Source organism: Stenotrophomonas sp. CFBP8994 (genome assembly GCF_034044835.1).
GTDB classification, from domain to species: Bacteria; Pseudomonadota; Gammaproteobacteria; order Xanthomonadales; family Xanthomonadaceae; genus Stenotrophomonas; species Stenotrophomonas rhizophila_A.
Genome location: NZ_JAXCWT010000002.1, coordinates 113,710 through 168,886, shown reverse-complemented (window position 1 = coordinate 168,886; position 55,177 = coordinate 113,710). Strand labels below are relative to the sequence as shown.

The following is a 55,177-nucleotide window of genomic DNA, read 5'->3' as shown; positions in this document are numbered from 1 at the left end:
CTTCCATGTCCAGCGCCTTGGAGAGCACCTTGGTGCGCTCGCGGATGTGCGCCGCGCTCATGCCGTGCAACTCGCCGAAGTAGGCGATGTTCTCGCGCGCGGTCAGCCGCTTGTACACGCCGCGTGCGTCGGGCAGCACGCCCAGGCGGCGACGGACCTCCACCGGGTGGGTGGCCACGTCCAGACCATCCACCAGCACCCGACCCTGGTCGGGTGACATCAGGGTGTAGAGCATGCGCATGGTGGTGGTCTTGCCGGCGCCGTTGGGGCCGAGCAGGCCGGTGATGCGACCGTCCTCGGCCTGGAAGCCGACGTTGTCCACCGCCTTGATCAGGCCGGTCTTGGTCTTGAACGCTTTATGCAGGTTCTCGGCGACGATCATGGTTCCCATCCGTTGAACGAGGTGAAGGCCGGCACCGCGGTGAGGGTATCCAGGCAGGAGGCGTCGAGTGCCTTGGCGTCGGCCTTGTCCATGAACTGCGCGAGCAGGCGCGGCATGCAGCCGGCGCCAAGGGTGCCATGGCCCTGGCCCTTGGCCACGATGTGGCGGCCGTTGGGCAGGTGCTTGAGCACTTGTTCGGCGTAGCGCGGCGGGGTGACCGGGTCGAATTCGCCCGACAGCAGCAGCACCGGTACGTCGGTGCTCAATGGCGCGATGAAGTTCTTCGGGCGCGTGCCCACGTTCCACGCCGGGCAGGCGGCGAAGAACATGCGCGCCACTTCCGGGCCAAGCAGGCGGTCGCCGGCCGGCGCTTCCTGGTAGCGGTCGGCGTCTTCGGCACAGATCACCGACCACTGCATGCCCTGGTTCATCTGCCCGGCCATGTTGCGGGTGGCCAGGCTGTTGAGCGACATCAGCGGCGCGTAACGGCCCTGCGCGGCTTCGTCCAGCACCACCGGCAGCAGCGAGGACAGTTCCGGCATGTACGAGAACATGAAAGCCAGGCTGGTCACGGTGTTGGCGCTGATCGGGTCGCGGCGTACCGCGGCGGTGCCCGGGTCACGGTACTCCACCTCCACCGGGGCCTTGGCCAGCGTGGTCATCACGTTGCGCAGCTGGGTGCGGGTATCGACCGGGAAGCGCTTGGCGCAGGCGGCGTCCTTGCGGCACTGGGCGGATTGCAGCTCGATCGCCGATTCGAAGGTGTTGGCGAAATCGCCGCCCACCGCCAGGTCGTTCGGCGCCACCCCGTCGATCACCACCGCACGGGTGTGCTGCGGGAAGCGCGCGGCGTACTGCTGGGCCACGCGGGTACCGTAGGAACCGCCGACCAGGTTGATCTTGTCCACGCCCAGCGCAGCACGCACCGCGTCCAGGTCACCGATGGCCTGGGTGGTGGTGTAGAAACGGGTGTCGGCACGCTCGGCCACCGCGGCAGCGCAGCGGGTGGCGAACTCGGCGATCACTTCGGGCGTGGCCGCCGCGTTCTCGTCGAACGAAAGCTCCTTGCCGTCGGCATCCACGCAGCTGAGCGGGTTGGATTTGCCGGTGCCGCGCTGGTCGACCAGGATGATGTCGCGCTTCTTGCGGACGTCGCGCAGCGACTGGTTGATGATGGCCGCCACCTGCGTGGCCGACTGGCCCGGCCCGCCGGCCAGGAAGAACACCGGGTCCTGCTTGCCCTCGCCTTCGTTGGCGGTATCCAGCAGGGCGATGTTGAGCCCGATCTTGCGGCCATCGGGCGCCTCGGGGTTCTCGGGCACCTGCAGGGTGGCGCACTCGGCTTCGACGTTGTTGCTGGCCTGGGCGCTGGTAAGGGTGCAGGGCTTGAACGTCAGTGTTCCGTACTGGCGCTCGGCTCCTTCCGGCGGTGCCTCCGGAGTGGCCTGGCAGGCCGCCAGCAGCAGCAACGCCGCACTGGTGGCCAGGGGACGGCAGGAAAGTCGCATTTCGATCGCATCCTGGATTGAAGGGTCTCAGCATGCCATGACGGATGGGCGGGCTGGATGTGACCGAAGGGGGGATGGGTTAGCCGGGCCGCGATGGAAGCGCCGATGGCGTCAGAAAGCGGCGCAGGTCCTGAAGGGCTGCATGGTGGAGCTGGGACACCCGGCCCTTGCTGACGCCCAGCTGCCCGGCCAGTGTCTTGAACGCCAGATGCTCGAAGTAGTGCGCATGGATGAGCAGGCGCGAGCGCTCCGGCAGGCGCTGCAGCGCCAGACGCAGCCGGGAATTCATCAGGCTGCGCTCGGTGTATTCCTGCGCCGTGCACAGCTGTGCGTCGACCTCTGCTGCTTCGCTGTCGAGCAGAAAGGCCAGGCCCAGCCCGACGATGTCGTTGACCAGCTGATCAAGCGGGAAGGTACGCTCTCACCCACTTGGCCTTAGACAAGCGCAGTCGCAGACGCCTCCACGCCGATGCTTAGGCAGCATCCCGCCCCCACGCATGAACATCACGCACCGTGGCTTCGGGCGCCTGCTCGACGATTCAACATTGACTTCCGTTTTGGTGGCGCGCACTGCCATCGGCCAGCCGCATTAATCTACGTAATAAGGTGCACGAGTAGCTCATCGACCTCAGCGTCACTGAATCCCTCGTCAGAATCAGCATATCTCCACTTCCAGATCACTTGCCTATCTTGTCCACTGATCTTCTCTGGGAATAGGTCAGCCGCAATTGAGGACAGCTGGAAACGATCGAGACCCCGCACCTCACCAAGCCTTCGAAGCGTCGATGCTACCGACTTGGACTGACGCACTGCAGTAATCCAATACTGGATTTCATCCAATTCTGAAGCCTTTTCTACCATCATATTCACTCCGCGGATGTCTTTCGAACCAAGCGTGGATCGTGCGTCCATTGTCTACCAGTGCGGGGACAGTTGGGCCAAGCTTCGGAGCAGCTCGATCGCCGATTCGAAGGTGTTGGCGAAATCGCCGCCCACCGCCAGGTCGTTCGGCACCACACCGTCGATCACCACCGCGAGGCCGGCTCAGGCCGAAGTGGGGCCGCCGTCGCGGCGCCCAGAGCATCAGCTGCGCAGGAACACTCGACCTTCCAGAGGTGCCAAGTCTTCGACCGACTGAGCGTGGACACAGCGGGTATACGCTCTAGCTACTTCGGTGAACTGAGCAAGCAGCTCTCCAAGCGAGAGCTCGCAGAGCTCCTCATCGTCGTCAGAAGGAGGTCGATCTACGTACCACGTCAGATACAGCGCGGAGCGATTTCCATCCCAAAACACCGTCGCAGCCAGCACGTGATGATCGACGTTCCTTGCCACGATCACCTTGGATGCCGACATCAGCTCATCGATATCCATTTCATGCACCTTTGAGTTGGATTTTCGGAAACGCTTCCTTGCTGCCCAGCACCAACCATCCATAGTTCGTCGGACCGCCGTATGAGTATTGACCAGCGCGCGGCCATGTGGAAGCGCCACGCCGCCACACGAGTTTCCTGCGTCCGGAGCTATAGCTGGAGATCGCCAATCAAAGTTATGTTCCCACCGGATCGCAGGTACCCCTCCACGGCAGACTGAGATGCCTCGCAGCTCTCGCCGTGCGTGCAGCATGCGCACGAATAAGTGACTTGGGGGAGCACAAATTGCTTTCGGAACTCTTGAAAGGTGACGCTGACAGGTGAACTTTGGGAATGGTGGACTCGCAGCAATTGCACAGCCCTGAGGTCCGAACGACCTAGCCGGTTAGAGATCCTCTCCTGAAACTCCTGGGCACCTGAGCTCTCGAAGTTGTTCCACTCAGAAGCACTCATCTCGGCAATCACTACTCCATTCTTAATACAACTGGACAAGGACCCGAGCCCCGCAGTGTCGGCATCGCCCTCCCCTTCAAATCGGAAGTGAGGGAATGTTCTATGGCACGACTGGCAACAGAGCCTTACCACGGTGCCCGATACCCTTCGCAATGGCCTCATTAGTGATTCTCCCTGCAGCGATGGTCAAGTAGATTCCGCCGTTGGCGTGATTACGGTGAGACGGAACCTCGCAAGCATGCATTGGGATTATGGCTACCCACAGCGCCGTCCCTCCTCAGTCTTCTGGAAGCGCTTCTACCTTCCATTGAGCATTGATGGACTCACGGACAGCGCAATGCCCGGCCGACAACTGGGCGATCGCCACCAGCGTGTCGTCGACGCGAAGGATGGAGTCCAGTCGGACCAGCTGCATGCGCTCCATGGCGAAATCCCCATTGCCACAATGGAACTGCCACGTCTCCTCCTCCTCGTCCACTTCGCGGGACACGTACAGCACCGGCAGCCGCCCCCCGGTGATGTACTCGGAGGTCACCACCATGGTGTCGAGCGTGATTGGGAAAGGATTGTTCTGGGCAGACATTTGGGTATCCAGCTCGCCAGTGGGTGAAGGCCTTGGCATTGCTCGGAGGGAAAGATTCGCCGCCCTCGAGACGTGCAACACCAGCCAGGATGTTTGGGTCGAAAGTCAGCAAGAATGTCCACTATACGGGACTTCATAGGCCACATGCTGGAGATCCTTCAGCACCGTTTTGGCAAAACAACTGCGCTTGATGCCTCGCTGCCGCTGGCAATGACAGGCGGTGAAGCTGGCATTGGCGGTATCTCGCTTGACAGCTCCCGGTTCACCGCCGGTGCGGCGGTAGGCGTAGAACTTTCGCAGGTGCTTGCAAACCAGGGAACCAGGGATCTGTTCCAGAAATTGGCCGACGAATACCTGTTGCGGTCGGGCGTCTCCGGCGTGCAGACGAAGCTTCTGGTCCCAGAGCAGTCCGGCGCAGTATTCGGCAAGGCACTTGTCCCGACACGCGAACTCGTCGCCAAGACCGAAGGCGACCATTTCCCCGGCCTTGCGTTCAACGAGTACCTCTGCATGTCCATCGCCCAGGAAGCGGGCATTCCAGTACCTGAATTCCATCTTTCAGAAGACGGTAAGCGTTTCGTCATGCAGCGGTTTGATCGCACGCAGGCAGGCGCGCCAATCGGGGTTGTGCGACATACCGGAGACGGGCCCGTGACCGGATTTTCAGTGGTGCGGGGTGCGAACACTTACATGGCAGAGCGCTCCGGGTAGCGGTGGCGTTGCCACCTCTTCACCGGGAACGCTGCCGGATCGGCTTCCTCGTCGCTTCATCTTCCAGCGGGAAGGAATCGCCCCAGACCTCAATATCAAGGCCATTGAGGTTCCGATCCAGGGACACGCAGTTCTGGATCAACGACCGGAGCACGTAGCTGGGTGATCGTTCGCTGCGCCACGCGGAGAGCTGGAAGGCACGGCGTAGGACGGGATCCACCTTCACCCGCAAGTAGACCTGCTTCTTCATGGAATGACGTCCTCGGGCAGGAACTGCCCCAGGTCGGCGTTGACCTCGCCGTGGAAGATGGTGCGTTCCACGAACCTGGGCACCCGCGGATCTTCGACTGCCGGCGTGCCCAGCAGCTTGACGGTGATGACGCCAGCGCAGGCTTCAATCTGCAGCTTGCGGCCCACGTTGAAGCCCATCTGCCGCAGCCACTGGCCGCGGATCTTGAGGTAGGGAACCTTCAGCTCTTCGTGGAAGTGTGCGGGTGGCGTGCACGGCGGGGATTGCGTACGGCGTTCGCGTGCGCGCCGGGCAATCGCGGATTGGGAAGGGTAGTCGTTGTAGCTGTCGTCGGGTAGTTGCCTTTTCATGGTCTGCCTCCAGCAGGAAGGTCCCTCGCCGGGATGGCGAGGGAGTCGGGAGGTTAGAAACCGTAGACATGGAAAGCCGGCGGGCGTATTCCCCAGAGGGTGTTGTATTAGCCACCCTCCCGACACAACGCATACATTTTCCACGTCTTGGAGTTTCTACGCTCCGGAACACACCATGCGCGCCGCTGCCAACGATGGGAAATTGTTTGTGTCTCTTGATTTCGGGACTTCGGTAGACCAAACCTTCTCAATGACGCGAATGGCGCTGAAGGCGCAGCTACCAAGAGTCTGCGCATATGATGAAGATGAGTTCGGTAGGAACAATCGATCCAACTAGCTCTACGTAGGACTGAGAGCTACTGAGCGCTGCGGCGTAGCAGCCCGGCTCCCGTCCGGCGTCCATCAGACCACCTTCGGCGGACTTGATCGCCGTGCACGTCCGCTCGAACTACACAGGAGATCGCAAATAGCAGAGGGGATTCGTTAGTCGTCGCCGGTACGCACTCACGTATTCCCTGCGAACCGGCCCGCCAGGTGCATCACATCCAAGGGTTGAAGTCCTTATGACGTCATCAAGTTGCTAGTTCGGCGCAAGCCTGATTGACAGGAGGAAAACCCAGAATTGTCCGGCAAATACTCCAAGTGACAGTGATACTTGCCTGCTGCGAACAGATCCCAATCTCGTACTGCCTCCCCTGTCAGGGGATTGAGGTCCCCGCCTCCAATTCGAATGGGGTCGCCAAGCTTGGATCGCGCGACCGAGCGCGAATCGGACATCAGCAGCTCCGATGGAAGCAGAAGTGCACTGGGGCCATAGGCCGAGCTTTCGCCATGCATCTGAACAGTGTCGATTGATTCCCCGTCATCGGACACCAAGGAAAAGCCAAGGTCACCGGCAGTTACGTAAGTGCGACCTGCAATCCTGGTGGTTACTACGTCGACAGCCTCGTACCTGGTGAGGACACGATCCAGGAATGGAGCAAGCAGGGAGCCAACCAAAGTTTCAGCGGGCAGCATATTAACCTCCATCAGCCATGAATTCTTTACGCCAATCAATGAATGCATCTCGACGTGGACTTCCTTTCAGCACCAAGTAGTACTGAACTCTGAGCGCCATCCCGAGAACTCCCTCGTGGAAGAAAAAGTCGTGATCCTGCACGCGCATCCCTATTGATGAGCAGAAGATCGGATCAGTGAACTTGCGGTAATACTCCCTTACCAAGTCTTCCGATTGCGACAAGCAGTAGCCAAAGCTTAAGCTCAAGCTTCCGACTATCATGTCGAAATAATCGTTGACATCCTCATCCATGGAAACACCAGGATCCATCTCACTGCCTCATGTTGAGAAATCACGCGGGGAAGGCTAACGCGACCCGGTCAGTGTCATCAGAGAACCCCACTTCCGCCTTGTTATGTGGTGTCGGCTCCGTCGTCCAGTGTCTCAGCGTCAAGAGCGATATCCGGTTTCTAAGAGCGTCAGTCAGCGGCCGCTTCATATGTACGACCTGCCGCACTTCTGCCCACCCCTCCGACACGCTCAAGATCTCGTTCCCTTCCGCGCTGGCAAGTTCGACGGCCTTGGCGATCTCGGAGGACATGATTCTTGGATGGTGCATGTAATCACCTCTTGGCCGCACGCCCCGATGAGCCGACGCTTCGGGAGAAATACCGCTGGAAAAATCGGAAGGGTCACTTGCCGTATTTCCAGTGTTCACCATGTTCACCACGTCCAGGTTTCCGTAGGGAAACATTCTGTCGCCGCATTCTCGTTCGCCCAAAGGATGCATGTCCAGCACGCATTCGCCGGCCTGATGCCCGAACGCAATCGATGGTCGCGGCACCGCCGATGATCCAGTGCAAGCGACCGCCCGTCGCCAGCTGGTCGATCGGCTGCGCGAGCTCGGCTATAAGGAGCGAAATGACAACGACAACGATTCCGGCGCGGCAGATCCGCGCCCAGTACGACGCTTCCACTCTCCGCGTTTACCAGGCCTACTCGGACGCCATCGCCGACAGCGCCCTCAAACACCAGACCTTCGTCGCCCCGTCCTTCAAGATGGAGCGGATGACGTGGATCAAGCCCTCCTTCCTATGGATGATGTATCGCGCCGGATGGGGCTACAAGGATGCGGGTCAGTCCCGCATCCTGGCCATCGACATCACCCATGAGGGCTTCGCATGGGCGCTGGCTCACGGCTGTACCAGCCACCCCGAACCGGGCATGGACGCACAGGAATGGGAGGCGCTCAAGAGCCGCTCACCGGTCCGCATCCAATGGGACCCGGAGCGCGACCTGCACCACCGGCCGCTGGAACATCGTGCCATCCAGATAGGACTGAGTGGCGAGGCAGTGCGCCTGTACACCGGGGAGTGGATCCAGCGTGTCACCGATGTCACGACGCTGGCCCATCGGATCTGCGCGTTGGTACGGGAAGACAGGCTGGATGAGGCCAGGGCGGCGCTGCCAAGTGAATCGGCGTACACGCCGGCGTGAAGAAGTAGCCATATGACAAAGCAACTCATAGAGACCAGCAAGTTCCTGAGCTACGTGCTGCGTCATCAGCCCGAGGCAATCGGGCTGACGCTGGACGCCGAAGGGTGGGCTGACGTTGATGCACTGATCGCCGGCGCAACGTCCGCTGGCCGAGAGCTGGATCTGGCACTTGTTCAGCAGATCGTGAGCACTAACGACAAGAAGCGCTTCACGCTCTCCGCTGACAACAGCCGCATTCGTGCAGTGCAGGGCCACTCCACCGATAGCGTTGCCATACAGCACCTTGCCAAGGTTCCCCCTGCACTGCTCTACCACGGAACGGCGACGCGGAACCTTGACTCGATCCTGGCCGAAGGCCTACGCCCTGGCCAGCGACACCATGTGCACCTTTCCGAAGACACCACCACCGCCACGACCGTTGGCCAGCGTTACGGCAGTCCTATCGTGCTGACAGTTGATGCGCTTCGCATGCATCATCAGGGCTATACGTTCTTCCAGGCTGACAATGGCGTTTGGCTCACTGACCGCGTGCCGAGGGAGTTCGTAGAGCAGAGTGCGATGAAGGGCTAGGCCTTGGATGAATGGTAGGCCCTGATTTCCACCCAGCGGAACGTATCCGCAAACATCTGTCGGCATCACGGCATGGGACGGAGCCCCAAACAAAGCCAAATCTCACGGAGTGTTGCGACGTGGTGCGATGGAGTCTGAAGCTTTGCGCACCGGATACGGGTGAAGCTTGAAGGGGCTTCGCCCGGCAGCTATAGTTAACTTGACTGCGCAGACAGCAGAAAATTTGTCGGCGGAGCTGCGAAGCCTCTCAAGGGGCACATGAAGGGAAATTGCTGGCGGATGGGTTGTTCACTTGAGTGTGGAAACCTGCCAGTGAGGCCGTCCTTCCTACGTAGTCACTTCAGTATTCTGCGTTTCTTGGCCTCGGTCGCGTGATAGCACGTCACCGGGGCCAAGTACCTTCTGCACCCTTCGATTCGGATCTCCAGGATCGCGGTGGCGTAGTACGGCGTGCCTCGCAGCAGCACTTTTTGATGGGTGTTGAGGATTACCGACTGACGGTCGCTTCTCCTGTCGTTGCTCGTCTCGCCGCTTGGGGGATTGATCCGCAAGAGGCTCCGCGGGCTATAGGCCTTTGCAACGACGGCTGCGATTTCAGCGACTGAAAGGCCGTCTTTGTCTTTTCGAGCTGCGAGTACGTGCCGGATGTAGCCAGGCTTGATCATGATCGCGTAGCAGTTCACCCGTTCCCACCTGTTTTCGTCGCAGACCCTGTCGATCTCATCGGCCTGCTTGGGGGTCAACAAGTAGGCAAAGGCGAAAGAATCCGCGTCGCTCTTCCTCCGAGAGTGAGCCACGGATTCAACCAGCTCCCGAAAGCGAGCAGCCAGCTCGTACTCTCCCTGTACTGACATGCTCGCGAACCTCCGTCTGTGCAACGGGCCATGCGCGGTCCGGGCATTGAGCATTGTCTCAACGCAGCGCTGCTGTCCGACGGTGTTTGCTTGCGTTATCGCCTTGGCTGAAGCGGCGATTGTCGGCCAAGGACCGGTTATCAGGCATCTGGACGACCCAACCGATACGGCGTCAATCGCATCGCTGGAATTCTTTGATAATTTCGATCAAGCGAACTGACGTTTTTGCCCGCGTCGCTTGTCGCAATGGATGCGGCCGATGCAGGGCTGACGTTGCATCGCTGAGGAATGGCCAGAATTATAGTCCTTTATGATGAAAACCATAATTATGACTTCTGTCATAAAGACCCATAATTTTGGCCTCACCTGATTCTCAACTTTCCCAGCGCCTTTCATCGAACCATCTTCCAAGTCGCCTTCGGCACTCGTCGGTCGTGTAGAGGCTCGGAGGACCTTTTCCAGCACGTGGTCGTGGAATTGCGTTTCGCGCATCGCGGTGCTCTCCGACGGTTGCGGCCGAAGGTGATCTATATCCCTGGTGGTTTCAGTGCGCATGTGCAAGGACTTCTGGCCAGATCTGGAGGGCGGGGCTGTTCAAAGCCGGGAAAACCAGCATTCTGTACATCCTGATGAACGCCTGAGAAGCAAAATGCCCGCGTAAGGCGGGCATCTGCTGAAGCTTGTAGCGGGCCGGACTCTCTTGACCACTCTTGGTGGGACCACTTTCGTGGCGGCCATTGCCCCTTTAACCGGTTCGGGACATCCGTGACCTCAATGCTAAACCGGCCTTCAATGGCTGCTACGACGCCCTTCACATTTCCGGAAACGCGGTGATTACTTGCTACTGACGTACTTCTCCCGCCGCACCTGCGGCGTCGGCAACCCAGCCTCCTTCAATGCCTCGAACGTCGCATCCACCATGTCCGGGTTGCCGCACAGGTAGGCGATGTCGGTGGCGGGGTTGGGCGCAAACTCGGCCAGGTGCTGCTGCACGTAGCCATGGCGGACGTCCGGGTGCGGGCTGTCGGGCAGCTCGCGGGACAGGCACGGCACGTAGCGGAAGCCCGGGTGGGCGGCGGCGAAGGCGTAGAAGTCTTCGCTGTAGAGCAGCTCTTCGGGGGTGCGGGCGCCTTGGAGCAGCACCACTTCCACCCCGCGCTCGGCCATGGCGGTGGCCAGCAGCGGCAGCATGGAGCGGTACGGGGTGACCCCGGTGCCGGTGGCGATGAGCAGGTAGCGGGCGTTGTGGTCGCCCGGCATCAGGCAGAACCGGCCGAACGGGCCGCTGGCGGTCACGTGGCCGCCCAGTTCCAGGCCCTCGAACAGGGCCGTGGCGGCGCCGCCGGGCACAAAGCTGACTGCAATATCAACGGCTTCGCCGGGGGCCATGGCGTGGTCGTGGATCGTGGCCAGGGAGTAGCTGCGCTTGGTGGCGGTGCCGTCGGCGTACTCGAAATGGACCTGGATGAACTGTCCGGGCTGGAAATCCAGCGGTTGGCCGTCATCACGCAGGAACTGGTAGTGGCCGACGGTGGGGGCCAGCATGCGCCGGTCGATCAGCTTGAGGGGGAATTGAACAGGCACGAATTTGGGAAACAGTGTGTAGCCGGGGCAGACCCTCGGGGCCTTCTATAATAGCCGCTCCCCCGCCCCTATCCAGCGCCGTCCCATGGGCGCGAAGGCAAGAGCTTGGCATCCCAGAACACTCCCGCGACCAGTACCGCCCCCGCCCTGCGGGTGCGCGACCTCCGCAAGACCTATGACAACGGCACCCAAGCCCTGAAAGGGGTTTCGCTGGACGTTGCCCCGGGCGACTTCTTCGCGCTGCTGGGCCCGAACGGGGCCGGCAAGTCCACCCTGATCGGGATCATCAGCTCGCTGGTGAACCTCAGCGAGGGCCAGGTGGAGGTATTCGGCAGCGACCTGGTGCGCAACCGCAGCGCCACCATGCGCCTGATCGGCCTGGTGCCCCAGGAAATCAACTTCAACCTGTTCGAGAAGCCCTTCGACATCCTGGTCAACTACGCCGGTTTCTATGGCGTGGCCCGCGCCGAGGCCGAGAAGATGGCCGAGGAGGAGCTCAAGCGCGCCCATCTGTGGGAGAAGGCGCAGGTGATGAGCCGGACGCTGTCGGGCGGCATGAAGCGCCGGCTGATGATCGCCCGGGCGATGATGACCCGCCCGCGCCTGCTGATCCTGGATGAGCCCACCGCGGGCGTGGATATCGAGATCCGCCGCGACATGTGGCGGGTGCTGAAGGAGATCAACGCGGCCGGCACCACGATCATCCTCACCACCCATTACCTGGAAGAGGCCGAGCACCTGTGCCGCAACCTGGCGATCATCAACCACGGCCAGATCGTGACCCAGGGGCCGATGCGCGAGCTGCTGGCCAAGCTGGACGTGGAAGGCTTCCTGTTCGATATCGACGGTGAGCTGCCGGCGCAGCTGCCGGTGATCGAGGGCACCACGATGGTGGCCATCGATGGGCACACGCTGGACGTGGACATGCCGCGCGCGATGGATCTGAACCGGGTATTCGCGGCGCTGAACGCGTCGGGCATCCGGGTGCGGTCGATGCGGACCAAGAGCAACCGCCTGGAGGAGCTGTTCGTGCGCCTCACCGGCAACCAGGAGAACGCGGCATGAGCAGCACCCCGACCCCGGTCCTGACCGACGGCCAGCGCAACCGGATTGCGCTGATGACGATCGTGCGCCGCGAAGTGGCGCGCATCCTGCGCATATGGGGCCAGACGCTGGTGCCGCCGGCGATCACGATGACGCTGTACTTCCTGATCTTCGGCGGGCTGATCGGCTCGCGCGTGGGCGAGATGGGCGGCTACAGCTACATGCAGTTCATCGTGCCTGGCCTGGTGATGATGAGCGTGATCCAGAACAGCTACGGCAACATCAGTTCGTCGTTCTTCGGGGCGAAGTTCGGCCGCCACGTGGAAGAGCTGCTGGTGAGCCCGATGCCGAACTGGGTGATCCTGTGGGGTTACGTGGCCGGTGCGGTGCTGCGCGGGTTGATGGTGGGCGTGATCGTGCTGCTGATCGCGATGTTCTTCACGCCGGTGCGCATTCCGCACCCGCTGGTGACGCTGACCACGGTGCTGCTGGGCGCGACAATCTTCTCGCTGGCCGGTTTCATCAATGCGGTGTACGCCAAGAAGTTCGATGACGTGGCGATCGTGCCCACCTTCATCCTGACCCCGCTGACCTACCTGGGCGGCGTGTTCTATTCGGTGAAGCTGCTGCCCACGTGGGCGGAAGCGGCCACGCACGCCAACCCGATCTTCTACATGGTGAACGCGTTCCGTTACGGCCTGCTGGGTACGAGCGACGTGCCGCTGTGGGTAGCGTACGCGCTGATGATCGGTTTCGTGGTGGTGCTGACCGCGCTGGCGCTGTGGCTGCTCAAGCGTGGCGTAGGCATGCGGAGCTGACCTGCCCCGGTAGCGCCGGCCGTTGGCCGGCCCTCGAAGTAGTTGGAGAAACGCATGCGCATACTTGTATTGGGTGCCGGTGGTACCGGCGGTTACTTCGGCGGTCGCCTGGCCCAGGCGGGGGTCGACGTGACCTTCCTGGTCCGCCCTGCCCGCGCGGCTCAGCTGGACAGCGAGGGGCTGGTGATTCGTAGCCCGCTGGGTGATGCGAGCTTCCCGGTAACCCACGTCACTGCCGATGCGCTGCCTGCGCTCGCCGCAGAGCAGCCCTTCGATCTGGTGATCCTGAGCTGCAAGGCGTACGACCTGGACAGTGCCATCGAGGCGATTGCACCTGCGGTGTCTCCGCGTACGACGGTACTGCCGATCCTCAACGGGCTGCGCCACTACGCGGCACTGGATGCACGCTTTGGCCGCGATGCGGTGCTGGGCGGCCTGTGCTTCATCAGTGCGACCAAGGCCGCCGACGGGGCGGTGCTGCACCTGGCGCCAGCGGCGAAGCTGACGTTTGGCGAGCGTGATACGCCCGGCAACAGTGCGCGGGTACTGGCCCTGGCGGCGGCGTGCGTGCAGGCCGGGGTGGACCATGTGGCCAGCGATGCCATCGGGCAGGAACAGTGGATCAAGTACACGTTCCTGACCACCTTGGCGGCGGCAACCTGCCTGATGCGGGCGGATGTGGGCACGATCGTGGCTACGGACGATGGTGCGGAGATCGTACGCGGGCTGTATGCCGAATGCCTGGCGGTAGCCGAGGAAGCGGGTGAACCGATTCCGGAGAAGGCGCAGGCGGTTGCACTTGCGGCGACCACGCAGGAAGGGTCGGCGCTGAAGGCATCGATGCTGCGCGATCTGGAGGCCGGCCAGCAGGTGGAGGCCGAGCAGATCGTGGGCGATATGCTGGTGCGGGCACGCGCGACCGGCCAGGCGGCGCCGCTGCTGGCGGTGGCGTATGCGCATCTGCAGGCTTACCAGCGCCAGCGCGCGGGCTGAGCATGGCTGCCGGCGCTGCACCGACGCGGGTTCTGGTGCTGGGGCTTGGCTACAGCGGGCGGCACGTGGCGGCGCTGTTACGGGCCCAGGGTGTGGCCTGCAGTGGCACGGTGCGGGAGCCGGACGCGGCGGCCGACGATGGTGTTGTCCGCCACCGGTTGGTGGCTGGGCAGCTTGTTGATGATGCGCTGCGTGAGGCCATCCGCAGCGCGGAGGCGGTGATCTGTACGGTGCCTCCGGATGATGCCGGTGACCCCGCGTTGCGGTTGGTGGCCGAAGCGCTACGTGCCAGCACGGCACTTCGCTGGGTGGGCTATCTCTCTTCGACGGCGGTGTACGCCGACCGCGAGGGAGGCTGGATCGAAGAGTCGTCGGTGGCCGATGCGGTGGATGACACGGCGCGGCGGCGGTTGCTGGCCGAGGCGCAGTGGCGCGGGTTCGCGCGTGACAAGGGCGTGGCGTCTGCCGTGTTCCGGCTGCCCGGGATCTATGGGCCCGGGCGCAATGCGCTGGTTCAACTGGAAGAAGGCCGGGCGCGGCATGTGCTGCGGCCGGGGTTGGTGTTCAACCGCCTGCATGTGAAGGATCTGGCGGCAGTCGTTGTCGCCGCGATGGGTCGCCCCGGTGAGGCGCTGTATCTACCTGCCGATGACGAGCCGGCCCCGCCGCAGGAAGTGCTGGCGTTCGCGGCGGAGCTGGGCGGGTTTGCAATGCCACCTGCGGTGGCGTGGGATGACCCGTCGGTAAGCCCGGCGTTGCGGCGGTTCTACGCCAGCAACAAGCGCATCGACAGCCGGGGCACGCGCGAAGCGTTGGGGTGGAAGCCGAACTTCGCCACATACCGCGAAGGCCTTCAGGACGCCATCCGGTAGGGTTGGTTCCCAAACAACCGCCGATAGGAGTGATCGGTGCTTTGATGCATTGACCTCTCCGGCGACGTGCCTTCGCCATCGGTCATGCCTTCTACGGCCTGCCCATTGGTATCGGCGGTCGATCGGGATGCGACCCTACCAAGGCAGCGACACGGCAGGCCCGGGTCAGCGCGCGTCTGGCAGGCGGAAGAACGTGCGCGTCGCTGCGGTGGCATTCGCTGCGGTCAGCTCCACATCCTCGCCGCGATCCCGCGCCAGCTCTTCCACGATATGCGCCAGGAACATCGGCTCATTGCGCCGATCCTTCGGCATCGGCTTCAAGCTGCGCGGCAGCAGGTACGGCGCGTCGGTTTCAATCATCAGCCGCTCGGCCGGAATGTGCTTCACCAGCTCGCGCAGGTGCGCGCCACGGCGTTCGTCGCACAGCCAGCCGGTGATGCCGATGTACCAATCCTGGTCCAGGTAATCGAACAGCTCCTGGCGCTCGCCGGTGAAGCAATGCACCACCGCGGCGCCGATGCGGCCGTCGAAGTTCTTCATCTGCGCCATGAAATCGGCATGCGCGTCGCGCTGGTGCAGGAACAGCGGCTTGCGTTGTCCATCGGTGGCGCGCACCTCGCTGGCCAGCTGCAGCTGGCGCTCGAAGGCACGGTGCTGGGCCGGGCGCGGAGCGAAATCGCGGAAATAGTCCAGGCCGCACTCGCCCACCGCCACCACTTCGGCGTGGGCGTGCAGCGCGCGCATTTCGGCATCGCATTCGTCGGTGTATTCCACCGCGTGGTGCGGGTGCACGCCGGCGGTGGCGTACAGGAAGCCCGGGTGCTGGCGCGCCAGGTCGAGGGCCATCGGCGAATGCTCGCGGCTGGCGCCGGTCAGCACCATCTGCACCACGCCCGCCTCGCGGGCGCGGGCCAGCACGGCATCGCGGTCGCGGTCGAAGGAATCGTGGGTGAGGTTGGCGCCGATATCGATCAGTTGCATGGGGCAGCTACAGGGCAATGAATCGCGCCATTGTAGCCCGGCCGGCTCGCCGGCCCTGCCGCCGGCCCGTATCCTTGCGCCATGAGTACGTCGAGTTTTCCGATTTCCGAGCTGCTGCCGCAGATCGCCACGCAGCTGGCCACGCACCCGCGCCTGGTGCTGGAAGCGCCCCCTGGCGCGGGCAAGACCACCCAGGTGCCGCTGGCGCTGCTGGACGCGCCGTGGCTGGAAGGCCGGAAGATCATCATGCTGGAACCCCGCCGGGTAGCCGCGCGCAGCGCCGCGCAGTTCATGGCGCGGCAGCTGGGGGAAGAGGTCGGCGGCACGGTGGGCTACCGCATCCGCTTCGAGAACAAGGTCTCGGCACGCACCCGGGTGGAGGTGGTCACCGAGGGCATCCTCACCCGGATGCTGCAGGACGACCCGATGCTAGACGGCGTGGGCGCGCTGCTGTTCGATGAATTCCATGAGCGCCATCTGGCCGCCGATCTCGGGCTGGCGCTGGCGCTGGATGTGCAGGCGCAATTGCGCGAGGACCTGCGCATCGTGGTGATGTCGGCGACGCTGGATGGCGAGCGGCTGGCGCAGTTTCTGGACGCCCCGCGCCTGAGCAGCGCCGGCCGCAGCTTCCCGGTGGCGGTGAGCCATTTCCCGGCCCGCCGCGATGAATCCCTTGAGGCGCAGGCACGGCGCGCGGTGGAGCAGGCCTTGGTCGAGCACCCCGGGGATGTGCTGGTGTTCCTGCCGGGCCAACGCGAGATCGCGCGCACCCAGGCGGCGCTGGAACAGGCGTTGCCGGCCGATATCCAGGTGTTGCCGCTGCACGGCGAGCTGCCGGTGGAGCAGCAGTCGCGCGTGCTGCAGCCCGATCCGCAGGGCCAGCGCCGGGTGGTGCTGGCCACCAACGTGGCCGAATCCTCGGTGACCCTGCCCGGGGTGCGCGTGGTGGTGGATGCGGGGCTGGCGCGCGAGCCGCGCTATGACCCCAACAGCGGTTTTTCGCGGCTGGACGTGGTGAACATCGCGCAGGCCTCGGCCGACCAGCGCGCCGGCCGCGCCGGGCGCGTGGCCGAAGGCTGGGCCTGGCGGCTGTGGCCGCAGTCGCAGCGGCTGGAAGCGCAGCGCCGGCCGGAGATCGCACAGGTGGAGCTGGCCGCGCTGGCGCTGGAGCTGGCTGCATGGGGCAGCGAGGACCTGCGTTTCGTGGATGCGCCGCCGGTGGGCGCGATGGCCGCCGCGCGCGAGCTGCTGCAGCGGTTGGGTGCGCTGGGCGATAGCGGCGCGCTCACCGCGCTGGGCCGGCGCATGCTCACCCTGGGCACGCACCCACGGCTGTCGGCGATGTTGCTGGCGGCCAGCAACGGCACCGAGCAGGCGCTGGCCTGCGACCTGGCCGCGCTGGTGGAAGCGCGGGATCCGCTGCGCCACGGCGGAGATGCATTGGCCGCGCGGTGGCGGGCGCTGGCCGCATTCCGGCAGGGACGCGTGCCGCAGGACGCCAATCGCGGCGCGCTGGCGGCCATCGATGCGGCCAGCAAGCAGTGGCGGCGCCGCCTGCGCTGCGACACCGCGCCACCGTCGACGGTGGAAGCCCACCAGCTGGGCGACCTGCTGGCGCACGCCTTCCCGGACCGGATCGCGGCGCGGCATCCCACCGATCCACTGCGCTACCTGTTGGCCAATGGGCGCAGCGCGCGCCTGTTCGACCCCAGCGACCTGCGCGGTGAGCCGTGGCTGGTGGCGGTGGAACTGCGATACGAAGCCCGCGATGCGCTGCTGCAGCGCGCCGCGCCGGTGGATGAGAACCGCCTGCGCCGGGATTTCCCGCAGCGCTTCCAGCAGCAGGACGTGGTGCGCTGGGACGCGGACAAGCGGGCGCTGGTGGCGCGCCGCGAAAGCCGCTTCGACCGCATCGTGCTGGACAGCCGCTCGGCCGGGCGGGTGGATCCGGCGCAGGCCGCGCAGGCGCTGACCGAGGCGGTGCGTGAGCTGGGACTGGAGGCATTGCCGTGGACCGACGGCCTGCGCCAGTGGCAGGCGCGAGCGCTCTCGCTGCGTGCGTGGATGCCGGAGCTGGACCTGCCGGAGGTGTCCGATGCGGCGCTGATGGAGACGCTCACGACATGGCTGACGCCGGCGTTCAATGGCAAGACGCGCCTGGATGCGCTGGATGAGTCCACGCTGGGCGAGGCACTGAAATCGCCGATGCCGTGGGCGCAGCGCCAGCTGATCGACAAGCATGCGCCGGTGCGTATCGCGGTGCCCTCGGGGATGGAGCGGCCGATCACGTATGCGCTGGAGGCCGATGGCAGCACGCCGCAGCCACCGGTGCTGGCGGTGAAGCTGCAGGAGCTGTTCGGGCTGGCCGATACGCCGCGCATCGCCGATGGCCGCGTGCCGCTCATGCTGCACCTGCTGTCGCCCGGTGGCCGCCCGCTGCAGGTCACCCAGGACCTGCGCAACTTCTGGGCCAACACCTATGCCGAGGTCAAAAAGGAAATGAAGGGGCGCTACCCACGGCACCCGTGGCCGGATGATCCGTGGACCGCCAGCGCCACCCATCGCGCCAAGCCGCGCGGGACATAACGCCGGCTGACCGTGCGCCGCGGGTCCACCTGAATGGATCGCGCGGATTGGTTATCGTCGTGACCATGCCGTGCCTGGTGGATAACACGCCCTACACGGCCCCCGCGCGACACTGGATTTCGAACCGAGGCAAAGGACCCCCCAATGAGCAGACTGACCGTGATTACCGACCGCGCCCTGGAGCGTGCACTGGATCTGGCAAGCAGCGCAGGCGATGGCCTGAAGCACGCCGGCAGCAACCTGCGCCACCTCGGCCCGCAGGCGACGGACTGGATCAAGACCGGTGCGGCGCTGGGTGCGGTGAAGACCGGCAGCAAGGTGGCCGCCAAGGCGGTGCGCCGTAATCCTGCGGCAACCATCGCCGTGGCCGCGGTAGGTGTAGGCCTGCTGGGCTACGCGCTGTACCGCAAGCAGCAGAAGAAGAAGCTGGCCAACGGCAGCGTGGTGACTGGGCAGGCCGAGCGCATCAGCGCGCGCAACCGCCGCAACACCACGGTGGTGGATGAGCACAGCGATATCGGCAGCGACGCCTGATCCATCAGGCACGTTGCAGTAGACGAAAACCGCCGGCATGTCCGGCGGTTTTTGTTTGGATCAATCGATCCGCCGCCACTGGCCGGGCTGCAGGTCCGCCAACCGGTGCGGGCCCATCGCCACGCGCACCAGCCGCAGCGTGGGCAGGCCGACCGCCGCCGTCATCCGCCGCACCTGGCGGTTGCGCCCTTCGCGCAGGGTAATGGCCAGCCAGGCATCGGGCACCGTCTTGCGGAACCGTACCGGCGGCGTGCGCTCCCACAACGTTGGGGTTTCCAGGTACTCCACGCGTGCGGGCAGGGTCGGGCCGTCGTTCAGCTGCACGCCCCTGCGCAACGCCTGTACCTGCTCGTCGGTCGGCGCGCCTTCCACCTGCACCCAGTAGGTCTTGTCTTCCTTGTGGCGCGGGTCCGTCAGCCGATGTGCCAGCCTGCCGTCGTCGGTGAGCAGCAGCAGGCCCTCACTGTCGTAGTCCAGGCGACCTGCCGCGTATACGTCAGGCGGCAGGCCGAAGCCGGCCAGGGTCGCGCGTGGCGGCTGGCTGCTGTCGGTGAACTGGCACAGGACGTTGAAGGGCTTGTTGAGAGCGATCAGCATGGGGCGGGACAGAAGTGACGAGGTGTCATTGTCCCATTACACGGCTTCGGACGCCGTGGTACCGACCAACGGTCGGTACCTACCGCTATCTCAACCGGTACGCGGCACTACTTCACGAAACGAAGGGTCATGCGGTCGCTTTCACCGATCGCCTTGTACTTGGCATCATCGGCGGCGTCGTGGTTGTTCACCGGCGGCAGGGTCCACACGCCGTTCGGGTGGTCCTTGGTATCGCGCGGGTTGGCGTTGATCTCGCTGCTGCCGGCCAGTTTGAAGCCGGCCGCTTCGGCCATGGCGATGACCTGGGCCTGGCCCACGTAGCCGCTCTTGTCGTCGGCCGGCACGTCGGCCTTGGCACGGTGTTCGACCACGCCGAGCACGCCACCGGGCTTGAGCACGCTGTAGAAGCCCTTGAACATGCCTTCGGCCTGGTTGGCGCTGCGCCAGTTGTGCACGTTGCGGAAGGTCAGCACGACATCGGCGGAGTTGTCAGGGCCGAACTTGGGGGCTTTGGGGTCGTAGCCCACGATCTTGGCCTTGTCGTAGAGCGCCCGGGTGCCGGCGAACTTCTTTTCCAGCCCGTCGCGGCCGCGCTGCTGGTAATCGCGGGCCTTGCCTTCAGCAACCGCCATCGGGTCGACCACCGCCGCGACGTAGGTGCCCTTGTCACGCAGCAGCGGGGCGAGGATTTCCGAGTACCAGCCGCCACCGGGGGTGATTTCCACCACGGTCTTGCCCGGTTCCACCCCGAAGAACGACAACGTCTGCGCCGGGTGCCGGTAGGCATCGCGCTTCACGTTGTCCGGCGTGCGGCCCTTGCCGTCGACGGCAGCCTGGACGGCGGCGGTGATGGCGGGCTGGGCGTTGGGGCCGGCCGGCTTGATGGCCATGGCGGGGGCGGCAAGCAGCAGCGTGGACACGGTGAACAGGCAGGCACAGCTGAGCGAACGGGCTTTCATCGGATCACCTACGGTGGCGGGATGCGGCGAGCCTATCAGCCGCGATGTCAAAGGTGTTCACAAAACGTTAGTGCAGTGCAGCGAAGCGGAACACTGTTTTGTGGCCCGCGCCGCAGCGGTGTCATGGACAGGCACTTATGCTGTGACATTGGATTTGACTGGAGGATTGCCCATGACTGCACCGCGCGAACTCGGCCGTTCCGGCCTGAAAGTGCTTCCCATCGCGTTCGGCGGCAACGTCTTCGGCTGGGGCGCGGACGAGAAGACCTCGTTCGCCCTGCTCGATGCGTTCGTCGATGCCGGCTACAGCCTGGTCGATACCGCCGATGTGTATTCGGCCTGGGTGCCCGGGAACAAGGGCGGTGAATCGGAAACGATCCTGGGCCGCTGGTTCCAGCGCAGCGGCAAGCGCGACAAGGTGGTGCTGGCCACCAAGGTGGCCAAGTGGGCCGAACACCCGGGGCTGTCCGCCGACAACATCAGTGCGGCCGTGGAAGATTCGCTGCGCCGCCTGCAGACCGACGTCATCGATCTCTACCAGGCGCACGAGGATGACGAGTCCACGCCGCTGGAAACCACGCTGGCCGCGTTTGGCCGGTTGATCGAACAGGGCAAGGTACGTGCGATTGGCGCCTCCAACTACAGCGCCGAGCGGCTGCAGGCCGCGCTGAAGGTATCGGCGGACTACAGGCTGCCCCGCTACGAGACGCTGCAGCCGGAGTACAACCTGTATGACCGTGCCGGTTACGAAAGTGGGCTGGAAGCGGTGGCGCGCGAGCACGGGCTGGGCGTGATCAGCTACTACTCGCTGGCCAGCGGCTTCCTCAGCGGCAAGTACCGCAGTGCCGACGATGCGGCCAAGAGCAGCTCGCGCGGCAGCAGCGTGGTGGCCAAGTACGTCAATCCGCGTGGCCTGCGCATCCTGCAGGCGCTGGATGACGTGGCCGGCACCTACAACGCGACCCCGGCCCAGGTCGCCATTGCCTGGTTGATCGCCCGCCCGGGCATCACCGCGCCGATCGTCAGCGCGACCCGCGTGGAACAGCTGCACGACGTCCTCGCCGCTGCCCAGGTAGACCTGACCGCCGAAGACATCGCACAGCTGGAAAGCGCCAGCGCCGCCTGACCGCCCCTCCGGAATAGACCGCACCAGCAACGGCCACCCCAGGGTGGCCGTTTCCACATCACCCCACCACTGCCCCATCTTCGGCCACCAGCGCGTGATGCATGCTGACCCCGGCGCGCACCCCCTCCGCACTGGCCAGCGTGATGTTGCCCATCAGCGTTGCATCACCCGCCGCGTAGACACCGGGCACCGTGGTCTGCTTCTGCGCATCCACCCGAACCAGCACACCGACCGGGCTCTCTTCCAGTTCACAGCCGAGCTGCTCCACCAGCTGCGAACCCATTTCCTGGCGCGCACTGACGAACAGCGCGCGCAGGTCGATGTGGCGTCCATCGGCCAGCAAGGCCCCACTCAACTGCGGCGGGTCGCCTTCCAGTGCCACCACCGTTTCCGTTTCGATCTGCACCCCGCGCCGCTGCAGCGTGCCCAGCTGCTCGTCGTCCAGTGCCATGCCCTGCGTGAAAAAGGTGACCTGGCCCCAGTCGGCGATCAGCCCGGCCATGATTGGCGACATCGGATGTCCCCCCAGCAGCCCGATCGCGCCACCGCCCACTTCATAGCCATGGCAGTACGGGCAGTGCAGCACGCTGTGGCCCCAGCGTTCGGCGAGGCCGGGCAGTCCGGGCAACACATCGCGGATGCCGGTGGCCAGCAGCAGCTTGCGCGCCGCCCATGTATCCCCGGCCGCCGTGCTTACCGCGAAACCATCCACGGTCGGCTGCGCGTCGGTGGCGGTGTCGTTGGCCCAGCGCACGCTGGGGTAATCCAGCAGCTGTGCCTTGGCCTGGCGCAGCAGGTCGCCGCCGGAGATGCCATCCAGACCCAGCACGCCATGCGAGTGGCTGGAGAAGCGGTTGCGCGGCAGCCCGCTGTCGATCACCAGCACGCTGCGGCGCGCACGCGCCAGCATCATGGCGGCGGAGAGCCCGGCGAAACTGCCGCCGACGATCACGGCATCAAAGGTCATGCGGAACTCCCTTGCTGTGCTGGGCCAGGTGCTGGGCAAAGGCGTCGCCCAGGGTCGCCAGCGTGGTGGCATGCAGGCGCTGTTCGAGCAGTGCCTGCGCCTGTTGGTAGCTCTCATCCAGCGCGGCATTCACCACCTGCTGCACCGGGCAGCCGCGCCCGGTTTCGCGCGCGCCGGTATGCAGCAGCGCCGGCGAGCCGATGGCGAGATAGACGTCGTGCAGGGTGATGGTGGCCGGGTCGCGCGCCAGCTGGCTGCCACCACCATGGCCGCGGGCGGTGCGGACCAACCCACCCTTGTGCAACGCGGCGAGCAGGCGGCGGATCACCACCGGGTGGGTCGGCAGGCAGGCAGCGAGCTGTTCGGAGGTGCGCGGTCCGCCCTGGCCGACCAGGTGGGCCATGATGTGGAGCGCGTCGGAGAATTGATTGCTGGATTTCATGTAACGCCAATAGTTACATATTTTGCCAGCAACGAGTAGCGCCGGCCGTTGGCCGGCCCATGCACCGGTTTCAGAGGAGGAACGCCCGCCCGGTCATGGATTCGGCGAGATGGTCCAGGAAGCTGCTGATCCGCGCCGAAACGGCGGTGTTGCGGTAGTACACGGCGTGGATGGGCTGGCGCACTTCCACGGTGAGCGCCGGCAGCACCTGCACCAGCGTGCCCGCATCGCGGTCGCGGTGGGTCATGAAGTCGGACAGGCAGACCACGCCCGCGCCCTCCAGCGCCAGCCGGCGCAGGGTTTCGCCGCTGGACACGGCCACCGCCGGGCGGATGTGCAGCAGCGCGTCGGTGCGCCCGGGCAGCGGCCAGTGGTTGAGCGAATCCGGTTCGTTGAAGCCGAGCAGCGCGTGGCCGTCCAGTTCTTCAACCGTCTTCGGCGTGCCGTACTGGGCGAGGTAGGCCGGGCTGGCCAATACGCGAAGGCGGCTGTGCGCGAGCGGGCGCGCGTGCAGGGTGGAATCGGCCAGCGGGCCAATGCGGATGGCGACGTCGGTGCGGCGTTCGAGCAGATCGATGTAGCGCTCGCTGCTGTTGAGCTCCAGCTGCACGTCCGGGTACAGCGCCCGGTACCCTGCGACCATCGGCGTGATGACGTGCAGCACGAAGGGGGTGGCCGCATCCACGCGCAGGCGGCCGGCCGGGCGCTGCCGCCGCGCCGTCATGTGCTCTTCGGCCGCTTCCACCGAGGCCACGATGGCGCGGGCCTGGGCCAGGAACGCGTCACCCTCTTCGGTGAGCTGAAGCCGCCGGGTGGTGCGGGTCAGCAGGGTGGTGCCCAGCTTTTCCTCCAGGCGGCCCAAGGCCCGGCTGACCCCGGAGGTGGTCTGGCCCAGTTCCTCGGCGGCGGCGGTGATCGAGCCGCTGTCGATGACGGCGATGAACGCCTGCATTTCGTCCAGGGTGGTCTTCATGGCCCCATTATTGACCATGAAGCAAGAGTCATTGGCGTAAAGATCGGTTTTTCAGCAAGAGTCGTGCGCGCAGACTGCGCACCTTCTTCTTCCACCGGTAACCCTCATGTCCCGTGGCATCCCCTTGGCCCTGTTGGCGCTTACGCTGGGTGCGTACGCCATCGGCACCACAGAATTCGTCATCGTCGGGCTGATCCCGACCATTGCCGCCGACCTCGGCGTGTCCCTGCCCTCCGCAGGCCTGCTGGTCTCGCTGTACGCGCTGGGCGTGGCGGTCGGCGCGCCGGTATTGACCGCACTGACCGGCCGGGTGCCACGCAAGACCCTGCTGGTGGCCCTGATGGTGCTGTTTACCCTGGGCAACGTGATCGCCTGGATGGCGCCCAGCTATGGCTCGCTGATCGTGGCGCGGGTGTTGACCGGGCTGGCGCACGGCGTGTTCTTCTCGATCGGCTCGATCATTGCCACCTCGGTGGTGCCGAAGGAAAAGGCGGCCAGTGCGATTGCGATCATGTTCACCGGCCTGACCGTGGCACTGGTCACCGGGGTGCCGCTGGGCACGTTCATCGGCCAGCACCTGGGCTGGCGGGCGACCTTCCTGGCCGTGGCGGCGCTGGGCGTGGTCGCGCTGATCGGCAGCCTGCTGTTCGTGCCGCGCAACCTGCAGCGCAGCGAGCCGGCGACGTTCGGCCAGCAGCTTTCGGTACTGGCGCAGCCGCGCCTGCTGCTGGTGTATGCGATCACCGCGCTGGGCTATGGCGGTACGTTCCTGTCCTTTACTTATCTTGCGTCGATCCTGCAGGACGTCACCGGTTTCTCGCCGAACGCGGTGAGCGGCGTGCTGCTGGTGTACGGCGTGTCGGTGGCGATCGGCAACCTGTGGGGTGGCCGCCTGGCCGACCGCCGTGGGCCGATTCCGGCGCTGAAGCTGATCTTCGGGCTGCTGGCGCTGGTGCTGTTCGCGTTGACCTTCACCGCGCACAACACCTGGCTGGTGCTGCTGACGGTGCTGGCACTGGGCGCGGTGGCGTTCGGCAACGTGCCGGGGCTGCAGGTGTACGTGGTGAAGCAGGCGCAGCGCTTTGCGCCGCAGGCCGCTGATGTGGCCTCTGGCCTGAACATCGCCGCGTTCAACGTGGGCATCGCAATGGGTGCTTCACTGGGCGGGCTGGTGGTGGATCATCTGGGCCTGATGCATACGCCTTGGCTGGGCGCGCTGGTGGTGTTGGGTGCGCTGGGGCTGACCGTGCTGAGCGGGCGGCTGGACCGGCGCGACGGGATCGGGGATCGCGCCGAGGGCGTGGTTGTCGCCTCCCATTGAGCCTTCTCATTTGATTCGTTTAACGGTGCACGGCGTAGCCTGCACTCCCCCACTGAAGGAGTTTTCCATGAGCATTCCCGCATTCGGCCTTGGCACGTTCCGCCTGAAGGACCAGACCGTCATCGATTCGGTCCGCAACGCACTGGACGTGGGCTACCGCGCCATCGATACGGCGCAGATCTACGGCAACGAAGCCGAGGTCGGGCAGGCCATCGCCGAGTCTGGCGTGGCGCGTGAGGACCTGTTCCTGACCACCAAGATCTGGATCGCCAGCTTCCAGCACGATGCGCTGCTGGAGAGCCTGCGCGAAAGCCTGCGCAAGCTGCGTACCGACCATGTCGACCTGACCCTGATTCATTGGCCGTCGCCGAACGACGCGGTGCCGATGGCCGAATACCTCGGCGCGCTGGCGCAGGCCAAGGCCGAAGGCCTGACCCGGCAGATCGGCATTTCCAATTTCACCATCGACCTTACCCGCCAGGCGATCGCGATCCTCGGTGCCGATGCGATCGCGACCAACCAGATCGAGGTGCATCCGTACCTGCAGAACCGGGCGCTGATTGCGTTCCTGCGTGAGCAGGGCATCCATGTGACGGCCTACATGAGCCTGGCCTATGGCGAGGTGCTGAAGGATCCGGTGATCCAGGCCATTGCCGAACGCCACGACGCCACCCCGGCGCAGGTCGCACTGGCCTGGGCGCTGCAGCAGGGCTTTGCGGTGATTCCGTCCTCGACCAAGCGCGAGAACCTGGCCAGCAACCTGCTCGCGGCGGACCTGCGGTTGAGCGACGAGGACATGGCGCAGATTGCCACGCTGGATCGTGGACAGCGGCTGGCGAACCCGGAGGGCATTGCGCCGGCGTGGGATTGAGGGTTATTTGTTCAGGATTCGATACGTAATCCTACATACCGTATCGGATCCTGAACATTCTCCCTGCTCTGCGCCCGAAGTGACCGACGCGGGCTGAAAAGTTCACTATTCGACACAGAAGATGCGATAAGGTGTCGAATACTGAACTTATCCGGTGAGTACGTGCAGACCCACTCCCAGTCTCCCGCCGCCTTGGCTGCAACGCTCCAGCTGGGCAGATCCGTCCAGGCAATGCGCAAGCGGCAGCGACTGACCCAGGAGCAGCTTGCCGAGCGTGCTGGCGTCGGCCGCACCACCCTGCACAAACTGGAAAGCGGCCACCCCGGCCTTGCAGTCGCCAGCGTGCTGGAAGTGCTTCAAGTGCTCGACGCCGGGATGGTGGATCGCATTCTGGATGTCGTGGACGCCGACCCGCTGGGACGCGCATTGGAACGCCAGCGCCTGCCTACGCGTGTGTCGCGCGACGATGACTTCTGAACGCTACGTTTTCGCGCCCGGCATCGTCGACGGTCGCCTCGACGGCGAACACCAGCTGTGCGGCCGGGTACGCTGGAGCAACGGCGTCGGGCAATTCACCTACGCCAGCAACTGGCGCCGCGGGAACGGCTTCGCGCTGGATCCCTTGAACCTCCCGCTGCGCGATGGCGAGCAGACGACGGCGGTCAATCAGGGCGTTCCAGGCGTGCTGGCCGACGCAGGGCCGGACAGTTGGGGCCGCCGCCTGCTGGAGCTGGAACGGGGCCCCCCGAATACGCCGCTCGATCTGCTGCGACTGAGCAACGGCAGCGGAACCGGCTGCCTGCTGTTTTCGCAGTCGCGGACGCGCCCTGCTCCTCCACGTGCGTTGCTGCCGCTCACCGACCTTGCCGAACTCGAACAGGCGGCACGGCACGTCATCCTGGGTGAGCCGATACCGCCCGAGGCAATGCAACACATCCTCGATGCGGGCAGCACTCTGGGTGGCGCGCGGCCCAAGGCAAATGTCATTGAACGCAGTAGTGTCAGAGAGAAGGCGAAGGTGCGCGATGAAGGGCGGGAGTGGATCGCCAAGTTCCAGAAGCCAGACGACGACATCGATATTCCACGGGTGGAGTGTGCCTGCCTGAGCTTGGCCCGGCGGGCTGGCCTGGATGTCCCTGACCACCGCGTGCTGGACATCAATGGCCGTTCACTGCTGCTGGTGGCGCGCTTCGACCGTCCTGAGCAGCGCAGGTTGCACTATCTGAGCCTGCATGCGCTGTTGTCTTCGGCCAGGATGGGCCCGAACGACGTGCGGGCGCCGCTGGGCCGGGTCACCTACGGCAACCTGGCTGCATTGTGTCGGCAGATCGGCGTGCCCGATGCCGGCTCCATTCTTTACCGCCGCATGCTGCTGAATGTCCTGATCGGCAATAGCGACGACCATCTGCGTAACCACGGACTGCTGTTCGACGGTCGCTGGCGTCACGCGCCCAGTTTCGACATCGTGGCCATGGGCGGCGACCTGCAGGCAATCGGCGTTGGCACTGAAGGACGTGTGGCCACCCTGCGAAACGCCCGCAGTGATCTGGCGCGATTCGGCCTGGACGATCAGGACGGGGAACGGATTGAAACCGAGGTGGTGGAGGCACTGGGCCATGCACGCGCCGAACTGGAGGCAACAGGGTTGCGCGCCGCGGATGTGGGCCGGGCGTTGCAGCGCATGCGCTTGCCTGGCTAGATCAGCGCTGAAGCCATTCCCGCATGGCGGCGTTGACAGCGTCGGGCTGTTCCATCGGTGCCAGGTGGCCGCAGTCGGGGATCACCACCAGCGTTGAGCCCGGCACCAGCGCGTGCATCTCCTCACTGATCGGCAGCGGGGTGATGCGGTCGTTGGCACCGCAGATGATGAGAAGCGGGTCACGGTAGCCGGCCAGTACGTCGTGGCCGTCAACGCGATCGAGCGCGCTCTGGCGCAGGAACACTTCGGCACCCAGGCGTGCGGTCATGTCACGCACGCGCTGTACCAGCACGTAGTCGTCCAGCCGCGAGGCATCGATGTAGCTGCGCATCAGCTTGTCGCCGAAGCCATGGAAGGTGCCGGGCAGGCGCACGCTGGAACGCTGCGACTGGCGCTGGGCGGCGCGCTCGGGCGAGTCGGCGTGGATGGAGGTGTCGATCAACGCCAGCCGCAGTACCCGCTCCGGGGCCACGCGCAGGATCTGCTGGGCGACGAAGCCACCGAGCGAGAAGCCGGCCAGGGCGAAGCGTTCCGGGGCCTGGGCCAGCACGTCGTTGACCACGGCCTGCATCGTCTCGCCGCGGGTCTGGTCGCCGACCGTGCAGTCGGCGATGTCGGAAAGGGCGGCCACCTGCGCGCGCCAGAGTTCGGCGTCGTTGAGCAGGCCGGGCAACAGCAGCAGCGGAATGCGATCGGTCATGACGTCATTGTCGGCGATCATGACGTCGAGGGGGCGTCGGTGCCGCCCGCGGGTTCAGTGCGTGACACCTTCCGGCGGCAGCGCGACCTGCGCTTCCTGCACCGGCAGGGTCACCACCATGACCGTGGAGTCGTCGGGATCGAGCTTCGTCTTGAAGCCCAGGCTCTGGCACATCGCCAGCATGGTGCTGTTCTCGCGCAGCACCTGGCCCTCAACGATGTTCAGGCCCAGCCACTGCGCGTATTCAATCATGATGGTCATCAGGCGCCAGCCGATGCCATGGCCCTTGAGGTCGGAGCGGATCAGGATGCCGTACTCGCCGCGATCGTAATCCGCATCCGCATGCAGGCGCACCGCGCCGAGCATGTCGCCACTGCGCGGGTCGATCGCCACCAGCGCGATGGAGCGGGCGTAGTCGAGCTGGGTCAGGCGCGCGATGAATTCGTGGCTGAAATGCTTCACCGACTGGAAGAAGCGCAGGCGCAGGTCGTCGTCGGTGACGCGGGCGAAGAAGGCACGGAACAGCGCGTCATCTTCCGGCCGCACCGGGCGTACGAACGCGGGCGCGCCGTCGGACAAGGTGATGGTGCGCTCCCACTCCTTCGGGTATGGGAACACCGCGAACCGCGGATGGCCACGGCCCTTGTGCAGCTTGCGCGAGGGCGCGATGGCCACGCGCGCGTCCAGTGCGATGACACCGTCGCGGTCGGCCAGCAGCGGGTTGATGTCCAGCGTGCGCACTTCGGGAATGTCGGCGGCCAGCTGCGCCAGCTTGACCAGGATCAGCGCGACGGCGCGCTCGTCTGCCGCCGGGACATCGCGGTAGGCTTTGAGGATGCGCGACACGCGGGTGCGGCCGATCAGCTCATGGGCCAGGCGCAGGTCCAGCGGCGGCAGCGCCAGCGCCTTGTCGTCGATCACTTCCACGGCGGTGCCGCCACGGCCGAACACCACCACCGGGCCGAAGGTCGGGTCATCGGCGATGCCGGCAATCAATTCGCGCGCCTTTGGCCGCACGATGGTGGGCTGCACCAGCACGCCGTCGATGCGCGCGTTGGGGCGCATCTCATGGGCGCGGGCGAGGATGGAGCTGGCGGCGGCCTGCACGGACTGCAGGGTGCCCAGGTTGAGGCGCACGCCATCGACATCGGATTTGTGCGGGATGTCGGCCGAGAACACCTTTACCGCCACGGTGGCGCCCTGCTCCAGCAGCGGCTGGGCCAGGTCCATGGCTTCGTGCGGGTCGCGCGCCTGCATCACCGGCGCGGAGGGAATGCCGTAGGCCGAGAGCAGCTGGTGGGTGGCGATGGGGTCCAGCCACTGCTGGCCGGCGGCGAGCGCGGCCTCGACGATGGCGCGCGCGGCGGCGGCATCCACCACGAAATCCTGCGGCAGGCTGGGCGGGGTCTCCATCAGCGCCGCCTGCGCGTCGCGGTAGCGCACCAGGTGCTGGAAGCCGCGCACGGCTTCGGCCTCGGTCGGGTAGGTCGGTACGCGTGCGGCGTTGAGGGTGGCGGTGGCACGGTCGTCGTTGCCCAGCCACACCGCGAACACCGGTTTGTCGCGATGGTGGCGCGGGCGCAGGCCGAGGGTGCGGGTGAGTGCCTGCGCGGCGTCTGCCGATGAGGTGAACGCGGTGGGCACGTTGACCACCAGCACGGCATCGTTGCCGGTGTCGGACATCAGCGCGTCGATGGCGGCGGCGTAGCGGTCACCGTCTGCGTCGACCACGATGTCGACCGGATTGCTGCGCGACCAGCCTTCGGGCAACACGGCATCCAGCTCGGCGATGGTGCCGGGCGAGAGTTCGGCCAGGCTGCCGCGCAGGGCCAGCAGCTGGTCCACGGCCAGCCGCCCTACCCCGCCGCCGTTGCTGAGGATCGCCAGCCGGCGACCCGGGAAGGTGCCGAGGCGGCCGAGCGTTTCGGCAGCGGTGAACAGCTCGTCCAGCGCGCTCACCCGCAGCAGGCCGGCGCGGTTGAACGCGGCGCCGTACACTGCGTCGGAGCTGGCCAGCGCCTGCACGTGGGTGTCGCCATCGGGATCGATGCGGATATGACGGCCGGATTTGACCACCACCACCGGCTTGGCACGCGCGGCGGCGCGCGCGGCGGACATGAACTTGCGCGCGTCGCGGATGTGTTCGACGTAGAGCAGGATGGCGCGGGTGCGGTAATCGGTGGCGAAATAGTCGAGCAGGTCGCCGAAGTCGACATCCAGCGCGTCGCCCAGCGAGACCACGGCGGAAAAGCCGACCGAGCGCGCCACGCCCCATTCGACCAGCGCTGCGGCAATGGCGCTGGATTCGGAGATCAGCGCGAGGTCGCCCGCCTGCGGGAAGTGCGCGGCGATGCTGGCATTGAGCCGTGCATGCGGGGCGATCACGCCCAGGCAATGCGGGCCGAGGATGCGCAGGCCCTTGGGCCGTGCCGCCGCTTCAACCTGCTCGCTGAGCGAACCCGGGCCGTGGCCGAGGTTCGCGGTGAGGATGATGGCCGCCGCCACGCCGCGTTCGGCGGCGGTGGCCACCACCTGCGGCACGATACTGGCCGGGGCGGTGATGACGACGAGTTCGGGCACCCAGTCGAGGTCCTTCAGCCGCTTGACCGTGCTGATGCCGTCGATTTCGCCGTAGCGCGGATTGATCCAGGCGACCTTGCCGGGAAAGCCGGTGGCGCGCAGGTTGCGCATGACCGCGCGGCCGGCGGAACGCTCGCGCGGGCTGCCGCCGACGACGGCCACCGACTGCGGGCGGAATACGGATTGCAGGTGGTAGGTGCTCATGGGGTCGAACAGTCACCGGGACACGTGGTGACACGGTACACGGCTGGCGGTCGCGTTGGGATGATCTGGCGCAAGGATCGGCTGCCGCCGCATCGCCACGCCGCACGCGGCATGGCGACATGGTGCGGTTACAGCAGCGTGCCGCGCAGGATCATCGCAGCGATGCTGAAGTAGATCACCAGGCCGGTGACGTCGACCAGGGTGGCCACGAACGGTGCCGAGGCGCTGGCCGGGTCGAAGCCCAGGCGCTTGAGGATGAACGGCAGCATCGAACCGGACAGCGAACCGAACGTTACGATGCCGACCAGCGCCGCACCGATGGTGAGCGCCAGCAGCTGCCAGTGCTCGCCGTAGTCGTGCAGGCCGAGCAACTGCCAGGACACGATGCGGATGATCGCCAGCACGCCGAGGATGGCGCCCAGGGTGATGCCGGTAGGCACTTCGCGCAGCGCCACCTTCCACCAGTCGCGCAGGCGCAGTTCGCGCAGCGCCAGGCTGCGGATCAGCAGCGAGGTGGCCTGCGAACCGGAATTGCCGCCGGAGCTCATGATCAGCGGAATGAACAGCGTGAGCACCACGGCGCGGGCCAGCTCGTCCTCGTAATGCTGCATGGCGCTGGCGGTGAGCATTTCGCCGAGAAACAGCACGCTGAGCCAGCCGGCGCGCTTGCGCAGCATCTCGAAGAAGCCGATCTGCATGTACGGTTTTTCCAGCGCTTCCATGCCGCCGAACTTGTGCGCGTCCTCGGTGGATTCTTCGATCAGCGCATCCAGGATGTCATCCACGGTGACGATGCCCAGCACCTGCTGGCGCGCATCGACCACCGGGATGGCGAGCAGGTCGTGGCGACGGATCAGCTGAGCCACTTCTTCCTGGTCGAGCATGGCATCGACGGTCACCGGCGGATTGACCTGGGCCACCTCCAGGATCGGCTCGTCCGGCAGGCCGGTGATCAGCCGGCGCATGGTGACCACCTGCTGCAGGGCCTGGGTGACCGGGTCCAGCCCATAGATGGCGTATACGGTCTCGCGGGTGCGCTCGACTTCGCGGATGTGCTGCAGGGTGCGGCCCACGGTCCAGTCGGCGGGCACGCTGACGAATTCGGTGGTCATCAGCGCGCCGGCGGTGTGCGCCGGGTAGCTGAGCAGCTGCTGGATGGCCCGGCGCGAATCGGCGCTGAGCAATGGGATCAGGCGCGCGCGTTCGTCGTCGTCCAGCTCATGGACGATGTCGGTGGCACGGTCGTCGGCCATCAGGCCCAGCAGCGCGGCGGCCTTGGCCACCGGCAGCGCGGCCACGAGGTCACCGCTGCGGGTGAGCTCGGGCTGTTCGAGCATTTTCACCGCACGCGGCAACGGCAACGCGGCCAGGGTGTCGGCGGCGCGCGGCAGCGCCAGGGTGTTGAGGTATTCCACCGCGTCGGCGGTGTTGAAGTCCTGCAGGGGTGCGCTCAGGGCGGCGGCATCCGCCACCGGGCGCAGGAGGTCTTTCTGGTTCATGGGGTTCGCCTTGTGGATCGCGATCGCGCGACGCCAACGCTGGCGAACCGTCCCGTGTCAGGCGGTGGCCATCGCTGGCGTCGAGCAAGGTCGACTTCTACTGTCGCTGGACATGGGTGTGGACTCCGGAAGGGTTTCGCTGGGCGCGCCGTGCTGGCGCGGTCAGCGGGCGGCAGTCTGGACCCGCACGCAGACCGGGTCAACCCCTTGCGGGCCCTCGTTCGGGCCCGGTTGAAGGTCATTGACGCGCGGGGCCGCATAATAGGCCGCCGGCGACAGGCCGATGATGCGATGCGCAGGTTTCCCCATGCATAGCGGTGCGCTGGTCCTGGCCCTGGTGCTGCTGCTGGCCGCGGTGATCGCGGTGCCGGTATTCAAGAAGCTCGGGCTGGGTGCCGTGCTGGGCTACCTGGCGGCGGGCGTGGTGCTCGGACCTGACGGGCTGGGCTTCGTGCAGGATGCCGACCGGATCCTCGGCGCGGCCGAGATCGGCGTGGTGATGCTGCTGTTCGTGATCGGGCTGGAGCTGTCGCCCACGCGGCTGAAGGTGATGCGGCGCTCGGTGTTCGGCGCCGGCACCGCGCAGGTGGCACTGAGCGCGGTGGTGCTGGGCAGCCTGCTGATGCTGGACCACTTCCACTGGAAGGGAGCGCTGATCGTGGGCATCGCGCTGGCGCTGTCGTCCACTGCCGTGGGCCTGCAGCTGCTATCCGAACACAAGGGGCTCAACACGGATTACGGCCGGCTGGGCTTTGCCATCCTGCTGTTCCAGGACCTGATCGCGATTCCGCTGCTGGCGGCGATTCCGCTGCTGGGCGGGGCACGCAATGAAACCCTGCAGTGGAACGACGTGGCGGTGGCGCTGGGCGCGCTGGCCGTGGTGATCCTGTGCGGGCGACCGGTGCTGCGCTGGCTGTTCAACACCGTGGCGCGTACGCGCAGCCCGGAGGTGTTCACCGCGATGGCGCTGCTGGTGGTGCTGGGCACGGCGTGGTTCATGCAGACGGTGGGCCTCAGCCCCAGCCTGGGCGCGTTCCTGGCCGGCGTGCTGCTCTCGGATTCGGAATTCCGGCATGAACTGGAATCGCAGATCGAGCCGTTCAAGGGATTGCTGCTGGGCCTGTTCTTCATCGCCGTGGGCATGGGCATCGACCTGGACCGGGTGGTGGCCGAGCCGTGGGCGATCGCAATCGGGGTGGCGGTGCTGCTGGTGGTGAAGTTCAGCCTGCTGTTCGGCATCGGCAAGCTGGCCAGGCTGAGCACGCGGCACGCGCTGCTGCTCGGCAGCGTGCTGTGGCTGGGCGGTGAATTCGCGTTCGTGGTGTTCAACGAAGCGCAGCGCGCGAACCTGCTGGGCAATGCCAACCACGACCGGCTGGTGGCGATCGTAGGCCTGTCGATGGCGCTCACGCCGCTGCTGTTGATCGCGTTGCTGCGCCTGCTGGGGCGCGAACACGAGGTTGCGCGCGACAGGCCCGCGGCCGACACCATCGACAACGGCGGCACCGAACCCAGCGTGATGATCGCTGGCATGGGCCGCTTCGGCCAGGTGGTGGCACGCCTGCTGACCGCGCAGAAAATCCCGTTCGTGGCGCTGGAAGCGAACCCGGATACGGTGTCGGACCTGCGCCGCTTCGGCAACAAGCTGTACTACGGCGACCCGACCCGGCCGGAGATCCTGCGCGCGGCCGGCGGCGAGCATGTGCGGGTCTACGTGATCACGCTGGACGACCCGGAAGCGAACATGCGCGCCACGCGGCTGATCCGGCGCCTGTACCCGGACGCGGTGGTGCTGGCCCGCGCACGCAACCGCCAGCACGCATGGCGGTTGATGGACATGTCGGCCGAACCGTTCCGCGAGGTGTTCGGCAGCAGCCTGGACATGAGCGAGCGGGTGCTTACGGCGTTGGGCCTTCCGACAGAAACGGCACGCGACCATGTGCAGCGTTTCCGCGAGCACGATGAAAAACTGCTGCGCGACCAGTACCTGGTCTACGACGACGATGCCGCGGTCATGCAGACCTCGCGCGATGCGAGAGCGGACCTGATGCGCCTGTTCGAAGCCGATGCGGAACGCGATGAAAAGCCAGACAACCAACGCGACAATTGAACGGAACCGATCGAACGTATCCAACTCCCCCATCGTTCGCCAGCAACTCGTAGCGCCGACTGTCAGTCGGCGACCGCGCGCAGCGCGGCCCGAAGATCCGCAGACACGCACCTAACGGCTGCGGCGCACCTATCGCGGTTGATGACCGTCCGAAGCCGCGTGTCAGGGGTTCATGACGTCGGAATGGAGAGCAGCCGACTAACAGTCGGCTCTACCGGTCGGCTCTACCGGTTGGATACACGGGTCGGATGTACCGGTCGGATATACGGGTCGGATATACGGGTCGGATTTACCGGTCGGATTTACCGGTCGGATACACCGGTCGAGACAAGCGCCGCCGTTACCCGTTATCGCGCAGGAATCTTGCCATCGACGAAACGCCCGGCACGCGCGGTTCGAACTCGCCGGCCACGTCGATGAAACCGCGCATCACCGCGATCTCGCGCGGGCTGCGGTTCAACGCGTCGCGTACGTCCGGATCCGCGCCTGCGCGCAGCAGGCGCTGCACCAGCAGCGGCAGGCCGTGCAATGCCGCCAGGTGCAGCGGACCGAACCCACGCGGATCGCGCGCATCCAATGACACGTCTTCATCGAGCAGCCGCTCCACGGCGGCCAGCACGATCTGCTCATCGCAGGCGGTACCCGGCTCGGCGCGCGCGCCCAGCAGCAACAGCAGCGGGGTCACCGAACCGGCTGCGGCCTGGTCCGGTTCGGCACCGGCCAGCAACAGGGTGTCCAGCAGCGCCAGCAGGCGCGAACGATCCCGCGCACCAAAGCCGTACAGGGCCGCACAATGCAGCGGCCCCAGTTGCTGCGCATCGCCCGCATGCACGTTGGCACCGGCGGTCAGCAGGCGCGCGGCGATGTCCGGCAGGCCCAGCGCCGATGCCAGCATCAGCACGGTCACGCCACCGGGCAGCTTGTATTCCAGTTCCGCACCGGCATCCAGCAGCGCCGACACGATGTCGATCTGGCGCATGCTCACCGCCGCCGACAACGGCGTGGCACCACTGGCTGCAGCGTGCTGCGGGTTGGCGCCACGCGCCAGCAGCAGGTCGACCACGGCCAGGTGGCCGCCACCGGCGGCACGCAGCAGCGCGGTGCAGCCCTGCGCATCCACCACGTCCACCGCGAAGCCCAGGTCGTTCAACCGGCGCACGGCGTCGGCATCGCCGGCCATCGCGGCGGCGGGGAGATCGGCGGCACGCAGCGCGCGGCGCGGCAGCTGCCAGACCCGCCAATCCAGCCAATCGGCCAGGTCGCGGCGGCCGATCGACAGCGCCACGCCCAGCGGGGTCTGGCCATCGGCAGCGCGGGCTTCAGGCGAGGCGCCCTGCTGCACCAGCAGCTTCAACGAGCCTTCGCGGGCCAGCGCGGTGGCCAGGTGCAGCGCGGTCATGCCGTGGCTGTCGCGGGCTTCACGGTCCACGCCGAGGGTGAGCAGGGCCTGCTGCAGGCGCAGCCAGCCCAGGCGAACGGCGAGCGACAGCGGCGGATCGCCGGCCGGCGAGGCCGCAAACGGATCGGCGCCGCGTTCGAGCAGTTCCAATGCAAGCTGTTCCAGGCCGCGCGCGGCCTGGTCGTGCTGGGCGCAGGCGCTGAGCAGGCGTGCCAGGCCACCGGCACCGGTCGGCGATACGCCCCGGCGCAGCAGCACCTGCAGCGCGGGCACCGCATCGATGCCACGCGCCAGCAGCGCGAACATCGGGGTATCGCCGCAGGCATCCAGGACCTCCGGCGCGGCACCGTGCGCCAGCAGCCACTCCACCGCGTGCGGGTCCAGCGCCAGTTCGCCGTCGTGGAGCAGGCCGCCCAGTTCGTCCGGGCTGCACAGGCGGGCCAGCGAGGCCATGCCATCCACGTTGCCGAATCCCAGCGCTTCGCGCAGCAGGTCCAGCGGCGGGCGGTCCGGCAGTGCCGGGCTCCCCTGCCCGCTGTCATCCTCGCCCGCGCTGGCCAGGCCATCGCTCACTGCGGTGGGCAGCGGGTAGCTGCGGTCCAGCAGCGAGACGATCGCCCAGCGCCCGGCGGCGGCGGCGATATCCACGGCGCGGCGTCCCTGCGGATCGGAGACGTCGGCGGCAATGCCCAGGTCCAACAGGCGGCGGACCAGCAGCGGCGAGACATTGTCGGCCATGCAGGCCAGCAGCACCGCGTTGCGGCCTTCCACGTCGACCGCATGCAGGTCGGGCTTGTGCGGCAGCAGGTGTTCGACCACGCCGGCCCGGCCACCGCGCGCGGCTTCCAGCCACGGCGTACGAGACAGCGCATCGCGCGATTCAAGGTTGGCGCCGGCCGCCAGCAGCACATCGATGATGTCCACGTGGCCGGCCAATGCCGCTTCATGCAGGGCGCTGCGGCGCTGGCGGTCGCGCGCGTCGGCGCGCGCCTTGTGCTTGAGCAGCAGCTGCACGCCGGCCGGATCGTCTTCTTCGGTGCCGGCCGCGGCCAGCAGCACGGGGGTGCCCTCGGCCGGTTCGGTGCGCGCACCGCGCTCCAGCAGGAACCGCGCCAGCCGCCAGTTGCCGACCTGGCAGGCCACTGCCAGTGGCGACCAGCCGTCATTGTTCAGTGCATCCACTTCGGCCGCGGCATCGCGCAGCAATGCCGCCACGCCGGGATCGGAACTGCGCGCGGCGTGGTGCAGCGGGGTGTTGCCGTCGCTGTCTACCGCGCGCGAATCGGCGCCGTTGGCAAGCAGGGTCATGACCGCTTCGGGGCGGCCGTGCCAGCTGTCGCGGGTGGCGGCCAGCAGCGGGGTCATGCCCTTGTGCGGGGTGTTGACGCCCACGCCACGGGCGATCAGCTCGCGCAGCAGGCGCAGGTCGGGCAGCACGGCGGCCAGCACCACCAGGCTGCGCTGGTCGCGCCAGGTGGGATCGGGCAGACCCTGCGGGTCGGCACCTGCCGCCAGCAGCTGCAGGGCGCGGTCGACCCGGCCGCTGCGCGCGGCTTCGTACAGCGCCGGCAGGCGTTCGTGCTGGGCCAGCGGCTCCAGCGGTTGGCCCGGGTCGTCGTGCTGGGCGGCGGCGGCGAACGGGTCGCTGCCCAGGTCGAGCACGCTGCGGCTGCCCAGCGGGTCGGCCGGCGCGATGCGCTGCAGGGCCAGGTGGGCCAGCGGCGAACCGATCAGCACCGCCAGCGTGAACGGCCAGCGCAGGCCATCGGGCACCAGCCCCGGCCACGCAGGAACCACCACCAGCGCGCAGACCGCCACCACCAGCGCGGCCACGACCAGCCCGCGCCAGGCGCTGAGATCGCGGCCGGCCAGGGTGCGCCAGTGGCGCGCCAGGCTGCCGTCACTGCGTTCGATTTCATTCCACAGCGGCCAGGTGCGCCAGACGCCGAGCAGCGCGGCACTGACCGCCACGCTCAGGCCGAGCACAGCGGCCAGGCTGCCGCTGTCGTGCAGCGCGGCCAGCGGCCAGGCCACCAGCAACGCCAGCAGGGCCGGGCCCACCGACCACAGCGCGAGCAGCGCCGGCAGGTCCTGGCGGCCCAGCTGGGGCAGCGCCGGCACGGCGCGGCTGCGCCGCCACCAGGATACGCCCAGCGCGAACGCCGGCTGCGCCAGTGCGGCACCCAGCGCAGCCGGCACCCCGCCCAGCACCGCGGCCAGCGACAGCAGGCCGCCCGTGGCGAAGGCGATGGCGGCAGCGCGGGTGCGCGGAATATCAGTCATCGCGGCGCGGCACCTTCACGGGCGCGACCGGCGGCGGTGGCATCTGCAGGTGGAAGCCGCGCTCTTTGAGGTTGGCGCGCACTTGATCGGCGTCGGCCAGGGCGAGGCGACGGTCCGGAGTCAGGGCAACTTCCAGCACGAATGCGAACGGCGCCAGCGTGGCCTTCAGCGCATCGGGGATGGCATCGAAGGCGTCGCGGGCGGCGAGGTAGACGTAAGTGTCCTGCTTGCGTTGGCTTTTGTAGACGTAGGCTTGCATTGCCCGCGGGGCTTGGCCCTGGGAATAGATACGCCGATTGTGGAGTAAAGCAGGCAACTACGAAAGCCGGGCAGGCGCCAAGGTGTCGGTTTGCTGGCGCGCGGCAGATTCAGGTTCATCAATGTCGCGACGGTGTTCAGGTAGGGCGGCCGCCGCCGTTCCGGGGGAACGGCGGTGGCGATGCCAGCCGACTAACAGTCGGCTGCTACCGGTGGAGTGCCGCGAAGCGTCACTTCACCTTTGCGTAGGTGCCCTTCAGGGCGACGCCGGCCAGGATGGCGCCTGCGTAGCATTCGAAGTTGGTGGTGCTCTTGAACTCGTTCTTCTTGTAGTAGCTGACCACGTCGACCACGGCGTTGGCGCCGCGCGACTTGGCGCCGTCCTGCAGCGCCTTCAGCGCCGACAGGGCCACCCAGTTGCAGGCCTCGGCATCGCTCTTGTTGGCGGCATTGGTCTTCTTGTTGGTCACGTCTTCGCCGAGGCGCTGCTGGACGTTGACCTTTTCGCCGGCCAGGAAGAAGCGGACGCTGCCGTCGATGCCGGCGGCCTTCGCCTCCGGGGAGTTGATCAGGTCATGCAGCGGCAGCTCGACCCGGGTTTCACGGGCGTTGGCGGTGCTGGCAACAGCAAGCAGGGCGGTGGCGGCAATCAGGGCAAAACGACGCATTCAAACATCTCCTTGTTGGTAAGGCGGGGTGTTGCTCGGGGGAAAGTCAGTCCTGCCAGCGGCGGAAGATCAACGAAGTGTTGATGCCGCCGAAGGCGAAGTTGTTGCTCATCACGTACTCGGGCTGCATCTGCCGGCCTTCGCCGCGGATGAAATCGAGCGCGCCGCAACGCGGGTCGACCTCGTGCAGGTTCAGGGTCGGGGCGAACCAGCCTTCGCGCATCATTTCGATGGTCACCCAGGCCTCGAACGCGCCGCACGCGCCGAGCATGTGGCCGACGTAGCTCTTCAGCGAGCTGATCGGCATGCCTGCGCCGAACACCTGGGCGGTGGCCTGGGTTTCGGCGATGTCGCCGTGCTCGGTGGCGGTGCCATGTGCGTTGACGTAGCCGATCTGCTGCGGTTCCAGCCCGGCGTCTTCCAGCGCCAGGCGCATGGCCTGGGCCATGGTGTCGGCGGTGGGCTGGGTGACATGCTGGCCGTCGCTGTTGGTGCCGTAGCCGACCACTTCGGCCAGGATGGTGGCGCCGCGCGCCTGCGCGTGTTCCAGCTCTTCCAGGATCAGGGTGCCGGCGCCCTCGCCCAGCACCAGGCCGTCGCGGTGGGCATCAAAGGGACTTGGCGTGGTCTTCGGCGCATCGTTGCGCACGCTGGTGGCGAACAGGGTGTCGAACACCGCCGCGGCGGTGGCGTCGAGCTGTTCGGCGCCGCCGGTGACCATCACCGTCTGCTTGCCGCTGCGGATCGCCTCGTAGCCGGACCCCACACCCTGGCTGCCGGAGGTGCAGGCGCTGGAGGTGGTATACACGCGACCGGACAAGCCGAAGAACACGCCGATGTTCACCGGCGAGGTGTGGCTCATCATCTTCAGGTAGGTGGTGGCGCTGATGCCTTCGGTGGTGTGCTCGTGGAGCATGCGGCCGAATTCGGCGGTGGCTTCGTGGCTGCCCGACGACGACCCGTAGGCCACGCCGGCCAGGCCGCTGCGCAGCACCGGATGGCCGAGCAGGCCGGCCGCTTCCAGCGCCAGTTCGGTGGCGCGCACCGACATCACCGCCACCTTGCCCATGCTGCGGGTGGTCTTGCGGTTGTAGTTCGAGGGCAGCTCGTAGTCTTCAGCCGGTGCAGCCAGGCGCGTGTTGAGGCCGTCGAACACTTCCCAGCCGGGGATGTAGCGCACCGCGTTTTCCTGCGCATGCAGGCGCGCGCGGATGCTCGGCCAGTCGTGCCCCAGCGGGCTGATGGCGGCGGCACCGGTCACCACGACGCGACGATCGGGTCGGCTCATCAGACCATCCCTCCGTTGACCGAGATCACCTGGCGGGTGATGTACCCGGCCGATTCGGAGAGCAGGAACGAGACCGCGTGCGCGACTTCGTCCGGCTGGCCCATGCGCCCGGCGGGAATGAGTTTCAGGGCGTGCTCAAGCACTTCTTCGTTGACCATCTCGGTCTCGATCAGGCCCGGTGCCACGCAGTTGACGGTGATCGCGCGGCTGGCCAGTTCCAGCGCCAGCGCCTTGGTGGCGCCGATGATGCCGGCCTTGGCCGCGCTGTAGTTGGTCTGGCCGCGGTTGCCGACCAGCCCCGACACCGAAGACAGGGTGACGATGCGGCCGGGCTTGCGCCGCCGCACCATCGGCATCACCAGCGGGTGCAGCACGTTGTAGAAGCTGTCCAGGTTGGTGTGCACCACCGCATCCCAGTCCTCTGCCGGCATGGCCGGGAAGGCGCCGTCACGGGCGATGCCGGCGTTGCAGACCACGCCGTAGTAGGCGCCGTGCGCCTCGACATCGGCCTCCAGCGCGGTGCGCGCGGCATCGCGGTCGGACACGTCGAACATCAGCACGCGGGCCTGGCGGCCCAGTGCCTGGATCTCCGCGACCACCTGCTGCGCTTCGTCGATCCTGCTGCGGCAATGCACCACCACATCGAAGCCATCGCGCGCGATCCGCAGCGCCACGGCGCGGCCGATGCCCCGGCTGGCGCCGGTCACCAGCACGGTCAGATTCCCTGTCATGCCTCTCCACTCTCCAGATAAGCCATCGCATCGCGTGGTTCGAACACCGATACGTTGGCGACCGCCAATTCAACATCCCCTGCCAGGATCCGGCAGGCGAACATGCCCAGTCCATTTTCGCCCATCAGCTCGCAGTGTGCCTCTACCCGCAGGCAGCTGCCCGGCGTGAAGGCCGGCTGGTGGGCGGTATAGCGGCGGGTGCCGAGCAGGAATCCGATCGACGGCTCGCGCCCTTCGGCGCGCGCGCGGCAGCCGGCCCAGGCCGCAATCGCCTGTGCCATGTACTCGACGCCCACCCAGGCGGGCACCCCGTCAGGCGTGGAGAACAGGCCGTGCGTGGGCACGTCCACTTCCACCACGATGGATTCCGGCTGCCATTCGATGACCCGGTCGATCAGCCGCAGGCTCTCGCGATGCGGCAGCACGCTTTCGATATCGGTCGGCAACTGCATGCTCATCCCCGCGCCAGCGCCAGCACGGCATTGCTGCCGCCGAAGGCGAACGAATGGCTGAGCACATGCTGCAGCGGCTGCGCCGCGCGCGTGCCACGCGCCACCAGGGCCAGCGCCGGCAGCGCCTCGTCGCCCTGCCCGTCCCACCAGTGCGTGGGCAGGCGCTGGTCCGGGTTGTCGGCCAGGGTCATCCAGCACAGCGCCGCTTCGATCGCGCCCGAGGCGCCCAGGGTGTGCCCGGTCAGCGGCTTGGTCGAGCTGGCAGGCACCTGCGCGCCCAGCACGCTGGCCACGGCCAGGCTTTCCATGGCGTCGTTGTGGCCGGTGGCGGTGCCGTGCAGGTTGACGTAATCAATCTGGTCGGGGGCCAGGCCGGCGCGGTCCAGCGCCTGCTGGATGGCCTCGATGGCGCCGCGCGCCTGCGGGTCCGGCGCGGACATGTGGTGCGCGTCGGAGGATTCGCCCCAGCCGGACAGGCGCACCGGGCCCGGCTCGCGGGTCATCAGGAACAGCGCGGCGCCCTCGCCGATGTTGATGCCGTTGCGGTGGCGCGAGAACGGGTTGCAGCGCGCGGCCGACACCGATTCGAGCGCGCAGAAGCCGGCCACGGTGAAGCGGCACAGCGAATCGGCGCCACCGGCCACTACGGCATCGACCACTCCCGAACGCAGCAGGCGCGCGGCGGACATCAGCGCCTTGGCGCTGGACGAGCAGGCGGTGGAAATGGTCCAGGCCGGGCCATCGCTGCCGATCCGCTCGCGCACGAAACGCGCCGAGGTGCCCATTTCCTGCTGCGCGTAGTCGAAACCGTCCGGCCAGCGGCCTTCGTCGGCCTGCAGGCGCAGCGCGCCTTCGGATTCACCGATGCCCGAGGTGCTGGTGCCGATGATCACCGCGACGCGCCCGGCGCCGAAGCGCGCGATCGCCGCTTCCACCGCCGGGCGGATCTGCAGCAGTGCGGTTTCCAGCAGCGCGTTGTTGCGTCCGCGCAGCGCCACCGGCAACGCCGACAGGTCCGGCAGCGGCCCGCTCACTTCGCCCAGCGCCAGGGTGCGGCCGGCGATCAGGGTGTCGTTGTCGCGCAGGCCGCCGGGCTGGTCGGCAAACAGCCCGTCGCGCACCTGCGCGCGCCCGCTGCCCAGTGCGCAGACCACACCCAGCTCGTTCAGATATACCGCGCTACTGCTCACTGTCGTGCCTGTCCCATGTCCAACGATTCAATCACCAGTTCATAGCCTTCGGCCAGGTTGCGCAGGCGCAGGCGGCCGCCGTCGAGCGGTTCCAGTACCAGCCACGCCTTGCCACCCTGCTCCAGGCGGCGGCCACCGTCGGCCTCGACCAGGCTCCATCCAGCGGGAAGCTTCGCCCGGATGGCATCGGCCGGCCACAGCGCGAACTGAAGGTCATCCAGCACGCGTTCGCCACGCACCTGCGGCGGCAGCCACGGGGCGCGGGTCTGTTCCAGGGTGTGCCCGTCCCAGACCATGCGCACGCCGGTCTGTCCCATTGCCTGCACCGCCAGCCGCACCTGCTCGCCATCGGCCTCGAGCAGCGCATCCAGCTCGCGCTCGTGGCTGCCGAAGCGGAACTGCAGGCGCTGCTGCAGCTGCAGCGGTTCGGCCAGCGCCGAGGGTGCCAGCTGCAGGGTCGGCAGCTGCACCAGGGGAGCGGGCATGCGGGTGCTGGCGCAGGCCGCCAGCAACACGCTCAACAGCAACGTCAGGATCAGCCGGTGCACAGTTCCTCCAGCACCCGCAGGCGGCGGCCGCTGTCATCGGCCACGTACGGGTTGGTGGTGTCCCACGCGTAGCCGGCCAGGATCGAGGAGATCATGCGGCGCACATCCGGCTGCGGGTCGGGGTGGTAGATGATCTTCTGGAAGCCACCGGCGTACCAGGCCTCGACGAAACGGCGGAAGGTCTTCACCCCGGCGCGCAGCGGAAGGGCGAATTCGCGCTCCCAGTCCACCTGCTCACCGGCATGCCGGCGCGCCAGGCAGTCGCTTGCCAGCTGCGCGGACTTGAAGGCGATGGTCACGCCGGAGGAGAACACCGGGTCCAGGAACTCGCCGGCGTTGCCCAGCAGCGCGTAGCCCTCGCCCCACAGCGAGCTGACGTTGGCCGAATAGCCGGTGATGGTGCGCACCGGCAGCACCGCCCATTCGGCGTTCTTCAGCAGGCGGGTCAGGTTCGGGTCTTCGCCGACGATGGCCTGCAGTTTCTCCAGGTCGGTGCCGTCGTACTTCTCGAAGAAGCTCGGCTCGGCCACCACGCCCAGCGAACAGCAGCCGTTGGAGAACGGGATGGTCCAGTACCACACGTCCACGTGTTCGGGATGGGTGGTGATCAGGATCTTGTTGCGGTCGAAACCGGCATCGGCCGGAATGTGGTCGCGCACGTGGCAGAAGATCGCGCCGCGCACCGGGAAGTTCGACGGCGATTCCAGGTTGAGCAGGCGCGGCAGCAGGCGCGCGAAGCCGCTGGCATCGAGGATGAAGCCGGCTTCGATGGTGTACTCGCTGCCATCCGGGCGGCGCACCTGCACGCGCGCCGGGCTGCCGGGCTCGACCGACAGCACTTCGTCGCCGAAGCGCAGGGTGGTGCCCATGCGCTCGGCACCGCGCGCCAGCACGTCGTCGAAATTGGCGCGCTGCACCTGGTAGGTGGTGCCCCAGCCCGGCGAGAACTTGTCGCGGAAGTCGAATTCGGTGGTGCGCTCGCCGCGCACGAAGGCCGCGCCGTTCTTGTACTGGAAGCCGGCTTCGACCACGTCCTGCAGCAGGCCGGCCGCTTCGATGTACTCCATGCTCTGCGGCAGCAGGCTCTCACCGATGGAGAAGCGCGGGAACTGCTGGCGCTCCAGCATCAGCACCTGGCGGCCCTGCTGGCGCAGCATGGCGGCGGCCACGGAACCGGCAGGACCTGCTCCGATCACCAGGATTTCAGTTGTTTCCAATGCTGCGGTCATCGATGCATCCTTGATCAAGAAGTAGGGGGGAGTCCGGCGCGGTCGCTCAGTGCGGTGCGTCGTGCGGTGGCGGGCGGAACAGCGGCGAGATCAACCAGACCAGGCCGATGCCGAACAGCAGGGTGAGACCGAACGCGCGCAGCGCCGGCGTGGCCGACAGGCCCAACAGGCCGAACGACAGCCAGGTGCTGGCCGCGCCGACGCAGACCGCCAGCCAGGCGCTGGCATCGCCGCGGTGTTCGATCAGGAAGATGCCGTAATCGATGCCCATGCCGAGCAGCAGCATCAACGCCAATACATTGAACAGCTGCAGCGGCTGCCCGAACAGGCCGAGCAGGCCCAAGGTGAGCGCGCCGGCCGCCAGCGTGGGAGCGAACACGCGCCATGCCTGCGCGCGGTAGCGCCAATACAGCACCGCGAACACCAGCACGATGCCCACCAGCAGCAGCGCGCTCATCAGCTTGCGGTAGTGCTTGAGCAGCGCGGAGAAATCGGCGGTGCGGTCGACCCAGCGCACGCCGTCGATGCCCTTGGCCTGCGCTTCCAGCAGCGTCAGCGCATCGGCGCGGGAGAGGTCATCGACCATCACCACCGAGGCCATGCCCTTGCCCACTTCGCCCAGCCACAGGTGGCGGAACGGCATGGCGGCGGGCGACGCCAGGAACGCCTCGGCCTGCAGGTCCTGCGCCGCGTAGTCCGGGCGCTGCAGGCTTTCACCGACCGTTTCGCCGACGGCAGCCAGTACCTGCGGCTCGACCCGCGCGGTCAGCGCGGCATCGGCGTGCTGGCGCTGTACCGACGGCAGCCACTCGCTGATCGCGCGGTAGCCGCCGATCTGCTTGTTCGCCGAGAGCACGCGCAGGCGCTCGATCAGCGCTTCTTCGCGTTCCAGCACCTGTTCGGCGTTGTCGCCCTGCACCAGGTAGAACTGTGCCGGGCTGGGCATGCCCAGCATCTGGCTGATGCGGATCTGCTGGTTGATCAGCGACATCGGCGAGGACTGCAGACTGCGCAGGTTGTCGTCCGCGGTCAGGCGCAGCATGCCAAGGCCCGACAGCACCACCACCGCACCCAGGAACAACCCGACCGGGCGGCGCCCGTGCAGGCGCGGCCAGCGCTCCAGCGTGGCGCCCAGCCAGCGCGCGAAGCGGGTACTGCGGATTTCGCCGCCATCCAGCCACGGGAACCAGAAGATCACGGTCAGGAACGCACCGGCCAGGCCCACAACGGAGAACAGCGCCATCTGGCGCAGACCGGGGAACGGCGCCAGGCCCAGCGCGAGGTAGGCCAGCGCGCTGGTCACCAGGGCCAGCCACAGGCCGGGCAGCAGGTGCCGCAGCAGTTTCCAGCGGCGGTCGGCCGGCTCGGCCTGGCGCGAGGCGAACCAGTGGATGCCGTAATCCTCGGCGACGCCGACCAGCGAGGCGCCGAACACCAGGGTCAGCACGTGCACCTTGCCGAACACCAGCACGGTCACCGCCAGCGCCACGCCGCAGCCGATCAGCAGCGAGGCGGCCACCAGCAGGATCGGGCGCAGCGAACGGAATGCAAGCCACACCAGCAGCAGCACCGCCGCCAGCGAACCCCAGCCGATGGTGTTGATTTCCCAGTTGGCCTGCACCGCGGCGGCCTCGGCGTGCAGCGGCACGCCTGCGCGCAGTACTTCCAGGCCGGGCGCGTGCTTTGCCGCAGCGGCGGTGGCGGCATCGAGCAGCAGGTCGATATGGCGTTCACCATCGAGTTGGAACGCGGAACCGAGCGTTTCGTACTGGATGACCGACCAGTGCTTGCCGTCGGCGTCGAGCAGGCCGTCGTCGCCCATGCGCAGGCCAGAGGCGGCAGCCCGCTCCTGCCACCACTGCGGCCACAGCGACAGGGGGTCCTGCCGCCATTCGGTCAGGCGCGGCGCGCCCATCGGGCCGTACAACGCGGCCAGCGCGGATTCGGACAGGCTTTCGGCGGACTCATCCTGCAGGCGCTGGCGCTGCTGCCCGGTCAGCAGGCGGTCGCGGTACGGCGCGTAGAACGCGCGCGCCTGGTCGAACCAGCCTTCAATCGAGCCACTTTCCTGCAACAACGCCTTGCCCTGCGGATCGTCGCGCAGGCGCTGGCGGAAGGCCTGTTCGGCGGCCTTGGTGGCCGCGCCGTCGGCGCTGCCGAGCAGCACCACGATCTGCCGCGCATTCGCATCGGCGATGCGCCGGGTTACATCGGACAGCAGGCGGTCGTGCGCATCCTGCGGCAGCAGCGCCAGGATGTCGGTGTCGATCCGCGATTCCTTCGACCACAGCTGCCACTGCTGCACGCCCAGCCCGACCAGCACCAGCAGCCACGCCACCGCCAGCCAGCGCCATGCACGCTGCAGCCGGCCGTTCTCGCGCCAGGCCGAATTCAACGACTCATTCAAACCGGCGGTCCTCGTCGGCGCTGAGCTGCGCCGGGGTTTCGCCCAGGGCGGTGAAGTGGATGCGGGTGACATCCTGGTTCGCTTCGGTGATCTGCACTTCCCGCACGTAACGGTCGCCGCTCAGTTCGAGCGCGCTGAACACCTTGGCCAGCATCGGCGAGCGCGGGGTAAGGTGCATGCGCCAGCCGTTGTCGGGCAGCGCGTCGACCTTCACCGTGAACTGCGCGGACAGCGCCTGCGCATCGCCGCTCATGAGCGCGAACATGATCGCGTTGACCGAGCGCATCGCCGGCTGCTGGCGGCCATCCAGTTCGACCCGGCTGCTGCCATCGCGCTGGCGGCTGAGGATGCGGTCGCGGGTGACCACCACTTCGGAGGGAAACGGCTTGAGCGTGGTCCAGATCACGCCACGGTCCTGGGCCAGCACGAAGCGGCCCTGGGAGCGCAGCGGATTCTTGAAGCCGGAAACCTGCTTGTCCTGGCTGAATTCGCCGCGCAGCACGTTGACCTTGGCCACGCGCTGCTTGACCAGGTTCACGCTGGCGGCCGGCGCCGCGAGCACGGGGCTGGCCACGGCCAGCAACACCAGCACGCCCAGCGTGCGCAGGAAACGGATCATGGCACCTGTACTCCCAGCCGTTCCCAGAGCACCGACGGGCACAGGTACAGCATTTCGTTGGTGGCCGCGTCGACCGCGACCTGGATGGTGTGGGCACGGGTGAGCACCTGCCCGCTGTCGGCGTCGAAGATCTCGTAGGCGATCTTCAGGCGGTTTTCCCACTCGGTGATGGTGGCGCGCACGCGCAGCGCCTGGCCGTACAGCAGCGGACGGATGTACTTCACCCGCGCGTCGACCACCGGCCAGATGTAGCCGGAATCGCGCATCTGCGGGTAGTCGTAGTCATGGCGCTGCAGCAGCGCGCAGCGCGCCACTTCGAAGTACTTGAAGTAGTTTCCGTGCCACACCACGTGCATCGGATCGCAGTCGTGGAAGGTCGGCGACAGCGCGACCTCGAAGCTCAGGTCAGGGACGGTCATACAGGCTCCAGCGCTGGCTGCGGATATCGTCGAGCAGGCTGCGCAGCTCGCCGTCCAGGGCGCGGTCTTCTTCCACCAGCGCGATGCGTCCGCACAGGTCCTGGTACATGGCGGCCAGGTCGCCGTGCAGGGTGGCGTTCATGCCGACCCGCTCGCGCAGGGCCACGCCCTGGCGTGCGGCGATCAGCATGCCGGCCACCACCTGTTCGGTCAGCTCGATCACGCGCAGGCAGTCGCGCGCGGCGATGGTGCCCATGCTGACCTTGTCCTGGTTGTGGCATTCGGTGGAACGCGAGAACACCGAGGCCGGCATGGTCTGCTTGAGCGCTTCGGCGGTCCACGCCGAGACGCTGATCTGCAGCGCCTTCAGGCCGTGGTTGATCGCCGCACGCTCACCGGTGGAAGCCGACAGGTTGGCCGGCAGGCCGTGGTTGAAGCGCGCGTCCACCACCAGTGCCAACTGGCGGTCGAGCAGATCGGCCAGGTTGGCGATGGTGTTCTTCAGCGCATCCATCGCGAAGGCGATGTGGCCACCGTAGAAGTGGCCGCCGTGCAGGATGCGCTCGCCATCGGCGTCGATCAGCGGGTTGTCGTTGGCGCTGTTGAGTTCGGTTTCGATGAACTGGCGCAGGAACGGCAGCGCATCCTGCACCACGCCGATCACGTGCGGGGCGCAGCGCAGCGAGTAGCGGTCCTGCAGGCGCTGTTCGTTGCGGGGCGGGCGGTCGCTGTGCAGGTCGTCGCGCAGGCGCGCGGCGATCTGCATCTGGCCCGGATGTGGCTTGGCGGCGAACAGCATTTCATCGAAATGGTGCGCGTTGCCGTCGCTGGCCAGCACATTGAAGGCGGTCAAGCGGGTGGCCAGCTTGGTGAGATAGTCAGCTCTGTCGTAGGCCAGGCAGGCCAGCGCGGTCATCACCGCGGTGCCGTTCATGATCGCCAGGCCTTCCTTCGGCCGCAGCCGCAGCGGGGCCATGCCGATCTCGGCCAGTACCTCGGCGGCCGGGCGGCGTGCGCCCTGGTACATCACCTCGCGTTCGCCGCAGAGCACGGCGGCCACGTAGGACAGCGGAGTGAGGTCACCACTGGCGCCGACCGATCCTTCGGCCGGAATCAGCGGCAGCACGTCGTGGCGCAGGAGCGTGGCCAGACCCTGCAGCAGCGGATGGCTCACGCCCGACATGCCACGCACCAGCGAGGCCAGGCGCGCGGCGATGACCGCACGGGTCTCCTGTTCGTCCAGGAAGCGGCCCAGGCCACAGCCGTGGTAGGTGAACAGATGGTGCGGCAGTTCGGCCACCAGTGCCGGTGGAATGTTGACCGTGCACGAATCGCCGTAGCCGGTGGTCACGCCGTAGATCACCCCGTCCTCGCGCAGCAGGCGATCGAGGAAATCGGCGCCGCGCTGGATGCGCGCGGTGAATGCCGGGTCGTCGCTGACCACGGCGTCGGCCTGGCGCTGCGAGAGCGCGACCACGTCTTCAATGGTCAGCGGCGCATCGCCGAAGCGGAGCGTCCGGGTCGGGGTGGAGCCTGCATTACGTGCCATGAGATGCCTGATCCCAGAAGGGGAAGAAGTTGAACCAGTCCAAGGGGGCTTCGGTGACCTGGCGTTCCAGCCACCGGGCGAAATGTTCGGCCTGCGCGGTCAGCGCGGCATCGCGCGAGCCGCGCGGCAGGGTGATGCGGTCGCTGAAGTGCTCGAAGCGCACGCGGTAGCCCGTGCCTTCGTGCAGGCAGGCCATGGTGTACACCGGGCAGGCCAGCGCCGAGGCGAGTACATAGGCGCCGATCGGGAACTGGGCGGTATGGCCCAGGAACGGTGCCGGCACGGTGCGCCCGCCGCGCAGCGGCACGCGGTCGCCGACGATGGCCACGAATCCGCCGGCCTGCACGCGGCGCTGCAGCTCCACGGCGGTGGCCGGGCCCATGTCGGTGACCTGCATCAGTTCGACCGAGGCCAGCGGATCCAGCCGCTGCATGAGCCGGTTGAAGCGCTGCGCATGCGCGGTGTGCACCAGCACGGTGATGTGGAAGCCGGGCACCTGCTCGGCCAGCACCTGGCACAGCTCCAGGCAGCCGATGTGCGCGGTGAGGATCAGCCCGCCTTCGCGGCGTGCGATCTTTTCCAGCATCAGGTCGCGCTGCAGCTGGATGCGCTCGGGCGGGTAGCGCCCGCCCAGGCCCAGCAGCTTGTCCAGCAGCGTATCGGCGAACAGCGCGAAGTGTTTCAGGCTGGTCCAGCGCCCCGGCGTACCGCCGAGCACCCCGGTATGCGCCTGCAGCCGCTGCAGGTACTGCAGCGAGGCGCGGCGCGCCACGCCGTTGCTCAACCAATGGCACAGCACCACCGGGTATACGCACAGGCGGAACGGCCAGCGTCCAAACCAGCGGTGCACCCAGCACAGGAACAGCACCCCGGCGGCCGAGGTGGTCTCGCCCAGGTCGGCCCAGTGCGGGGCGTTGGCCGGTGCCGGTGCGTTCATGCCGCCGCGGTTCCTGCGACGCGGCGCCACAGCAGGCGCGGGGCGCGCCAGAGCATGCCGAAGAAAAGGCGGGTGTGCATGCGGCTGATGCGCACGTTGTCGCGCCACACATCGAAGTGCGAGACGCCATCGCTGGGATAGGTCACCCGGGTGGGCAGGCTGATCACCTGCACGCCACGCCAGAACAGCCGCACCAGGATCTCGCTGTCGAAATCCATGCGCCGGCCGATGGTTTCCTCGCCCACCAGGCGGGTGACCGGCGCCAGCGGATACAGCCGGAAACCGCACATTGAATCGCGGATCTGCAGCGACAGCGTATTGATCCAGACCCAGATATGGGTGGCATAGCGCCCGTACAGGCGTGCCTTGGGCACGCTGTCGTCGTAGACCGGAATGCCGCAGATCACCGCCTGCGGGTGCTGCGTGGCCAGGGCCACGAAGCGCGGAATGTCGGCCGGGTCGTGCTGGCCGTCGGCATCGATCTGCAGCACGTGGGTATGCCCACGCCGCGCCGCTTCAGCGAAGCCGGCCAGCATCGCGCCGCCCTTGCCCTGGTTCACCGCCAGGCGCAGCAGGCTGACCTGCTCCGGGTGTGCCTGCGCCAACGCCTGCAGCACCTGCGCGCAGGCCGGGTGCGAGCCATCATCCACCAGCAGGCACGGCAGGCCACTGGCACGCACGCCCTGCACCACCGCGCCGATGGCGTGTTCGTGGTCGTAGACGGGAATCACCACCAGCGGCTCAAGCATCGCCGAACACCACCCGCCCGCTGGCATGCACGCCGTGGTCGGAGACATAGCGGAAGCTCAGCACCGATTTCAGCGCATCCCAGCCCAACGTCAGCTGCAGTCGGTCGCCCGGCCGCGCCACGTGCTGGAACTTCAGGGCGTCCATCCGCTCGAAACGCGGCGGCATGGCGAAGGCTTCGCGCGCGTAATGGATCGCCCAGTCCAGCTGGACCACCCCGGGCAGGATCTTCGCCTGCGGGAAGTGGCCATCGAAGGCGACCAGGTCCGGTTCGAGCGGGAGCACCAGCACGGCGGCATCCGCGGCGCGCTGCTGCCACTGTGCCACCGGCAGCAGCGGCCGGAACAACGCTTCCAGCGCGGCGGCGGTGATCTTGCCCTGCGCGTTGTACGGCAGTTCGTCGATGAAGCGCCAGCGCCGCGGGCGGGTCACCGCATCATGGCTGTGGGCCAGGTGCGCACCCAGCGCCTGCGACAGCTGGCGGCGCTGTGCATCGGTCCACTGCGCCACGCCACCGTTGTGCGGCACCACCACGGCGGCAAGCTGTTCGCGTGCGCCCTGCAGCACCAGCACGCGCACGTCCTGTACCTGCGGGTGCGCGCGCAGCTGCTGTTCCAGCGCGTCGAGCGAGACCCGGCGTTCTTCGATCTTGACGATGCGGTCGGCGCGCCCGAGCAGGCGGAAGCTGCGCCCGGCATCGGCCTCCACGCGGTCCTGGGTCTGCCACCAGGCGTCGTCGACCAGGTGCGGCGAGGACACGGCCAGGCAGCCTTCCTCGATCCGCCAGGACACGCCCGGCAGCGGGTGCCACTGCGGCTGTTCGGCGCTCCATTGGCGCCAGGCGATGCCGCCGGTTTCGCTGCTGCCGAACACTTCGGTGGGTGCCACGCCAAGCAGCGCGCGGGCCTGCAGCGCGGCCTCGCTGGGCAGCGGGCCGCCAGAGGAAAACACCGCGCGCAGCTGGCCGCTCAGCGATGACCAGTCCAGCTGTTCGGGCAGGCGCTTGAGATGGGCCGGGGTGGCGACCAGCACCGAGGGCTGGTGCGCCAGCGCGCTGACCAGGTCTTCATGGAAGAAGCGGCGCGGCTGGATCGCGCGGCCGGCCGCCAATGGCCACAGCACGCGGAACAGCAGGCCGTAGATGTGCTGGTGCGAGACCGTGCCGTGTACCTGCGCGCCATCGAGCTGCGCACCGAACGCGGCCTGCAGCGCATCCACCTCGCGGGTCAGCTGGCGCATGCGCTTGCTGATCGCGCTGGGCGCGCCGGTGCTGCCGGAGGTGAACACCACCAGTTCCAGCGCGTCTTCGTCCAGCACGGCCAGCTCGGCCTGAGGGTCGGCGGCGTCGCGCGGCTGCAGCGGCGCGAAATGCGCCGGCACGTCACCGGCGAAGCCGGCCACGCGCGGGGCCAGCCCGTCCAGGGTGGCCGGCAGGTTGTCGCCGCCCAGGTACACCCGTTTGCCCGCGTGCCAGGCGCCGAACAGCGCGGCGGCGAAGTCCAGGGTGTCGTCGAAATAGAGCGCCCAGTCGCGGCCGGGCGCGGCGGCGAAGGCCTGCTGCCAGCCGATGACCCGGGTGCGGAACAGCGGGTGCGCCACGGCACTGCCCGTCGCATCGATGCCGACGATGCGTTCGGCCCGGGGCAGCTGCGCCAACCGGTCCAGCGCGATCCACTCAGCCATGCGCGTGTGCCGCCTTCACCCGCCGCCGCACCAGCCATTCACCACCAAACAGGACACCCATCATCACGTACGCCAACAATCCGTTGTAGAGCGCCCAGACCTGGTTGGAGGCCCAGAACGCCGTGAGCAGGGCCAGGCCCCCGTTGAGAACAAAAAAGCCGCACCACACCTGGGTGACACGGCGGGTATAGACCACGGCGAACGGCGGCAGTTCCGGCTCGGTCAAGCGCGCCAGCCGCTCCACCGCGCTGGGCGGGAAACGCAGGCTGGTGGCAAAGATCACCAGCATCACCGCATTGACCAGCGCCGGGTACAGCTTCAACGGCAGCGCCTGGTTGAACGCGGTGGCCAGCAGGGCCAGCACGCCGGCGCCGATCGCGGCGGCCCACCACACCGGCTGGCGGGTGGTCAGTGCGCGCAGCGCGGCCAGGGCGAACAGCAGCAGGGCCATCCAGCGCGGCTCGAAGCGTCCCAGCGAGAGATACACCACCAGCGGGTACGCCAGCGACAGCACTGCAAACGCCGCGACGCGTACCCGGACCATGGTCGATCTTCAGCGGCGGCCGTCAGGCGGCCGCTTGCCCGGGCAGCAGCCCATGCACCACATCGACGATGTCCTGCACGGTGCGGACCGCCTTGAAGGCTTCCGGCTGCAGGTTGCGGCCGAGCAGCGGCTTGAGCTGCACGATCAGGTCCACGGCATCGATGCTGTCGATGTCCAGGTCGTCGTACAGGCGGGCCTGTGGCGTGATGCGCACCGGTTCGATCTCAAAGCTGTCCTTGAGGATCTTGACGATGCGATCGAAAAGTTCGTTCTTGGTCATGGCAAATCCTGAGACGCCGTTAAGACTGCTGGCGTGCGGCGACAAACTCGCCAAGGGCACGCACGCTGGAAAAATGGCGACGGGTCTCTTCCGAGTCGGCGGACAGGCTGACACCGTACTTTTTCTGCAGGGCCAAACCAAGTTCAAGCGCGTCGATCGAATCCAGGCCCAGCCCCTCCACGAACAGGGGTGCGGCGGCGTCGATGTCGTCCGGAGTGATGTCTTCCAATGAAAGCGATGAAATGATCAATTCCTTGATCTCGTGCTCAAGTGCCTGCACGGCTTGGTTCTCCAGCGAAGTCAAAGTAGTGGGCAAGGTGATCGGTCACGCGCCGGGCCGCCAAGGCATCCCCCCTGGGCGTATCGTCGGCCCCGGTCAGGAACGGGGCGATCGGGAGATCTTCCCCGACTTCCAGCTGAACGTGAAAACGCCGTGATGGCACACGATACCATTTCTGGCCCTTGGTCAGGGTAGGCGGGGTGCAGGTGATCCTGACCGGGGTAATGTCCAGCCGGCCCCGGACGGCAATGTTGGCGGCGCCGCGCTGCAGCCGCAGCGGCTGTCCCGGGACAGTGCGGGTGCCCTCCGGGAAGATCACCAGGTTGCCCCCGGCCTTGACGGCGGCGATGCAGTCATCGATCAGCCCCGCCCCGTCGCTATTGGCCACGTAGCCGGCCGCGCGGACCGGGCCGCGCATGAAGGGGCTGCAGGCGACAGCCTGCTTCACGACGCAATCGGCGTTGGGCAGCTGGGCGATCAGCAGCACCACGTCGATCAGGGTGGGATGGTTGGCCAGGATCAGCAGACCGTTGCGCTGCAGGCGTTCCGCGCCCCGGATCTCGTACGTCATCACCCCCAGCCAGCGCATCAGCGCGACATGGCTGGCGAAACTGAATTGGACCAGCCGGCGCGCCAGGGTGCGCCGCCGGGCCGTGTGACGGACCAGCAGCAGCAGCGGAA

At 66.9% G+C, this 55,177-nt stretch carries 56 protein-coding genes (2 of these 56 running past the window's edge); 15 read left to right on the top strand and 41 right to left on the bottom strand.

Features of this window, described 5'->3' with window-relative positions:
- From SOM39_RS05555 to SOM39_RS05535, 5 genes are all read right to left on the bottom strand, one after another.
- A protein-coding gene (locus SOM39_RS05555) for an ATP-binding cassette domain-containing protein (RefSeq protein WP_068854388.1) crosses the window boundary here: on the bottom strand, nucleotides 1-382 show its 5' portion. It extends 365 nt beyond the left edge of the window; only the first 382 of its 747 coding nucleotides appear in the window; it begins with the start codon at nucleotides 380-382; its stop codon lies beyond the left edge, outside the window.
- The gene (locus SOM39_RS05550) at nucleotides 379-1,890 is read right to left on the bottom strand and encodes an alpha/beta hydrolase (protein WP_320457756.1); all 1,512 of its coding nucleotides are present in this window, start codon (nucleotides 1,888-1,890) and stop codon (nucleotides 379-381) included. The genes SOM39_RS05555 and SOM39_RS05550 overlap by 4 nt, the downstream gene beginning before the upstream one ends.
- Before the next feature lie 79 nt (nucleotides 1,891-1,969).
- Complete coding sequence (locus tag SOM39_RS05545) at nucleotides 1,970-2,215, bottom strand: sigma-70 family RNA polymerase sigma factor (protein ID WP_320458059.1); 246 nt, start codon at nucleotides 2,213-2,215, stop codon at nucleotides 1,970-1,972.
- A 758-nt stretch (nucleotides 2,216-2,973) separates the two neighbouring features.
- Complete coding sequence (locus SOM39_RS05540) at nucleotides 2,974-3,261, bottom strand: hypothetical protein (RefSeq protein WP_320457755.1); 288 nt, start codon at nucleotides 3,259-3,261, stop codon at nucleotides 2,974-2,976.
- A gap of 729 nt (nucleotides 3,262-3,990) precedes the next feature.
- Complete coding sequence (locus SOM39_RS05535) at nucleotides 3,991-4,296, bottom strand: hypothetical protein (protein WP_320457754.1); 306 nt, start codon at nucleotides 4,294-4,296, stop codon at nucleotides 3,991-3,993.
- A gap of 144 nt (nucleotides 4,297-4,440) precedes the next feature.
- Here SOM39_RS05535 and SOM39_RS05530 point away from each other — a divergent pair, with 144 nt between their 5' ends.
- Nucleotides 4,441-5,007 carry a HipA domain-containing protein gene (locus tag SOM39_RS05530; protein WP_320457753.1) on the top strand — a complete coding sequence of 189 codons (567 nt, stop codon included), beginning with the start codon at nucleotides 4,441-4,443 and terminating at the stop codon, nucleotides 5,005-5,007.
- A gap of 19 nt (nucleotides 5,008-5,026) precedes the next feature.
- On the opposite strand, the gene SOM39_RS05525 is transcribed toward SOM39_RS05530, so the two are convergent.
- The 4 genes from SOM39_RS05525 to SOM39_RS05510 form a co-directional block, all read right to left on the bottom strand.
- Nucleotides 5,027-5,257: a hypothetical protein gene (locus tag SOM39_RS05525; RefSeq protein ID WP_320457752.1), complete on the bottom strand. Its 231-nt coding sequence runs from the start codon at nucleotides 5,255-5,257 to the stop codon at nucleotides 5,027-5,029.
- Complete coding sequence (locus SOM39_RS05520) at nucleotides 5,254-5,607, bottom strand: SymE family type I addiction module toxin (protein ID WP_320457751.1); 354 nt, start codon at nucleotides 5,605-5,607, stop codon at nucleotides 5,254-5,256. Before SOM39_RS05520 ends, SOM39_RS05525 begins: the two co-directional genes overlap by 4 nt.
- A 1,018-nt stretch (nucleotides 5,608-6,625) precedes the next feature.
- The gene (locus tag SOM39_RS05515; protein WP_320457750.1) at nucleotides 6,626-6,916 is read right to left on the bottom strand and encodes a hypothetical protein; all 291 of its coding nucleotides are present in this window, start codon (nucleotides 6,914-6,916) and stop codon (nucleotides 6,626-6,628) included.
- Nucleotides 6,917-6,956: 40 nt separating this feature from the next.
- Nucleotides 6,957-7,448, bottom strand: a complete 492-nt coding sequence (locus tag SOM39_RS05510) for a hypothetical protein (protein ID WP_320457749.1) — start codon at nucleotides 7,446-7,448, stop codon at nucleotides 6,957-6,959.
- A gap of 77 nt (nucleotides 7,449-7,525) precedes the next feature.
- Between SOM39_RS05510 and SOM39_RS05505 the strand changes: the two genes are divergently transcribed.
- Complete coding sequence (locus SOM39_RS05505; RefSeq protein ID WP_320457748.1) at nucleotides 7,526-8,101, top strand: DUF4291 domain-containing protein; 576 nt, start codon at nucleotides 7,526-7,528, stop codon at nucleotides 8,099-8,101.
- Nucleotides 8,102-8,113: 12 nt separating this feature from the next.
- Nucleotides 8,114-8,671 (top strand): RNA 2'-phosphotransferase, encoded by a 558-nt coding sequence (locus SOM39_RS05500; protein ID WP_320457747.1) that lies wholly within the window; start codon nucleotides 8,114-8,116, stop codon nucleotides 8,669-8,671.
- A gap of 335 nt (nucleotides 8,672-9,006) precedes the next feature.
- On the opposite strand, the gene SOM39_RS05495 is transcribed toward SOM39_RS05500, so the two are convergent.
- The 3 genes from SOM39_RS05495 to SOM39_RS05485 all read right to left on the bottom strand — a co-directional run bounded on the left by SOM39_RS05495 (nucleotide 9,007) and on the right by SOM39_RS05485 (nucleotide 11,109).
- A complete protein-coding gene (locus SOM39_RS05495) occupies nucleotides 9,007-9,525 on the bottom strand; it encodes a hypothetical protein (protein WP_320457746.1) in 519 nt (172 codons plus the stop codon).
- A 207-nt stretch (nucleotides 9,526-9,732) separates the two neighbouring features.
- On the bottom strand, nucleotides 9,733-10,080 hold the full coding sequence (locus SOM39_RS05490) for a hypothetical protein (protein ID WP_320457745.1): 348 nt from the start codon (nucleotides 10,078-10,080) through the stop codon (nucleotides 9,733-9,735).
- Between the two features lie 279 nt (nucleotides 10,081-10,359).
- Nucleotides 10,360-11,109: a ferredoxin--NADP reductase gene (locus SOM39_RS05485; protein ID WP_320457744.1), complete on the bottom strand. Its 750-nt coding sequence runs from the start codon at nucleotides 11,107-11,109 to the stop codon at nucleotides 10,360-10,362.
- A 105-nt stretch (nucleotides 11,110-11,214) separates the two neighbouring features.
- Between SOM39_RS05485 and SOM39_RS05480 the strand changes: the two genes are divergently transcribed.
- From SOM39_RS05480 to SOM39_RS05465, 4 genes are read left to right on the top strand one after another with little or no spacing between them, the layout of a single operon-like run.
- Nucleotides 11,215-12,174, top strand: a complete 960-nt coding sequence (locus SOM39_RS05480; protein WP_068854421.1) for an ABC transporter ATP-binding protein — start codon at nucleotides 11,215-11,217, stop codon at nucleotides 12,172-12,174.
- Nucleotides 12,171-12,971, top strand: coding sequence for an ABC transporter permease (locus tag SOM39_RS05475; protein WP_068854422.1), 801 nt, complete (start codon nucleotides 12,171-12,173; stop codon nucleotides 12,969-12,971). Before SOM39_RS05480 ends, SOM39_RS05475 begins: the two co-directional genes overlap by 4 nt.
- A gap of 54 nt (nucleotides 12,972-13,025) precedes the next feature.
- Nucleotides 13,026-13,964, top strand: a complete 939-nt coding sequence (gene panE / locus SOM39_RS05470; RefSeq protein ID WP_320457743.1) for a 2-dehydropantoate 2-reductase — start codon at nucleotides 13,026-13,028, stop codon at nucleotides 13,962-13,964.
- Between the two features lie 2 nt (nucleotides 13,965-13,966).
- Nucleotides 13,967-14,836: an NAD-dependent epimerase/dehydratase family protein gene (locus SOM39_RS05465; protein WP_320457742.1), complete on the top strand. Its 870-nt coding sequence runs from the start codon at nucleotides 13,967-13,969 to the stop codon at nucleotides 14,834-14,836.
- A 165-nt stretch (nucleotides 14,837-15,001) separates the two neighbouring features.
- Here the strand turns inward: SOM39_RS05465 and SOM39_RS05460 are convergent, their stop codons facing one another.
- On the bottom strand, nucleotides 15,002-15,817 hold the full coding sequence (locus tag SOM39_RS05460; protein WP_320457741.1) for a TatD family hydrolase: 816 nt from the start codon (nucleotides 15,815-15,817) through the stop codon (nucleotides 15,002-15,004).
- Between the two features lie 81 nt (nucleotides 15,818-15,898).
- Here SOM39_RS05460 and hrpB point away from each other — a divergent pair, with 81 nt between their 5' ends.
- Nucleotides 15,899-18,403 carry an ATP-dependent helicase HrpB gene (gene hrpB / locus SOM39_RS05455; protein WP_320457740.1) on the top strand — a complete coding sequence of 835 codons (2,505 nt, stop codon included), beginning with the start codon at nucleotides 15,899-15,901 and terminating at the stop codon, nucleotides 18,401-18,403.
- A 144-nt stretch (nucleotides 18,404-18,547) separates the two neighbouring features.
- Nucleotides 18,548-18,937, top strand: coding sequence for a hypothetical protein (locus SOM39_RS05450; RefSeq protein ID WP_320457739.1), 390 nt, complete (start codon nucleotides 18,548-18,550; stop codon nucleotides 18,935-18,937).
- A 60-nt stretch (nucleotides 18,938-18,997) separates the two neighbouring features.
- Here the strand turns inward: SOM39_RS05450 and SOM39_RS05445 are convergent, their stop codons facing one another.
- Both SOM39_RS05445 and SOM39_RS05440 read right to left on the bottom strand, forming a co-directional pair.
- Complete coding sequence (locus SOM39_RS05445) at nucleotides 18,998-19,534, bottom strand: pseudouridine synthase (RefSeq protein WP_320457738.1); 537 nt, start codon at nucleotides 19,532-19,534, stop codon at nucleotides 18,998-19,000.
- A gap of 107 nt (nucleotides 19,535-19,641) precedes the next feature.
- On the bottom strand, nucleotides 19,642-20,493 hold the full coding sequence (locus tag SOM39_RS05440) for a methyltransferase (RefSeq protein WP_320457737.1): 852 nt from the start codon (nucleotides 20,491-20,493) through the stop codon (nucleotides 19,642-19,644).
- A 172-nt stretch (nucleotides 20,494-20,665) separates the two neighbouring features.
- Between SOM39_RS05440 and SOM39_RS05435 the strand changes: the two genes are divergently transcribed.
- Nucleotides 20,666-21,619: an aldo/keto reductase gene (locus tag SOM39_RS05435; RefSeq protein WP_320457736.1), complete on the top strand. Its 954-nt coding sequence runs from the start codon at nucleotides 20,666-20,668 to the stop codon at nucleotides 21,617-21,619.
- A gap of 58 nt (nucleotides 21,620-21,677) precedes the next feature.
- Here SOM39_RS05435 and SOM39_RS05430 read toward each other — a convergent pair whose 3' ends face one another.
- From SOM39_RS05430 to SOM39_RS05420, 3 genes are all read right to left on the bottom strand, one after another.
- Complete coding sequence (locus tag SOM39_RS05430) at nucleotides 21,678-22,586, bottom strand: NAD(P)/FAD-dependent oxidoreductase (protein ID WP_320457735.1); 909 nt, start codon at nucleotides 22,584-22,586, stop codon at nucleotides 21,678-21,680.
- Nucleotides 22,576-23,028, bottom strand: coding sequence for an Rrf2 family transcriptional regulator (locus SOM39_RS05425; protein ID WP_320457734.1), 453 nt, complete (start codon nucleotides 23,026-23,028; stop codon nucleotides 22,576-22,578). The genes SOM39_RS05430 and SOM39_RS05425 overlap by 11 nt, the downstream gene beginning before the upstream one ends.
- A 70-nt stretch (nucleotides 23,029-23,098) precedes the next feature.
- Nucleotides 23,099-24,001, bottom strand: a complete 903-nt coding sequence (locus tag SOM39_RS05420; protein WP_320457733.1) for a LysR family transcriptional regulator — start codon at nucleotides 23,999-24,001, stop codon at nucleotides 23,099-23,101.
- 106 nt (nucleotides 24,002-24,107) lie between these two features.
- On the opposite strand from SOM39_RS05420, the gene SOM39_RS05415 reads away from it, so the two are divergent.
- The 4 genes from SOM39_RS05415 (at nucleotide 24,108) to SOM39_RS05400 (ending at nucleotide 27,892) form a co-directional block, all read left to right on the top strand.
- Nucleotides 24,108-25,322: an MFS transporter gene (locus SOM39_RS05415; RefSeq protein WP_320457732.1), complete on the top strand. Its 1,215-nt coding sequence runs from the start codon at nucleotides 24,108-24,110 to the stop codon at nucleotides 25,320-25,322.
- Between the two features lie 67 nt (nucleotides 25,323-25,389).
- On the top strand, nucleotides 25,390-26,193 hold the full coding sequence (gene dkgB / locus SOM39_RS05410; RefSeq protein ID WP_217538940.1) for a 2,5-didehydrogluconate reductase DkgB: 804 nt from the start codon (nucleotides 25,390-25,392) through the stop codon (nucleotides 26,191-26,193).
- A 162-nt stretch (nucleotides 26,194-26,355) separates the two neighbouring features.
- Nucleotides 26,356-26,670 (top strand): helix-turn-helix domain-containing protein, encoded by a 315-nt coding sequence (locus tag SOM39_RS05405; RefSeq protein ID WP_320457731.1) that lies wholly within the window; start codon nucleotides 26,356-26,358, stop codon nucleotides 26,668-26,670.
- Nucleotides 26,660-27,892 carry a type II toxin-antitoxin system HipA family toxin gene (locus tag SOM39_RS05400; RefSeq protein ID WP_320457730.1) on the top strand — a complete coding sequence of 411 codons (1,233 nt, stop codon included), beginning with the start codon at nucleotides 26,660-26,662 and terminating at the stop codon, nucleotides 27,890-27,892. The genes SOM39_RS05405 and SOM39_RS05400 overlap by 11 nt, the downstream gene beginning before the upstream one ends.
- A 1-nt stretch (nucleotide 27,893) precedes the next feature.
- On the opposite strand, the gene SOM39_RS05395 is transcribed toward SOM39_RS05400, so the two are convergent.
- The 3 genes from SOM39_RS05395 to mgtE form a co-directional block, all read right to left on the bottom strand.
- The gene (locus tag SOM39_RS05395; RefSeq protein WP_320457729.1) at nucleotides 27,894-28,592 is read right to left on the bottom strand and encodes an alpha/beta fold hydrolase; all 699 of its coding nucleotides are present in this window, start codon (nucleotides 28,590-28,592) and stop codon (nucleotides 27,894-27,896) included.
- A 54-nt stretch (nucleotides 28,593-28,646) separates the two neighbouring features.
- A complete protein-coding gene (locus SOM39_RS05390) occupies nucleotides 28,647-31,376 on the bottom strand; it encodes a bifunctional acetate--CoA ligase family protein/GNAT family N-acetyltransferase (protein ID WP_320457728.1) in 2,730 nt (909 codons plus the stop codon).
- A gap of 128 nt (nucleotides 31,377-31,504) precedes the next feature.
- On the bottom strand, nucleotides 31,505-32,875 hold the full coding sequence (gene mgtE, locus SOM39_RS05385; protein WP_320457727.1) for a magnesium transporter: 1,371 nt from the start codon (nucleotides 32,873-32,875) through the stop codon (nucleotides 31,505-31,507).
- Between the two features lie 307 nt (nucleotides 32,876-33,182).
- Between mgtE and SOM39_RS05380 the strand changes: the two genes are divergently transcribed.
- Nucleotides 33,183-34,985, top strand: a complete 1,803-nt coding sequence (locus tag SOM39_RS05380) for a monovalent cation:proton antiporter-2 (CPA2) family protein (RefSeq protein ID WP_217537514.1) — start codon at nucleotides 33,183-33,185, stop codon at nucleotides 34,983-34,985.
- 340 nt (nucleotides 34,986-35,325) lie between these two features.
- Here the strand turns inward: SOM39_RS05380 and SOM39_RS05375 are convergent, their stop codons facing one another.
- The 20 genes from SOM39_RS05375 to SOM39_RS05280 all read right to left on the bottom strand — a co-directional run.
- Nucleotides 35,326-38,667, bottom strand: a complete 3,342-nt coding sequence (locus SOM39_RS05375; protein ID WP_320457726.1) for an ankyrin repeat domain-containing protein — start codon at nucleotides 38,665-38,667, stop codon at nucleotides 35,326-35,328.
- A complete protein-coding gene (locus SOM39_RS05370) occupies nucleotides 38,660-38,926 on the bottom strand; it encodes a YcgL domain-containing protein (protein WP_184126006.1) in 267 nt (88 codons plus the stop codon). Before SOM39_RS05370 ends, SOM39_RS05375 begins: the two co-directional genes overlap by 8 nt.
- Before the next feature lie 229 nt (nucleotides 38,927-39,155).
- Nucleotides 39,156-39,593, bottom strand: coding sequence for an excinuclease ATPase subunit (locus SOM39_RS05365; protein WP_093532656.1), 438 nt, complete (start codon nucleotides 39,591-39,593; stop codon nucleotides 39,156-39,158).
- A 46-nt stretch (nucleotides 39,594-39,639) separates the two neighbouring features.
- Entirely contained in the window at nucleotides 39,640-40,881 is a 1,242-nt protein-coding gene (locus SOM39_RS05360) for a beta-ketoacyl-ACP synthase (protein ID WP_068854444.1), read from the bottom strand.
- Nucleotides 40,881-41,612, bottom strand: a complete 732-nt coding sequence (fabG, locus tag SOM39_RS05355) for a 3-oxoacyl-ACP reductase FabG (RefSeq protein WP_320457725.1) — start codon at nucleotides 41,610-41,612, stop codon at nucleotides 40,881-40,883. The genes SOM39_RS05360 and fabG overlap by 1 nt, the downstream gene beginning before the upstream one ends.
- Entirely contained in the window at nucleotides 41,609-42,070 is a 462-nt protein-coding gene (locus SOM39_RS05350) for a hotdog family protein (protein WP_179197292.1), read from the bottom strand. Before SOM39_RS05350 ends, fabG begins: the two co-directional genes overlap by 4 nt.
- On the bottom strand, nucleotides 42,067-43,254 hold the full coding sequence (locus tag SOM39_RS05345; protein WP_320457724.1) for a beta-ketoacyl-[acyl-carrier-protein] synthase family protein: 1,188 nt from the start codon (nucleotides 43,252-43,254) through the stop codon (nucleotides 42,067-42,069). Before SOM39_RS05345 ends, SOM39_RS05350 begins: the two co-directional genes overlap by 4 nt.
- On the bottom strand, nucleotides 43,251-43,802 hold the full coding sequence (locus SOM39_RS05340; RefSeq protein ID WP_093532651.1) for a DUF3261 domain-containing protein: 552 nt from the start codon (nucleotides 43,800-43,802) through the stop codon (nucleotides 43,251-43,253). The genes SOM39_RS05345 and SOM39_RS05340 overlap by 4 nt, the downstream gene beginning before the upstream one ends.
- Entirely contained in the window at nucleotides 43,790-45,031 is a 1,242-nt protein-coding gene (locus SOM39_RS05335; RefSeq protein WP_095363319.1) for an NAD(P)/FAD-dependent oxidoreductase, read from the bottom strand. Before SOM39_RS05335 ends, SOM39_RS05340 begins: the two co-directional genes overlap by 13 nt.
- Before the next feature lie 46 nt (nucleotides 45,032-45,077).
- Nucleotides 45,078-47,510 carry an MMPL family transporter gene (locus SOM39_RS05330; RefSeq protein ID WP_320457723.1) on the bottom strand — a complete coding sequence of 811 codons (2,433 nt, stop codon included), beginning with the start codon at nucleotides 47,508-47,510 and terminating at the stop codon, nucleotides 45,078-45,080.
- Nucleotides 47,431-48,057 carry an outer membrane lipoprotein carrier protein LolA gene (locus tag SOM39_RS05325; RefSeq protein WP_320457722.1) on the bottom strand — a complete coding sequence of 209 codons (627 nt, stop codon included), beginning with the start codon at nucleotides 48,055-48,057 and terminating at the stop codon, nucleotides 47,431-47,433. Before SOM39_RS05325 ends, SOM39_RS05330 begins: the two co-directional genes overlap by 80 nt.
- On the bottom strand, nucleotides 48,054-48,476 hold the full coding sequence (locus SOM39_RS05320; RefSeq protein ID WP_068854452.1) for an acyl-CoA thioesterase: 423 nt from the start codon (nucleotides 48,474-48,476) through the stop codon (nucleotides 48,054-48,056). The genes SOM39_RS05325 and SOM39_RS05320 overlap by 4 nt, the downstream gene beginning before the upstream one ends.
- Complete coding sequence (locus SOM39_RS05315) at nucleotides 48,463-50,025, bottom strand: aromatic amino acid ammonia-lyase (protein ID WP_320457721.1); 1,563 nt, start codon at nucleotides 50,023-50,025, stop codon at nucleotides 48,463-48,465. Before SOM39_RS05315 ends, SOM39_RS05320 begins: the two co-directional genes overlap by 14 nt.
- Nucleotides 50,015-50,962 (bottom strand): acyltransferase, encoded by a 948-nt coding sequence (locus SOM39_RS05310; protein WP_320457720.1) that lies wholly within the window; start codon nucleotides 50,960-50,962, stop codon nucleotides 50,015-50,017. Before SOM39_RS05310 ends, SOM39_RS05315 begins: the two co-directional genes overlap by 11 nt.
- Nucleotides 50,959-51,711, bottom strand: a complete 753-nt coding sequence (locus SOM39_RS05305) for a glycosyltransferase family 2 protein (protein WP_320457719.1) — start codon at nucleotides 51,709-51,711, stop codon at nucleotides 50,959-50,961. Before SOM39_RS05305 ends, SOM39_RS05310 begins: the two co-directional genes overlap by 4 nt.
- Nucleotides 51,704-53,392: an AMP-binding protein gene (locus tag SOM39_RS05300; protein WP_320457718.1), complete on the bottom strand. Its 1,689-nt coding sequence runs from the start codon at nucleotides 53,390-53,392 to the stop codon at nucleotides 51,704-51,706. Before SOM39_RS05300 ends, SOM39_RS05305 begins: the two co-directional genes overlap by 8 nt.
- Complete coding sequence (locus SOM39_RS05295; RefSeq protein ID WP_210131347.1) at nucleotides 53,385-53,936, bottom strand: hypothetical protein; 552 nt, start codon at nucleotides 53,934-53,936, stop codon at nucleotides 53,385-53,387. The genes SOM39_RS05300 and SOM39_RS05295 overlap by 8 nt, the downstream gene beginning before the upstream one ends.
- Nucleotides 53,937-53,958: 22 nt before the next feature.
- Nucleotides 53,959-54,216, bottom strand: coding sequence for an acyl carrier protein (locus SOM39_RS05290; protein WP_068854458.1), 258 nt, complete (start codon nucleotides 54,214-54,216; stop codon nucleotides 53,959-53,961).
- Between the two features lie 19 nt (nucleotides 54,217-54,235).
- On the bottom strand, nucleotides 54,236-54,496 hold the full coding sequence (locus SOM39_RS05285; RefSeq protein WP_068854459.1) for a phosphopantetheine-binding protein: 261 nt from the start codon (nucleotides 54,494-54,496) through the stop codon (nucleotides 54,236-54,238).
- A protein-coding gene (locus tag SOM39_RS05280) for a lysophospholipid acyltransferase family protein (protein ID WP_320457717.1) crosses the window boundary here: on the bottom strand, nucleotides 54,483-55,177 show its 3' portion. The gene runs 109 nt beyond the window's last position; the window shows 695 of its 804 coding nt (coding positions 110-804); the start codon falls outside the window, past its right edge; the stop codon is at nucleotides 54,483-54,485. Before SOM39_RS05280 ends, SOM39_RS05285 begins: the two co-directional genes overlap by 14 nt.

Coding starts and splice junctions, on each gene's coding strand:
- SOM39_RS05290 (WP_068854458.1), bottom strand. CDS start 54,216: ATGACCAAGAACGAACTTTTCGATCGCATCGTCAAGATCCTCAAGGAC.
- SOM39_RS05330 (WP_320457723.1), bottom strand. CDS start 47,510: ATGTCACCCGCATCCACTTCACCGCCCTGGGCGAAACCCCGGCGCAGC.
- SOM39_RS05395 (WP_320457729.1), bottom strand. CDS start 28,592: ATGACCGATCGCATTCCGCTGCTGCTGTTGCCCGGCCTGCTCAACGAC.
- SOM39_RS05505 (WP_320457748.1), top strand. CDS start 7,526: ATGACAACGACAACGATTCCGGCGCGGCAGATCCGCGCCCAGTACGAC.
- SOM39_RS05515 (WP_320457750.1), bottom strand. CDS start 6,916: ATGGATGAGGATGTCAACGATTATTTCGACATGATAGTCGGAAGCTTG.
- SOM39_RS05440 (WP_320457737.1), bottom strand. CDS start 20,493: ATGAAAGCCCGTTCGCTCAGCTGTGCCTGCCTGTTCACCGTGTCCACG.
- SOM39_RS05550 (WP_320457756.1), bottom strand. CDS start 1,890: ATGCGACTTTCCTGCCGTCCCCTGGCCACCAGTGCGGCGTTGCTGCTG.
- SOM39_RS05415 (WP_320457732.1), top strand. CDS start 24,108: ATGTCCCGTGGCATCCCCTTGGCCCTGTTGGCGCTTACGCTGGGTGCG.
- SOM39_RS05450 (WP_320457739.1), top strand. CDS start 18,548: ATGAGCAGACTGACCGTGATTACCGACCGCGCCCTGGAGCGTGCACTG.
- SOM39_RS05335 (WP_095363319.1), bottom strand. CDS start 45,031: ATGACCGCAGCATTGGAAACAACTGAAATCCTGGTGATCGGAGCAGGT.
- SOM39_RS05390 (WP_320457728.1), bottom strand. CDS start 31,376: ATGAGCACCTACCACCTGCAATCCGTATTCCGCCCGCAGTCGGTGGCC.
- SOM39_RS05500 (WP_320457747.1), top strand. CDS start 8,114: ATGACAAAGCAACTCATAGAGACCAGCAAGTTCCTGAGCTACGTGCTG.
- fabG (WP_320457725.1), bottom strand. CDS start 41,612: ATGACAGGGAATCTGACCGTGCTGGTGACCGGCGCCAGCCGGGGCATC.
- SOM39_RS05465 (WP_320457742.1), top strand. CDS start 13,967: ATGGCTGCCGGCGCTGCACCGACGCGGGTTCTGGTGCTGGGGCTTGGC.
- SOM39_RS05315 (WP_320457721.1), bottom strand. CDS start 50,025: ATGGCACGTAATGCAGGCTCCACCCCGACCCGGACGCTCCGCTTCGGC.
- SOM39_RS05370 (WP_184126006.1), bottom strand. CDS start 38,926: ATGCAAGCCTACGTCTACAAAAGCCAACGCAAGCAGGACACTTACGTC.
- SOM39_RS05350 (WP_179197292.1), bottom strand. CDS start 42,070: ATGAGCATGCAGTTGCCGACCGATATCGAAAGCGTGCTGCCGCATCGC.
- SOM39_RS05380 (WP_217537514.1), top strand. CDS start 33,183: ATGCATAGCGGTGCGCTGGTCCTGGCCCTGGTGCTGCTGCTGGCCGCG.
- hrpB (WP_320457740.1), top strand. CDS start 15,899: ATGAGTACGTCGAGTTTTCCGATTTCCGAGCTGCTGCCGCAGATCGCC.
- SOM39_RS05535 (WP_320457754.1), bottom strand. CDS start 4,296: ATGTCTGCCCAGAACAATCCTTTCCCAATCACGCTCGACACCATGGTG.
- SOM39_RS05420 (WP_320457733.1), bottom strand. CDS start 24,001: ATGAAGACCACCCTGGACGAAATGCAGGCGTTCATCGCCGTCATCGAC.
- SOM39_RS05530 (WP_320457753.1), top strand. CDS start 4,441: ATGCTGGAGATCCTTCAGCACCGTTTTGGCAAAACAACTGCGCTTGAT.
- SOM39_RS05400 (WP_320457730.1), top strand. CDS start 26,660: ATGACTTCTGAACGCTACGTTTTCGCGCCCGGCATCGTCGACGGTCGC.
- SOM39_RS05460 (WP_320457741.1), bottom strand. CDS start 15,817: ATGCAACTGATCGATATCGGCGCCAACCTCACCCACGATTCCTTCGAC.
- SOM39_RS05525 (WP_320457752.1), bottom strand. CDS start 5,257: ATGAAGAAGCAGGTCTACTTGCGGGTGAAGGTGGATCCCGTCCTACGC.
- SOM39_RS05495 (WP_320457746.1), bottom strand. CDS start 9,525: ATGTCAGTACAGGGAGAGTACGAGCTGGCTGCTCGCTTTCGGGAGCTG.
- panE (WP_320457743.1), top strand. CDS start 13,026: ATGCGCATACTTGTATTGGGTGCCGGTGGTACCGGCGGTTACTTCGGC.
- SOM39_RS05365 (WP_093532656.1), bottom strand. CDS start 39,593: ATGCGTCGTTTTGCCCTGATTGCCGCCACCGCCCTGCTTGCTGTTGCC.
- SOM39_RS05320 (WP_068854452.1), bottom strand. CDS start 48,476: ATGACCGTCCCTGACCTGAGCTTCGAGGTCGCGCTGTCGCCGACCTTC.
- SOM39_RS05325 (WP_320457722.1), bottom strand. CDS start 48,057: ATGATCCGTTTCCTGCGCACGCTGGGCGTGCTGGTGTTGCTGGCCGTG.
- SOM39_RS05490 (WP_320457745.1), bottom strand. CDS start 10,080: ATGCGCACTGAAACCACCAGGGATATAGATCACCTTCGGCCGCAACCG.
- mgtE (WP_320457727.1), bottom strand. CDS start 32,875: ATGAACCAGAAAGACCTCCTGCGCCCGGTGGCGGATGCCGCCGCCCTG.
- SOM39_RS05310 (WP_320457720.1), bottom strand. CDS start 50,962: ATGAACGCACCGGCACCGGCCAACGCCCCGCACTGGGCCGACCTGGGC.
- SOM39_RS05425 (WP_320457734.1), bottom strand. CDS start 23,028: ATGAAATCCAGCAATCAATTCTCCGACGCGCTCCACATCATGGCCCAC.
- SOM39_RS05430 (WP_320457735.1), bottom strand. CDS start 22,586: ATGACCTTTGATGCCGTGATCGTCGGCGGCAGTTTCGCCGGGCTCTCC.
- SOM39_RS05475 (WP_068854422.1), top strand. CDS start 12,171: ATGAGCAGCACCCCGACCCCGGTCCTGACCGACGGCCAGCGCAACCGG.
- SOM39_RS05540 (WP_320457755.1), bottom strand. CDS start 3,261: ATGGATATCGATGAGCTGATGTCGGCATCCAAGGTGATCGTGGCAAGG.
- SOM39_RS05295 (WP_210131347.1), bottom strand. CDS start 53,936: ATGGTCCGGGTACGCGTCGCGGCGTTTGCAGTGCTGTCGCTGGCGTAC.
- SOM39_RS05435 (WP_320457736.1), top strand. CDS start 20,666: ATGACTGCACCGCGCGAACTCGGCCGTTCCGGCCTGAAAGTGCTTCCC.
- SOM39_RS05520 (WP_320457751.1), bottom strand. CDS start 5,607: ATGAAAAGGCAACTACCCGACGACAGCTACAACGACTACCCTTCCCAA.
- dkgB (WP_217538940.1), top strand. CDS start 25,390: ATGAGCATTCCCGCATTCGGCCTTGGCACGTTCCGCCTGAAGGACCAG.
- SOM39_RS05360 (WP_068854444.1), bottom strand. CDS start 40,881: ATGAGCCGACCCGATCGTCGCGTCGTGGTGACCGGTGCCGCCGCCATC.
- SOM39_RS05445 (WP_320457738.1), bottom strand. CDS start 19,534: ATGCTGATCGCTCTCAACAAGCCCTTCAACGTCCTGTGCCAGTTCACC.
- SOM39_RS05300 (WP_320457718.1), bottom strand. CDS start 53,392: ATGGCTGAGTGGATCGCGCTGGACCGGTTGGCGCAGCTGCCCCGGGCC.
- SOM39_RS05305 (WP_320457719.1), bottom strand. CDS start 51,711: ATGCTTGAGCCGCTGGTGGTGATTCCCGTCTACGACCACGAACACGCC.
- SOM39_RS05375 (WP_320457726.1), bottom strand. CDS start 38,667: ATGACTGATATTCCGCGCACCCGCGCTGCCGCCATCGCCTTCGCCACG.